The 56,900-nt window shown below is 63.3% G+C and carries 54 protein-coding genes (2 of these 54 only partly in view); 37 read left to right on the top strand and 17 right to left on the bottom strand.

Features of this window, described 5'->3' with window-relative positions; all coding sequences use genetic code 11:
• Positions 1-205 carry the start of an amidohydrolase family protein gene (locus tag NKH36_RS02175; protein ID WP_352958603.1) on the bottom strand. It extends 1,082 nt beyond the left edge of the window, so the window shows 205 of its 1,287 coding nt (coding positions 1-205); its start codon is at positions 203-205; the stop codon falls past the left edge of the window.
• Between the two features lie 28 nt (positions 206-233).
• Positions 234-2,078: a dihydroxy-acid dehydratase gene (ilvD, locus tag NKH36_RS02170; protein WP_352958605.1), complete on the bottom strand. Its 1,845-nt coding sequence runs from the start codon at positions 2,076-2,078 to the stop codon at positions 234-236.
• 252 nt (positions 2,079-2,330) lie between these two features.
• Between ilvD and NKH36_RS02165 the strand changes: the two genes are divergently transcribed.
• A complete protein-coding gene (locus tag NKH36_RS02165; RefSeq protein WP_077376998.1) occupies positions 2,331-2,804 on the top strand; it encodes a VOC family protein in 474 nt (157 codons plus the stop codon).
• A 169-nt stretch (positions 2,805-2,973) separates the two neighbouring features.
• Here the strand turns inward: NKH36_RS02165 and NKH36_RS02160 are convergent, their stop codons facing one another.
• The gene (locus tag NKH36_RS02160; protein WP_502911942.1) at positions 2,974-4,581 is read right to left on the bottom strand and encodes a peptide chain release factor 3; all 1,608 of its coding nucleotides are present in this window, start codon (positions 4,579-4,581) and stop codon (positions 2,974-2,976) included.
• A gap of 120 nt (positions 4,582-4,701) precedes the next feature.
• Between NKH36_RS02160 and NKH36_RS02155 the strand changes: the two genes are divergently transcribed.
• A complete protein-coding gene (locus tag NKH36_RS02155; protein WP_352959818.1) occupies positions 4,702-5,778 on the top strand; it encodes an NAD(P)/FAD-dependent oxidoreductase in 1,077 nt (358 codons plus the stop codon).
• On the opposite strand, the gene NKH36_RS02150 is transcribed toward NKH36_RS02155, so the two are convergent.
• Both NKH36_RS02150 and NKH36_RS02145 read right to left on the bottom strand, forming a co-directional pair.
• Complete coding sequence (locus NKH36_RS02150) at positions 5,772-7,145, bottom strand: amidase (protein WP_352958611.1); 1,374 nt, start codon at positions 7,143-7,145, stop codon at positions 5,772-5,774. The two genes, NKH36_RS02155 and NKH36_RS02150, sit on opposite strands and share 7 nt — an antisense overlap.
• 221 nt (positions 7,146-7,366) lie before the next feature.
• The gene (locus NKH36_RS02145) at positions 7,367-7,582 is read right to left on the bottom strand and encodes a DUF6356 family protein (protein WP_095483023.1); all 216 of its coding nucleotides are present in this window, start codon (positions 7,580-7,582) and stop codon (positions 7,367-7,369) included.
• Between the two features lie 116 nt (positions 7,583-7,698).
• On the opposite strand from NKH36_RS02145, the gene NKH36_RS02140 reads away from it, so the two are divergent.
• The 6 genes from NKH36_RS02140 (at position 7,699) to NKH36_RS02115 (ending at position 12,192) form a co-directional block, all read left to right on the top strand.
• Entirely contained in the window at positions 7,699-8,169 is a 471-nt protein-coding gene (locus tag NKH36_RS02140; protein WP_352958613.1) for an Lrp/AsnC family transcriptional regulator, read from the top strand.
• Positions 8,170-8,253: 84 nt separating this feature from the next.
• Positions 8,254-8,739 carry a dUTP diphosphatase gene (gene dut / locus NKH36_RS02135; RefSeq protein WP_258120698.1) on the top strand — a complete coding sequence of 162 codons (486 nt, stop codon included), beginning with the start codon at positions 8,254-8,256 and terminating at the stop codon, positions 8,737-8,739.
• Complete coding sequence (locus NKH36_RS02130) at positions 8,739-9,395, top strand: HAD family hydrolase (RefSeq protein ID WP_352958614.1); 657 nt, start codon at positions 8,739-8,741, stop codon at positions 9,393-9,395. The genes dut and NKH36_RS02130 overlap by 1 nt, the downstream gene beginning before the upstream one ends.
• Before the next feature lie 84 nt (positions 9,396-9,479).
• Complete coding sequence (locus NKH36_RS02125) at positions 9,480-10,328, top strand: hypothetical protein (protein WP_352958615.1); 849 nt, start codon at positions 9,480-9,482, stop codon at positions 10,326-10,328.
• Between the two features lie 68 nt (positions 10,329-10,396).
• The gene (locus NKH36_RS02120; RefSeq protein ID WP_352959817.1) at positions 10,397-11,200 is read left to right on the top strand and encodes an isocitrate lyase/PEP mutase family protein; all 804 of its coding nucleotides are present in this window, start codon (positions 10,397-10,399) and stop codon (positions 11,198-11,200) included.
• A complete protein-coding gene (locus NKH36_RS02115; RefSeq protein WP_352958456.1) occupies positions 11,197-12,192 on the top strand; it encodes a proline racemase family protein in 996 nt (331 codons plus the stop codon). Before NKH36_RS02120 ends, NKH36_RS02115 begins: the two co-directional genes overlap by 4 nt.
• A gap of 143 nt (positions 12,193-12,335) precedes the next feature.
• Here NKH36_RS02115 and NKH36_RS02110 read toward each other — a convergent pair whose 3' ends face one another.
• Positions 12,336-13,031: a sulfate transporter family protein gene (locus NKH36_RS02110; RefSeq protein WP_352958455.1), complete on the bottom strand. Its 696-nt coding sequence runs from the start codon at positions 13,029-13,031 to the stop codon at positions 12,336-12,338.
• A 195-nt stretch (positions 13,032-13,226) separates the two neighbouring features.
• Between NKH36_RS02110 and NKH36_RS02105 the strand changes: the two genes are divergently transcribed.
• Entirely contained in the window at positions 13,227-14,219 is a 993-nt protein-coding gene (locus NKH36_RS02105; protein WP_352958454.1) for an adenosine kinase, read from the top strand.
• A 68-nt stretch (positions 14,220-14,287) separates the two neighbouring features.
• Here NKH36_RS02105 and NKH36_RS02100 read toward each other — a convergent pair whose 3' ends face one another.
• On the bottom strand, positions 14,288-16,567 hold the full coding sequence (locus NKH36_RS02100) for an NADP-dependent malic enzyme (RefSeq protein ID WP_352958474.1): 2,280 nt from the start codon (positions 16,565-16,567) through the stop codon (positions 14,288-14,290).
• Between the two features lie 202 nt (positions 16,568-16,769).
• Here NKH36_RS02100 and mutS point away from each other — a divergent pair, with 202 nt between their 5' ends.
• Positions 16,770-19,457, top strand: a complete 2,688-nt coding sequence (gene mutS, locus NKH36_RS02095) for a DNA mismatch repair protein MutS (RefSeq protein ID WP_352958473.1) — start codon at positions 16,770-16,772, stop codon at positions 19,455-19,457.
• Positions 19,458-19,551: 94 nt separating this feature from the next.
• Here the strand turns inward: mutS and NKH36_RS02090 are convergent, their stop codons facing one another.
• From NKH36_RS02090 to NKH36_RS02080, 3 genes are all read right to left on the bottom strand, one after another.
• Positions 19,552-20,397, bottom strand: a complete 846-nt coding sequence (locus NKH36_RS02090; RefSeq protein ID WP_352958452.1) for an aldo/keto reductase — start codon at positions 20,395-20,397, stop codon at positions 19,552-19,554.
• A gap of 89 nt (positions 20,398-20,486) precedes the next feature.
• Positions 20,487-20,888: a CopM family metallochaperone gene (gene copM / locus NKH36_RS02085; protein WP_352958450.1), complete on the bottom strand. Its 402-nt coding sequence runs from the start codon at positions 20,886-20,888 to the stop codon at positions 20,487-20,489.
• Between the two features lie 43 nt (positions 20,889-20,931).
• The gene (locus NKH36_RS02080) at positions 20,932-23,436 is read right to left on the bottom strand and encodes a heavy metal translocating P-type ATPase (RefSeq protein WP_352958449.1); all 2,505 of its coding nucleotides are present in this window, start codon (positions 23,434-23,436) and stop codon (positions 20,932-20,934) included.
• A 244-nt stretch (positions 23,437-23,680) separates the two neighbouring features.
• Between NKH36_RS02080 and NKH36_RS02075 the strand changes: the two genes are divergently transcribed.
• The 6 genes from NKH36_RS02075 (at position 23,681) to NKH36_RS02050 (ending at position 31,401) form a co-directional block, all read left to right on the top strand.
• Positions 23,681-26,482 carry a [protein-PII] uridylyltransferase gene (locus tag NKH36_RS02075; RefSeq protein ID WP_352958448.1) on the top strand — a complete coding sequence of 934 codons (2,802 nt, stop codon included), beginning with the start codon at positions 23,681-23,683 and terminating at the stop codon, positions 26,480-26,482.
• A 46-nt stretch (positions 26,483-26,528) separates the two neighbouring features.
• On the top strand, positions 26,529-28,112 hold the full coding sequence (murJ, locus tag NKH36_RS02070; RefSeq protein ID WP_352958447.1) for a murein biosynthesis integral membrane protein MurJ: 1,584 nt from the start codon (positions 26,529-26,531) through the stop codon (positions 28,110-28,112).
• Positions 28,113-28,586: 474 nt separating this feature from the next.
• Positions 28,587-29,684, top strand: a complete 1,098-nt coding sequence (gene trpS / locus NKH36_RS02065) for a tryptophan--tRNA ligase (RefSeq protein WP_352958446.1) — start codon at positions 28,587-28,589, stop codon at positions 29,682-29,684.
• Between the two features lie 123 nt (positions 29,685-29,807).
• Positions 29,808-30,299 (top strand): universal stress protein, encoded by a 492-nt coding sequence (locus NKH36_RS02060; RefSeq protein WP_023796709.1) that lies wholly within the window; start codon positions 29,808-29,810, stop codon positions 30,297-30,299.
• Between the two features lie 41 nt (positions 30,300-30,340).
• Positions 30,341-30,691 carry a DUF5071 domain-containing protein gene (locus NKH36_RS02055; protein WP_352958445.1) on the top strand — a complete coding sequence of 117 codons (351 nt, stop codon included), beginning with the start codon at positions 30,341-30,343 and terminating at the stop codon, positions 30,689-30,691.
• 140 nt (positions 30,692-30,831) lie between these two features.
• On the top strand, positions 30,832-31,401 hold the full coding sequence (locus NKH36_RS02050) for a NifU family protein (RefSeq protein WP_352958444.1): 570 nt from the start codon (positions 30,832-30,834) through the stop codon (positions 31,399-31,401).
• Positions 31,402-31,514: 113 nt separating this feature from the next.
• Here NKH36_RS02050 and NKH36_RS02045 read toward each other — a convergent pair whose 3' ends face one another.
• Positions 31,515-32,132 (bottom strand): L,D-transpeptidase, encoded by a 618-nt coding sequence (locus NKH36_RS02045; protein WP_352958443.1) that lies wholly within the window; start codon positions 32,130-32,132, stop codon positions 31,515-31,517.
• Between the two features lie 224 nt (positions 32,133-32,356).
• On the opposite strand from NKH36_RS02045, the gene cueR reads away from it, so the two are divergent.
• Positions 32,357-32,779: a Cu(I)-responsive transcriptional regulator gene (gene cueR, locus NKH36_RS02040; RefSeq protein ID WP_352958442.1), complete on the top strand. Its 423-nt coding sequence runs from the start codon at positions 32,357-32,359 to the stop codon at positions 32,777-32,779.
• A 148-nt stretch (positions 32,780-32,927) separates the two neighbouring features.
• Here the strand turns inward: cueR and NKH36_RS02035 are convergent, their stop codons facing one another.
• Entirely contained in the window at positions 32,928-33,716 is a 789-nt protein-coding gene (locus NKH36_RS02035; protein WP_352958440.1) for a TSUP family transporter, read from the bottom strand.
• Positions 33,717-34,262: 546 nt separating this feature from the next.
• Here NKH36_RS02035 and NKH36_RS02030 point away from each other — a divergent pair.
• Positions 34,263-35,204: an IS1595 family transposase gene (locus NKH36_RS02030; protein ID WP_352958438.1), complete on the top strand. Its 942-nt coding sequence runs from the start codon at positions 34,263-34,265 to the stop codon at positions 35,202-35,204.
• A 99-nt stretch (positions 35,205-35,303) separates the two neighbouring features.
• On the opposite strand, the gene NKH36_RS02025 is transcribed toward NKH36_RS02030, so the two are convergent.
• A complete protein-coding gene (locus tag NKH36_RS02025) occupies positions 35,304-35,921 on the bottom strand; it encodes a winged helix-turn-helix domain-containing protein (protein ID WP_352958437.1) in 618 nt (205 codons plus the stop codon).
• Between the two features lie 251 nt (positions 35,922-36,172).
• On the opposite strand from NKH36_RS02025, the gene NKH36_RS02020 reads away from it, so the two are divergent.
• The 6 genes from NKH36_RS02020 (at position 36,173) to NKH36_RS01995 (ending at position 40,176) form a co-directional block, all read left to right on the top strand.
• Complete coding sequence (locus NKH36_RS02020) at positions 36,173-36,403, top strand: hypothetical protein (protein ID WP_352958436.1); 231 nt, start codon at positions 36,173-36,175, stop codon at positions 36,401-36,403.
• Between the two features lie 269 nt (positions 36,404-36,672).
• Positions 36,673-36,828: a hypothetical protein gene (locus tag NKH36_RS02015; protein WP_352958435.1), complete on the top strand. Its 156-nt coding sequence runs from the start codon at positions 36,673-36,675 to the stop codon at positions 36,826-36,828.
• An 84-nt stretch (positions 36,829-36,912) separates the two neighbouring features.
• Entirely contained in the window at positions 36,913-37,464 is a 552-nt protein-coding gene (locus tag NKH36_RS02010; protein WP_352958434.1) for a hypothetical protein, read from the top strand.
• Positions 37,465-37,680: 216 nt separating this feature from the next.
• Entirely contained in the window at positions 37,681-38,181 is a 501-nt protein-coding gene (locus NKH36_RS02005) for an MmcB family DNA repair protein (RefSeq protein WP_352958472.1), read from the top strand.
• Between the two features lie 183 nt (positions 38,182-38,364).
• Positions 38,365-39,111 carry an SDR family NAD(P)-dependent oxidoreductase gene (locus NKH36_RS02000; protein ID WP_352958432.1) on the top strand — a complete coding sequence of 249 codons (747 nt, stop codon included), beginning with the start codon at positions 38,365-38,367 and terminating at the stop codon, positions 39,109-39,111.
• A gap of 42 nt (positions 39,112-39,153) precedes the next feature.
• Positions 39,154-40,176: an RNA polymerase subunit sigma-70 gene (locus NKH36_RS01995; protein ID WP_352959816.1), complete on the top strand. Its 1,023-nt coding sequence runs from the start codon at positions 39,154-39,156 to the stop codon at positions 40,174-40,176.
• Here NKH36_RS01995 and nhaA read toward each other — a convergent pair.
• The 4 genes from nhaA to hrpB all read right to left on the bottom strand — a co-directional run bounded on the left by nhaA (position 40,173) and on the right by hrpB (position 46,219).
• A complete protein-coding gene (nhaA, locus tag NKH36_RS01990) occupies positions 40,173-41,357 on the bottom strand; it encodes a Na+/H+ antiporter NhaA (protein ID WP_352958471.1) in 1,185 nt (394 codons plus the stop codon). The two genes, NKH36_RS01995 and nhaA, sit on opposite strands and share 4 nt — an antisense overlap.
• A 304-nt stretch (positions 41,358-41,661) precedes the next feature.
• The gene (locus tag NKH36_RS01985) at positions 41,662-42,225 is read right to left on the bottom strand and encodes an ActR/PrrA/RegA family redox response regulator transcription factor (RefSeq protein ID WP_352958428.1); all 564 of its coding nucleotides are present in this window, start codon (positions 42,223-42,225) and stop codon (positions 41,662-41,664) included.
• A gap of 64 nt (positions 42,226-42,289) precedes the next feature.
• On the bottom strand, positions 42,290-43,615 hold the full coding sequence (locus NKH36_RS01980) for an ActS/PrrB/RegB family redox-sensitive histidine kinase (protein ID WP_352958469.1): 1,326 nt from the start codon (positions 43,613-43,615) through the stop codon (positions 42,290-42,292).
• A 33-nt stretch (positions 43,616-43,648) separates the two neighbouring features.
• Positions 43,649-46,219 (bottom strand): ATP-dependent helicase HrpB, encoded by a 2,571-nt coding sequence (gene hrpB / locus NKH36_RS01975; protein ID WP_352959815.1) that lies wholly within the window; start codon positions 46,217-46,219, stop codon positions 43,649-43,651.
• Positions 46,220-46,619: 400 nt separating this feature from the next.
• Between hrpB and NKH36_RS01970 the strand changes: the two genes are divergently transcribed.
• The 13 genes from NKH36_RS01970 to dhaK form a co-directional block, all read left to right on the top strand.
• Positions 46,620-47,309, top strand: a complete 690-nt coding sequence (locus NKH36_RS01970) for a PIG-L deacetylase family protein (protein ID WP_352958425.1) — start codon at positions 46,620-46,622, stop codon at positions 47,307-47,309.
• Between the two features lie 232 nt (positions 47,310-47,541).
• A complete protein-coding gene (locus tag NKH36_RS01965; RefSeq protein ID WP_352958423.1) occupies positions 47,542-48,873 on the top strand; it encodes an ABC transporter substrate-binding protein in 1,332 nt (443 codons plus the stop codon).
• Positions 48,874-48,998: 125 nt separating this feature from the next.
• Positions 48,999-49,946: a carbohydrate ABC transporter permease gene (locus tag NKH36_RS01960; protein WP_077377482.1), complete on the top strand. Its 948-nt coding sequence runs from the start codon at positions 48,999-49,001 to the stop codon at positions 49,944-49,946.
• The gene (locus tag NKH36_RS01955) at positions 49,943-50,893 is read left to right on the top strand and encodes a carbohydrate ABC transporter permease (protein WP_095493844.1); all 951 of its coding nucleotides are present in this window, start codon (positions 49,943-49,945) and stop codon (positions 50,891-50,893) included. The genes NKH36_RS01960 and NKH36_RS01955 overlap by 4 nt, the downstream gene beginning before the upstream one ends.
• On the top strand, positions 50,890-51,096 hold the full coding sequence (locus NKH36_RS01950) for a hypothetical protein (protein ID WP_352958421.1): 207 nt from the start codon (positions 50,890-50,892) through the stop codon (positions 51,094-51,096). Before NKH36_RS01955 ends, NKH36_RS01950 begins: the two co-directional genes overlap by 4 nt.
• A 3-nt stretch (positions 51,097-51,099) precedes the next feature.
• Positions 51,100-52,212, top strand: a complete 1,113-nt coding sequence (locus NKH36_RS01945) for an ABC transporter ATP-binding protein (protein WP_352958420.1) — start codon at positions 51,100-51,102, stop codon at positions 52,210-52,212.
• Positions 52,205-53,224 (top strand): ABC transporter ATP-binding protein, encoded by a 1,020-nt coding sequence (locus NKH36_RS01940; protein ID WP_352958468.1) that lies wholly within the window; start codon positions 52,205-52,207, stop codon positions 53,222-53,224. Before NKH36_RS01945 ends, NKH36_RS01940 begins: the two co-directional genes overlap by 8 nt.
• Before the next feature lie 29 nt (positions 53,225-53,253).
• Positions 53,254-53,856, top strand: coding sequence for a dihydroxyacetone kinase subunit DhaL (gene dhaL / locus NKH36_RS01935; RefSeq protein ID WP_352958467.1), 603 nt, complete (start codon positions 53,254-53,256; stop codon positions 53,854-53,856).
• Positions 53,853-54,242, top strand: a complete 390-nt coding sequence (dhaM, locus tag NKH36_RS01930) for a dihydroxyacetone kinase phosphoryl donor subunit DhaM (RefSeq protein WP_027151568.1) — start codon at positions 53,853-53,855, stop codon at positions 54,240-54,242. The genes dhaL and dhaM overlap by 4 nt, the downstream gene beginning before the upstream one ends.
• A 21-nt stretch (positions 54,243-54,263) precedes the next feature.
• A complete protein-coding gene (locus NKH36_RS01925; RefSeq protein WP_352958418.1) occupies positions 54,264-54,566 on the top strand; it encodes an HPr family phosphocarrier protein in 303 nt (100 codons plus the stop codon).
• A complete protein-coding gene (ptsP, locus tag NKH36_RS01920; protein WP_352958417.1) occupies positions 54,550-56,151 on the top strand; it encodes a phosphoenolpyruvate--protein phosphotransferase in 1,602 nt (533 codons plus the stop codon). The genes NKH36_RS01925 and ptsP overlap by 17 nt, the downstream gene beginning before the upstream one ends.
• An 8-nt stretch (positions 56,152-56,159) precedes the next feature.
• Positions 56,160-56,585 (top strand): hypothetical protein, encoded by a 426-nt coding sequence (locus NKH36_RS01915; RefSeq protein WP_352958415.1) that lies wholly within the window; start codon positions 56,160-56,162, stop codon positions 56,583-56,585.
• A 35-nt stretch (positions 56,586-56,620) separates the two neighbouring features.
• On the top strand, positions 56,621-56,900 hold the 5' end (the start) of the coding sequence (gene dhaK, locus NKH36_RS01910; protein WP_352958414.1) for a dihydroxyacetone kinase subunit DhaK. 707 nt of this gene lie beyond the right edge of the window; 280 of the gene's 987 nt are visible here — the first part of the coding sequence; the start codon lies at positions 56,621-56,623; its stop codon lies off the right edge, out of view.

Genomic DNA, 56,900 nt, shown 5'->3' with positions numbered 1-56,900 from the left:
GGATGCCCAAGGAAAGCGTGGCGTCCATGTGAAAATGCGGATCGACGAAAGGCGGCGAGATCAGATTGCCGTGGGCGTCGATCGCCGTGCCTGCGGTAACGCTCAGCTCCGGCTCGATGGCTGCGATCGTCTCGCCGATGATGCCGATATCGGCGATCGTGCCGTCGGGCAGCATGCCGCCGCGGACGATAAGATCGAAAGTCATCTGTCGTCATCCCTTTGAAGAAGCAGACCTACTCCGGCACATACCTTACCGCACCCTTGGCAGCACTGGTCGCCATGGACGCATAGGCGCGCAAGGCCATCGTCACCTTGCGCTTGCGCTTTTCCTCTGGCTTCCAGGCGGCAGCTCCCTTGGCCTCCATCGCGACGCGGCGGGCAGCCAGTTCGGCATCGTCGACAGCAAGCCGGATGGTGCGGTTGGGGATATCGATCTCGATCGTGTCGCCCTCATGCACCAGCCCGATCAGCCCGCCTTCCGCCGCCTCGGGAGAGGCATGGCCGATCGACAGGCCTGAGGTGCCGCCGGAGAAGCGGCCGTCGGTGACCAGCGCGCACGCTTTGCCGAGGCCCTTCGATTTCAAATAGCTGGTCGGGTAGAGCATTTCCTGCATGCCGGGGCCGCCGCGCGGCCCTTCGTAGCGGATAACGACGACATCGCCGGCCTTGATCTCGTTGGACAGGATCGCCTTGACGCTGGCGTCCTGGCTTTCGAACACCCTGGCCGGGCCGGTGAATCTCAGGATCGATTCATCGACGCCCGCGGTCTTCACGATGCAGCCGTCGAGCGCAAGGTTGCCTTTCAGTACGCCAAGGCCACCATCCTTGGAAAAAGGATATTCGGCCGAGCGGATGACACCCTTCTCCCGATCGAGATCGAGTTCGTCCCAGCGGCGGTCCTGGCTGAAGGCGACCTGCGTCGGCACGCCGCCCGGGGCCGCCAGAAAGAAGTCGCGGACATTCTGGCTTGACGTGCGCGAGATATCCCAATGGTCGAGCGCTTCGCCGAGCGTCCGCGTATGTACGGTCGGCAGGTCGCGGTTGATCAGTCCGGCGTTATCGAGCTGCCCGAGGATCGCCATGATGCCACCGGCGCGGTGAACGTCTTCCATGTGCACATCCGCCTTGGCGGGGGCAACCTTGCATAGCACCGGCACCTTGCGTGACAGTGCGTCAATGTCGTCCTGATCAAAATCGATCTGGCCTTCATGCGCGGCAGCCAGGATGTGCAGCACGGTGTTGGTCGAGCCGCCCATGGCGATATCGAGCGTCATGGCGTTCTCGAAGGCGCCCTTCGAGGCGATGCTGCGCGGCAGCGCGGTGTCGTCGTCCTGCTCGTAGTAGCGCTGGGCAAGATCGACGATCAGATGGCCGGCCTCGACGAACAGCCGCTTGCGGTCGGCGTGGGTGGCCAGGGTCGAGCCGTTGCCGGGCAGCGAAAGGCCGAGCGCCTCGGTCAGGCAGTTCATCGAGTTGGCGGTGAACATGCCTGAGCAGGAGCCGCAGGTCGGGCAGGCCGAGCGCTCGATGGTCTTGACGTCCTCATCGGAGATCTTGTCGTCGGCGGCAGCGACCATGGCGTCGACCAGATCGAGCGCCTGCGTCTTACCGGCGAGCACCACCTTGCCGGCTTCCATCGGCCCGCCGGAGACGAAGACCGTCGGGATGTTGAGGCGCAGCGACGCCATCAGCATGCCTGGCGTGATCTTGTCGCAATTGGAGATGCAGACCATGGCGTCGGCGCAGTGGGCATTGACCATGTATTCGACCGAGTCGGCGATCAGCTCGCGCGACGGCAGCGAATAGAGCATGCCGTCATGACCCATGGCGATGCCGTCGTCGACAGCGATGGTGTTGAATTCCTTGGCGACGCCGCCGGCCTTTTCGATCTCGCGGGCGACCAGCTGGCCGAGATCCTTGAGATGGACATGGCCCGGCACGAACTGGGTGAAGGAATTGACCACCGCGATGATCGGTTTGCCGAAATCGGAATCCTTCATACCGGTGGCGCGCCACAGGCCGCGGGCGCCGGCCATGTTGCGGCCATGGGTGGTGGTGCGGGAGCGATAGGCGGGCATAAATTTTCCTTGGCTGGCTGGCCGCTCGATGGGAGCGTGGCAGCGCTGAATTCGGACCGCAGGCGTTATAGACGCCGAAGCCTGGTCTGGCCACAATTTTGCAGTGCGCCAGATTCTTTCGAAAATTTCGATGCCCCTGTCGGATTGCGTGCTGCGCAGCCGTCCTTGGGCAAACGGCAGGGCAAATCAAACCAACACCAAGTCAGGCCGTTTTCACCGTGATAGCAACCGAAACAGCCCGAGGAGCAAGACATGCAAAAGATCACCCCCTGCCTGTGGTTCGACGACCAGGCCGAGGAGGCCATGAACCACTACATCTCCATCTTCAAGAACTCGAAGGTGCTGAGCGTGATGCGCTGGCCCAAGGGCAGCGGCGATAATGAGGGCAAGGTGCTGGTGACCTACTTCGAACTCGACGGCGTGCAGTTCCAGGCGCTCAACGGCGGGCCGCAATTCAAGTTCACCGAGGCAGTCTCGCTCTCTATCGACTGCAAGACGCAGGAGGAGGTCGACTATTTCTGGGACAGGCTCATCGAGGGCGGTGGCGAGCCCAGCCAGTGCAGCTGGCTGAAGGACAAATTCGGCGTCTCGTGGCAGGTCGTGCCGGAGCAATTGCCGAGGCTGCTGCAGGACCCCGACACCGAAAAGGCCGGCCGTGTGATGCAGGCGATGATGCAGATGACCAAGATCGACATCGCCAAGATCGAAGAGGCAGCCAGGGGCTGAGGGAGCCGATCTTCTCCTTCTCCCCCCTTGTGGGAGAAGGTGGATCGGCGCGCAGCGCCGAGACGGTTGAGGGGTGTTGGACAGAATGAGGCGTCGGTGTTCCCTGGAACACCCCTCATCCGTCGCCTTCGGCGACACCTTCTCCCACAAGGGGGAAGGTGAAGAGTGCTCAAGCAGCCTTGTCGCGGACCTGGTAATCCTTGATCGCGGCGAAGCGGATCGCCTTCCAGCGCTCGGCCTCGTAGTTGAGCGAAAAGGCGTGCTGGGCCAGGAACACCGGATCGTGGTCGAGGTCGCGGGCAATGTCGCCGCGATGCGCCTCGATGAAGCGATGCATCTCGGCCTTGTCGTCAGCCGATATCCAGCGGCAAACGGAAAACCGCGACACCTCGAAATCGACGGGCAGCGTGTATTCGAAGTTCAGCCGCTCTTTCAGCACGTCGAGCTGCAGCGCACCAACGACACCGACGATTGCCGGTGAACCGTCCTCCGGCGAGAACAGTTGCACGACGCCTTCCTCGGCCATCTGGTGCAGCGCTTCCTTCAGCTTCTTGGCCTTCATCGCGTCGCCGAGACGGACGCGGCGCAGGATTTCCGGGGCGAAGTTCGGCACGCCGCGGAACAGGATCTCCTCGCCCTCGGTCAGCGTGTCGCCGATGCGCAGCGTGCCATGATTGGGGATGCCGACGACATCGCCGGCAAAGGCCTCGTCGGCGGTGACGCGGGTGCGGGCGAAGAAGAATTGCGGCGCCGACAGGCTCATCGGTTTTCCCGTGCGCACCAGCTTGGCCTTCATGCCGCGCTCGAGCTTGCCCGAGCAGACGCGGACGAAGGCGATGCGATCGCGGTGGTTGGGGTCCATATTGGCCTGGATCTTGAAGACGAAGGAGGTCATCTTGTCCTCGGTCGCCTCGACCTTGCGGGTGTCGGCTTCTTGCGCGCGCGGCGGCGGCCCGTAGGCGCCAAGCGCCTCGATCAGGTCTCGGACGCCGTAATTGCGCAGCGCCGAACCGAAATAGACCGGCGTCAGATGACCCTCACGAAACGAGTCGACGTCGAGCGGACGGCAGGCCTCGCGCGCCAGCTCCAGCTCCTCGATGAAGGCTTCGCGCTCGTTCTCCGGCAACAGGCCGGCAACGCGGTTGGAATCGGGACCATTGACCGGCGTGCGTTCCTTCTCCGCGTCGCCCTTTCGCACGGCGTTCAGCGCCAGGTGGTAGGTGCCGGAAAAGGTCTTGCCGCGGCCGATCGGCCAAGTGATCGGCGCGGTGTCCAGCGCCAGCTTCTGCTCGATCTCGTCGAGGATCTCGAACGGGTCGCGGCTTTCGCGGTCCATCTTGTTGACGAAAGTGATGATCGGAATGTCGCGCAGCCGGCAGACCTCGAACAGCTTCAGCGTGCGCGGCTCGATACCCTTGGCGGCGTCGATAACCATGACCGCCGCGTCGACCGCCGACAGCGTGCGATAGGTATCGTCGGCGAAATCCTCGTGGCCGGGCGTGTCGAGCAGGTTGAAGACGTTGTCCTCATGCTCGAAGGTCATCACCGAGGTGACGACCGAAATGCCGCGCTCGCGCTCGATCTTCATCCAGTCCGACCGGGTCTGGATGCGATCCTTCTTGGCCTTAACCTCGCCGGCAAGCTGGATGGCGCCGCCGAACAAAAGCAGCTTTTCGGTCAGCGTCGTCTTGCCGGCGTCCGGATGCGCGATGATCGCGAAAGTGCGGCGGCGCGCCACCGCGTTCGTGATGTCTTCAGCCAATTTATGGAATCCCATGTGGTGCGCGGGCTTCTAGCAGCGCTTTTGTAGCCTGTCGAACAATTTTGGGCGGTTGCCGGTCTTGAGATAGGATTGCCGCAACGACATCAGAAGACCCGATTCGACAAAGGACCATCGATGAGCGCAACCAAGCAAGTTATCGTCGTCGGCGCCGGCATCATCGGCGCGTCCATCGCCTGGCATCTGGCGAAGGCCGGCGCGAAGGTGACGGTCATTGCCGACAGCGGCGCCGGCGGCGCCGCCACGCCGAATTCCTTTGCCTGGATCAATGCCAACTGGGGCAATCCAGAAGCGTATTTCCGGCTGCGCACCCGTTCGATGGCCGAATGGACGCGGCTTGCGCATGACGTGCCCGGCATTCCGTTGAAATGGTGCGGCGGCCTGTGCTGGGACCTGCTGCCGGCCGAGTTGGAAGCCTATGCTGCCGAGCACTCCGGCTGGGGTTATGGCATCGAGCGCGTCGATCGCACGCGAGCCGCCCGCATCGAGCCAAACCTGACCGAGCTTCCCAATTTCGCCCTGTACGTCGCGGAGGAGGGCGTCGCTGAACCGGTCGCGGCCACGCAGGCGCTGCTGACCGACGCCGAGCGGCTTGGCGCGCGAATCGTAGCCGGGGCGGCCGTCACCGCGCTTGTGCAGGCCAACGGCAGGATCACCGCCGTCGATACATTCATGGGACGGATCGCCGCCGACGAGGTGGTGATCGCGGCGGGCGCCGGATCTCCGGCAATCGCCGCGACGGCTGGGATAAAACTGCCGATCGAGACGCCGCCCGGCCTGATCGTCCACTCGCGCCCTTACAAAAAGCTGCTCAACGGCCTGGTGATCGGCGACCGGCTGCACATGCGCCAGACTGCTGAGGGCCGCATCATCGCCGGCTCGGATTTCGGCGGCGCCGATCCGGGCATGGATGCCGAAGCCACCGCTCGCGAGCTGTTTGCGGCGATGAAGAGCATGCTGCGCGGTGCCGACGGGCTGGAACTGGATTTCCACACCGTCGGCTATCGGCCGACGCCGATCGACGGCTTTCCGATCATTGGACGGGCTGAAGGCGTGAGCGGCCTCTATGTCGCGGTCATGCATTCCGGCATCACGCTGGCGCCTGCGGTCGGCCTGTTCGCCGCCCGGGAAATCCTCGACGACGCGCGCGATCCGCTGCTTGAGCTCTATGGGTTGGCGCGTTTTACTCAATAGCCGGGCGGGCGGCGAAAACCGCCGCTCAGCGGCGCTATTGCTCTGGCGATGCCGAGCAGCCGCGATTCGGACCAGCGGCGGCCGACCAGTTGCAGGCCGATGGGCAGGCCGTGGCGGTCCTGCCCGCAGGGCATCGACAGTGCCGGGTGGCCGCTGTAGTTGAACACCGCGCCATAGGCCGGCAGCAGCCAGTAGCTCTGCTCCCTGTCATCGACCTTGATCGGTGTTCCCGGCTCGCAATGCGGAAAGGCCGTGGTCATAGCGACGGGGCAAAGCAAGGTATCGCAATCTTCGAAAAAGCGGTCCCAGGCAAGAATTGACTGGTCGCGGCGGGCGAGCGCCTCGAACCAGCGCGAGACCGGTATCGGTTCTTCTGGCGGCTCCGGCTGCGCAGCCTCCAGCATCATGCCGATCAGCGCACCGCCTTGCGTCAGATCGTCATCCAGGTCGAGCGTCGGCAGTCTTGCTTCCTCGACGGCCGCGCCCGCAGACTTGAGTTGCTCGGCCAAACTTTCGACCGCGGCCCTGATCTCGCCGGCCACCGGGAAACCCGGAAAGGCCGGCGAGAAAGCGATGCGCAGGGTCTTGAGATCAAGCTCCGGCATGTCCTCGACCGGCACCGGGGCAAGATCGGTGTCGCTGCCATCCGATCCTGCAATGATCCCCAGGATCAGCGCCAGATCTTCGACGTTGCGTGCCAGCGGACCGATGCAGGACATCAGCCGCACACTGCGCGGCGCACCATTGGGATCGGGAAAGGCGCCGGCCAGAGAAACGCGATGCTCGGTCGGCTTGAGGCCGTAGACGCCGCAAATGGCTGCAGGCAGGCGGATCGAATCCTGCATGTCGGTGCCGAGTTCGAATGGCGTCATGCCCGTGCAAAGTGCTGCCGCGGCTCCCCCGCTGGAACCGCCGGCGGTGCGCTGGAGATTCCAGGGATTACTGGTGCGGCCGAACAGCGGATTGTTGGACTGCCAGTCGCCCAGCATCGTTGCGACGTTTGTCTTGCCGACGAGCACGCCGCCAGCCGCCTTCAACCTGAGAACGACCGGGCTGTCCTTTCTCGCCACATAATCGGCAAAGGGCGGGAAGCCGACCGTGGTCTTCATCCCCAGTGTTTCGTGCGTGTCCTTCAGCGTGAACGGCACGCCATGCAGCGGCCCGAGAGCGTCGCCGCGAGCCTGGGCTTCGTCGGCTTTCTTCGCTCGAGCGCGAGCCCCTTCCCTGTCGAGCGTGACGACTGCGTTGACCGTCTCATTGTGCCTGTCGATCTCAGCCAGATGCGCGTCCAGCGCTTCCACAGCGGAAATCTTGCGGTCGCGAATGGCGGCAGCCAATTCTGTTGTGGAGGAAAAGGCGAGGTCCATGACCAATGCTCCCGGCAATTTTGGCCGCGCTCGTCTCACCAAATGGCAGATTGCGGCGCGGCTTCAAGCCAAGTTCAGCATTCGAGGTCCAGCGGCGCTTGATCGGGATTGCGCTGCCTTAGGCGACCAGCGGCAACTTAGCCGCGACCCACTTAAGGGACGAGCGGTCATGCCGGGGAAGACCGCTTCGCCTAGATAGGCCGTTCACCGGCACATCGCTTCTAACGTCCCCTGTTGTGCGTCCGCTCATAAAGTTCGCGGATGATCCGGCTCGCCGTGGAATCGAACAAGAACGGCAGGAAAGCGTGAATCAGCGCGGCGAAGGCCGCCATGAACAATCGTGACGAGAACCACGCGGCGAAAGCCATGTGGCCGAAATAGGTTTCGCCCACCGAAGCCGGATGAGAGGTGAAAAGTCTTGCAAGCCGTGCTGTCATGTCGGTCCCTCCTGTCGGGAATGCAGACCCGATGATGAAGAGATTGACACGAATCTCCGGCTGATCGGTCCCAAATCATCCTTGTATTTCCGCAATCGTTGGGACAAGTATCCCACATGGCTCTGGAAATCGATGAGATCGACCGTAGATTGCTGGCCGAACTGCAACGCGACGGTACACTGTCCGTCGACCAATTGTCGGAAAGGGTGTCGCTGTCGCGCAACGCCTGCTGGCGCCGGGTCAAGCGGCTGGAAGAAGACGGCGTCATTACCGGCCGGGTGGCGCTGGTCGATGCGGACAAGCTTGGCCTCGGCCTCTCGGTGTTCATCCTGGTCCGGACCTCCAATCACGATCCGGACTGGCTGCAAAAGTTCCGGGCGGCAGTGAGCGGTTTTCCCGAGATCACCGGCGTCTACCGCATGTCCGGCGACCTCGATTATGTGCTGCGTGCCCGCGTCGCTGACGTGAAGGCTTATGACCGGCTCTATCAGCGGCTGATCGCCAAGGTGGCGCTGTCGGACGTTTCGGCCTCCTTCGTCATGGAGGAGATCAAGGAGACGACGATCGTTCCCGTAGAACTGCGCTGAAGTGGAACTGCGCTGAAAGAAAGCCGTTGATAGCATTGCCGCCGAGTTGACCGAATCGGCGTTGGTAGCGATAGGATCAGCCTCATGCGCGCAGCCCTCTACACTTCCTCCGTCATCGGTCCGGCCGTCGGCTTCGTCAGACTGCCGCATGGCGAAGGCCTGCCGCTTCCCGCCTATGAAAGCCCGGGCGCCGCCGGCATGGATCTGCGCGCTGCGGTGCCGGACGACCGGCCGCTGCTGATCCTGCCGGGAAAACGCGCGCTGGTGCCGACCGGGCTGATCCTGGAGATTCCGGAGGGCGTGGAAGGTCAGGTCCGGCCGCGCTCGGGCCTCGCCTTCAAGCATGGCCTCACCTGCCTCAACACGCCGGGCACCATCGACAGCGACTACCGCGGCGAGGTCAAGGTGCTGCTGATCAATCTCGGCGACGAGGATTTCGCGGTAACGCGCGGCATGCGGATCGCCCAGATCGTCTTTGCGTCCGTGATGCAGGCGACGGTCGAGGAGCGCACATTGGCCGGCGGCACGGTGCGCGGCTCGGGCGGCTTCGGATCGACCGGTACTGCCTGATGAGAATGCCCAAACTCGTCATCTTCGATTGCGACGGGGTTCTGGTCGATACCGAGAACCTGGCCAATCGACGCCTCGCCGATTGGCTCAGCACCGCCGGCTACCCGGCCAGCTTCGAATATTGCCGCAAGAATTTCTCCGGCCGCTCCATGGTCTCGGTACAAAAGGAAGTCGAGGCAACCGGCGTCAGCCTCGGCGCCGATTTCGTCGATCGCTGGAACGCCGGCCTGCCGGACCTGTTCGCGCATGGCGTCGAAGCCGTCCCCTATGTCAGGGAGTTCATCGAAGCCGTGCACGCTGCCGGCATAGCAACTTGCGTCGCTTCATCGGCACGGGTTTCGAAAATGCACATCACGCTCGGCCAGACCGGGCTGCTGCAGCTGTTCGAGCATGCGCTGTTCAGCTCGACCATGGTTTCGCGCGGCAAGCCGTTTCCCGACCTGTTCCTGCATGCTGCAGGCACGATGGGCTTCGCGCCGGCCGACTGCATCGTCATCGAGGACAGCGTCGCCGGGACATTAGCCGGCATTGGCGCCGGCATGCGCGTTTATTCCTACCATGGCGACCCGCATTCCGACCGCGAGGGCCTGACCGAGGCCGGCGGCATCCTGTTCGAGGATATGCGCGAACTTGCCGGGCTGGTGCCGATCCACTGATCTGATATTCGAGCTTGTTATCCGACTGTACGCCCCGGTCGTCCGTGCTAGCTTGCGAACGCTCGACAGTGAAGGCGCCAGCGTATGAATTCCATTCTGCTTCGCTTCATTCTCGCCTGTTTGCTGCTGCCGTGCCTGTGGACTGCGGCCGGCGCCCAAGGCGTCAGTTTCCCGGACCTTGGCAGCGCCGTTCCCGGCCACAAAGACACGACCTATCTCGACCTCGCCAGGATGGTCATTCCCGATCTTGCGGCGGACAAGGACGGCTTCTACCGGGGCTCCATGCCGATCGAGATGCGCCATATCGAGGGTCCGGATAGTGGTGGCCCGCCGCCCGAAACGTCGGGCTTTTCCGATGCTGGCGTGCTCCAGATCAAGGCTGACGGCAAGGATCGGCTGGCCATGCTGTTCGACCTCGGCAGCTCCTCCGACAGCGCCGAAGGTTTTGCGGTACTGGCGCTCTACGATCTTGCCGGCAAGCCGAGATTGCTCGACGCTGTCAATGTCGCCGTCGACTGGAGCACCTATTTCCGCGATCCGGGCAAGCTGCCGATCGGGCCCAGCGATGACGCCATCATCACCCTGAGCACGCATTTCAATTCGAGCCAGGGCTATGTGAGCACGCCGCTGGTCCTGGTCCGCGACGACAGGTTCGAACTGATCGACATGATCTATACGTTCGACGAGTCCCTGTGCACCTACAAGCGCACGCAGCAATTGGCGTTTCAGACCATTGCGGACGGCCAGCCCTATGCGGCCATCAAGGCGACGGTGACCGATGCCACAGTGCCGAATGGCGAGAGCTGCGACGATCCGGCGCCCGAGGCTTCCTCGCGCGACATCTCCGTCACCTACCGTTGGATCGGGACCGCCTACGTCAAGGGGTCCGACGCACTGGACAAATTGGCAGGAGAGAACGCCAATCGCTTCTGAACCAATTGCATTCGTTTGCCCGGCGCGCAGTGGCGGGATAAAATGCGCTTCGCACTCTGGGAGCATCCATGGACAAGGGTAAAATCTTTCGCGACCTGCACAGCTCGATCTTCGTCATGCCCAACCCTTGGGACGTCGGCACGACGAAACTGCTGGCTTCCTTCGGTTTCAAGGCGCTGGCGACGACCAGCGCCGGCTTTGCTTTTTCGCGCGGCCTGCCCGACGGCGCGGTGACCTTCGAGGCGATGATCCACCACTGCCGCGAGGTGACGGCGGCGACCGGCCTGCCGGTCTCGGCCGATCTCGAAAAGGGCAAGGGCGACAGCGCGACAAGTGCATCCGAAACCATCTTCGCCGCCGAGGCAGCGGGCCTAGCCGGCTGCTCGATCGAGGACCACACCGGCGAGCCCGACAAGCCGATTTATGATTTTTCGCATGCCGTCGAGCGCGTCGCCGCCGCAGCGGAGGCGGCACGGGCGCTGAAGCACGATTTCGTCTTCACCGCGCGGGCTGAGAATTTTCTATGGGGCAAGCCCGACATCGACGACACCATCAAGCGGCTGCAGGCCTTCGAGAAGGCCGGCGCCGACGTGCTCTACGCGCCGGGCATCAGTGACATCGAGACGGTGCAAACCGTCTGCTCGGCACTGACCAAGCCGGTCAACGTCATGGTGAGGCCCGGTTTCACCATCGCCGATCTTGCCCTGGCAGGGGTCAAGCGCATTTCGCTCGGTCCCTGGCTGACCAATTTCGCCTTCGGTATGCTGGAGACGGCGGCGCGCGAGATCCAGCAGGACGGCACCTTCGGCTTCACCCGCACCGCCATGCCGTTCGGCAAGCTGCAGGCGTTGTTTGCCGAACCCAACGCATGATGCTCACCGTCGTCGACATGCACACCGGCGGCGAGCCGCTGCGGATCGTCACGGGCGGTTATCCGCAGATTCCGAAAGGCACGATTCTGGGAAAGCGCGCCTATGTGCGCGACCACCTCGACCATCTCAGGAAGATCCTGATGTTCGAGCCGCGCGGCCACTACGACATGTATGGCGCGCTGCTGGTTGAACCCGACCTGCCCGGTGCCGACCTCGCCGTGCTGTTCATGCACAATGAGGGCTATTCGACGATGTGCGGCCACGCCATCGTCGCGCTCGGCCGCTATGCCGTCGACGAGGGGCTGGTGGCGCGGCAGGAGCCGGTGACGACAGTCAATATCGAAGCGCCATGCGGGCTGGTCGTCGCCTCAGTCGAGGTGCAAGACGGCAAGGCAGGTGCTGTGTCGTTCGAAAGCGTGCCGGCCTTTCTGTTCGCCCGCGACCAACAGATCGAATTGCCGGGTTACGGTGCGATCGGCTTCGACATCGCCTATGGCGGCGCCTTCTATGCGCTCGCCGAGTGCCGCCAGTTCGGGCTGGAATTCGGCAGGAACCGCGTGCGCGATTTCGTCGATGCGGCGACGGCGCTGACCGGGAAATTGAAGGCCGAGTTCCCGCTGTCGCATCCCGACCATGCCGACCTTGCCTTTCTCTACGGCACCATCCTGACCGACGGACAGGACGTATTCTCCGATAGCCCGACCAAGAGCATCTGCGTCTTCGCCGAGGCCCAGGTCGACCGTTCGCCGACCGGCTCGGGCGTCACCGCGCGGCTGGCGGCAATGCATGCCAAGGGCGAAATCGCCGGCCAGACGCGGCTGTTCGAGAGTATCGCCGGCTCGCGCTTTTCCGGCAGCGTGGTGAGGACCGCGAAAGCCGGGCCGCATGACGCCATCATCGCTCGTGTCGGCGGCCGCGCCTTCTACTCCGGGCGGGCCGAATTCATCGTCGAACCCGACGACGAGTTGGGGCGCGGTTTTCTTTTACGCTAGCGCCGGGGTGTGCTGAGATTCAGGTCAGCCCGCGCTGAGAATGGTGGGTTCCGAGAACCGGAACGGAGCGTAACATTTGGGTGCGTACCGGAGCACAGGAAACCGCATTCGTAAGCCGGCATTCACCTGAATATCAGCACGCCCTAAGCCGCTTCCCGCGCCGAGATCGCCTTGTGCAAATGCACCATCATGGCGGCGGCGAACAGCGGCGTCAGAAGGTTGAGCAGCGGCACGGTGAGGAAGGCAGCGACAACCAGCCCGGCGAGGAACACCGTGACGGCATGTTTTTTGCGCAACGCCCGTGCCTCGGCCTCCGGGCGAAAGCGCATGACGGCGAACTCGAAGAACTCACGCCCGAGCAGATAGCCGTTGACGATGAAGAAGGCAGCGATGTTGATGCCCGGCACCAGCAGAAGCAGCAAAGCCACGATGTTGCCGACGATGACGACGCCGAAGAATCTTATCGCCAGCACCATCGAACGCAGTGCCGGCATGGCGCGGCCGGGCGGGTCATTGGGATAGTCGGTGCGCTCGACCACTTCAGCGACGTCGTCGAGAAACAGGCCGGCGATGATCGCCGTCACCGGCGCGATCAGCAACGCCATACCCAGCGCGAGACCGATCTCGGCGACGATGACGCCCAGCCATCCGGCCCAGGACGGCAGGCTAGGCAGCCATGCGTCGATCCATGGCCAGGCCAGCCATTCGAACAGGCCCTCGATGGCGAACCACAGCGCGGCGAGCGCCAGCAAGGTCAGGCCCAGCGTTTTCACGAACACCGAGCGGAATTCGGGTGAGAACAGCCGGCTGGCGGCGGCGCGGGCGGCGTCGAGGATCACAGCGTTTCCAATTCCATGGCTGGTATCTCCGAGGCAGGCGGAGAGAGAACAAGGCACGCACAGCGTGATGCAGTGCATCTGCCGTTCTTCGACCAGATCAATAGATCCCGACCCTAGGCAAAGCCGCATCAAATCGCTAGACCCGCCCGCGGCCGGCGTGCCAGAAAGCCGGTGGTTTTCGCGGAGACATCATTGATGCCGAACTATGACGTGCTTTGTATCGGTAATGCCATCGTCGACATCATCGCCCAGTGCGACGAGGCATTTCTGGAGACGAACGGCATCATCAAGGGCGCGATGAACCTGATCGACACGAGGCGCGCCGAGCTGCTCTACAGCCGCATGGGCCCGGCCATCGAAGCCTCCGGCGGCAGCGCCGGCAACACGGCGGCAGGTGTCGCCAGTTTCGGCGGACGCGCCGCCTTCTTCGGCAAAGTCTCGAACGATGCGCTCGGCGAAATCTACGCTCATGATATCCACGCGCAGGGCGTCGCCTTCGACACCAAGCCGCTCAACGGCGAACCGCCGACGGCGCGCTCGATGATCTTCGTCACGCCGGACGGCGAGCGCTCGATGAACACCTATCTCGGCGCCTGCGTCGAGCTCGGACCGGAGGATGTCGAGGCAGACAAGGCTTCGGGGGCGGCGGTCACCTATTTCGAGGGCTATCTGTGGGACCCGCCGCGCGCCAAGGAAGCGATCCGGCAGACGGCGAAGCTAGCGCATGCCGCCGGCCGCGAAGTTTCGATGACGCTGTCGGATTCGTTCTGCGTCGACCGCTACCGCGACGAGTTTCTGGAGCTGATGCGCTCGGGGATCGTCGACATCGTCTTTGCCAACAGCCACGAGATCAAGTCGCTCTACCAGACTGCCTCCTTTGACGAGGCGCTGGCGCAGATCCGCAAGGACTGCAAGATCGCCGCCGTCACCCGTTCGGAAAAGGGCTCGATCATCGTGCGCGGCGGCGAGACCGTCACCGTCGAGGCGACCAAAATCCGGGAACTGGTCGATACCACCGGCGCCGGCGACCTCTATGCCGCCGGCTTCCTCTACGGCTACACGCAAGGGCGCAGCCTGAAGGACTGCGGCGATCTCGGCTCTCTGGCGGCCGGGCTGGTCATCCAGCAGATCGGGCCAAGGCCGAGGCAGAATTTGCGCCACGAGGCCGAGCAGGCGGGGCTGATTTAGGGCGGCGACGTCTCTTCCTTCCCCATTATCGTGGAAGAAGGAAGAGGCGCTCGCTGCCGAACCGTTCCTCAAGCCCCCGCCGTATACGCCGCGATCGCCGCCATGTTGACGATGTCGCTGTCCTTGGCGTTGAGCGAGACGATCTGAACCGGCTTGTCCAAACCGACCAGCAGCGGGCCGATGACGGTCGAGCCGCCGAGTTCCTGCAGCATCTTGGTCGAGATCGAGGCCGAGTGGAAGGCCGGCATGATCAGCACATTGGCCGGGCTGGTCAGCCGGATGAACGGATATTGCGCCATGGCGCGCGCGTTGAGCGCCACGTCGGCGGCCATCTCGCCGTCATACTCGAAATCGACGCGCCGCTTGTCGAGGATGCGCACCGCTTCCTGGACGCGTTCGGAGCGCTCGCCCTGCGGGTGGCCGAAGGTGGAATAGGCAAGCATAGCAAGCCTTGGCTCATAACCCATGCGGCGGGCAAAGCCGGCGGCTTCCTCGGCGATGTCGGCGATCTGTTCGGCATTCGGCATATCGTGCACGGCAGTGTCGGCGACGATGACGGTTCGGCCCCGCGCCAGCACGATCGAGGCGCCGATGACGCGGTGGCCGGGCTTGGCGTCGATGACGCGGCGGATGTCGTCGAGCGCCGTGGAATAGTTGCGGGTCACGCCGGTGACGATGCCGTCGGCGTCGCCCAGCGCCACCATGCAGGCGGCGAAATGGTTGCGATCGTTGTTGATCAGGCGCTGGCAGTCGCGGAACAGGAAGCCCTTGCGCTGCATGCGCTCGTAGAGATAGTCGGTGTAGACGCCGTTGCGGCGCGACAGCCGCGCATTGATGATCTCGATGCCTTGCTTGTTCAGCTCGATGCCGGCGTTCCTGGCGTTCTCCTTGATGATGTCGTCACGACCGAGCAGGATTGCGGTGCCGAGCCGCTGGTTCACATAGGAGACGGCGGCGCGCATCACCTGCTCCTCCTCGCCCTCGGCGAAAACGATGCGCTTGGGCTGGCGGCGCACGCGGTCGTAGATGCGCTGCAGCGTCGAGGCGATCGGGTCGCGGCGGGCGGAAAGCTCCTGCGCGTAGCGGTCGAGGTCGAGGATCGGCTTGCGCGCAACGCCGGACTCCATCGCTGCCTTGGCAACCGCGATCGGAATGGCAGAGATCAGGCGCGGATCGAACGGCACCGGGATGATGTAGTTGGGGCCGAATTTCGGCCGCATGCCCTGATAGGCGGCGGCGACGTCGTCGGGCACGTCCTGGCGCGCCAGTTCGGCCAGCGCCCGCGCCGCGGCGATCTTCATGTCGTCGTTGATGGTGGTGGCCCGCACATCCAGCGCGCCGCGGAAGATATAGGGGAAGCCAAGCACGTTGTTGACCTGGTTCGGATAGTCCGAACGCCCGGTGGCCATGATGGCATCGATGCGGATTTCGGCGACTTCCTCCGGCGTGATCTCGGGATCGGGATTGGCCATGGCGAAGATGATCGGCTTCTCGGCCATCGACTGCACCATCTTGGTGGTCAGCGCGCCCTTGGCCGAGAGGCCGAGGAACACGTCGGCGCCGTCCAGCGCCTCGGCCAGCGAGCGCGCGTCGGTCTTGACGGCATGCGCCGACTTCCACTGGTTCATGCCTTCGGTGCGGCCCTGGAAGACGACGCCTTTGGTGTCGCACAGGATGATGTTCTCAGGCGCAAAGCCCATCGCCTTCATCAGCTCGATGCAGGCGATGCCGGCAGCACCGGCGCCATTGCAGACCATTTTCGTGGTCTTCATGTCGCGGCCGGTGATTTCCAGCGCATTGATCAGGCCGGCGGCCGAGATGATGGCGGTGCCGTGCTGGTCGTCATGGAAGACCGGTATGTCCATCAGTTCGCGCAGCCGCTGCTCGATGATGAAGCATTCCGGCGCCTTGATGTCTTCAAGGTTGATGCCCCCGAAGGAAGGGCCGAGGAAGCGCACGCAATTGATGAACTCTTCGGCATCCTCGGTGTCGACCTCGAGATCGATGGAATCGACATCGGCGAAGCGCTTGAACAGCACCGCCTTGCCTTCCATCACCGGCTTGGCGGCCAGCGCGCCGAGATTGCCGAGGCCGAGGATAGCGGTGCCGTTGGAAATGACGGCGACCATGTTGCCGCGCGTCGTGTAGTCGAAGGCGCGGCTAGGATCCTCGGCAATGGCAAGGACGGGAACCGCAACGCCGGGCGAATAGGCGAGGCTGAGGTCGCGCTGGGTGGCCATCGGCTTGGTGGCGACGATCTCCAGCTTGCCGGGCCGGCCCATGGCGTGGAATTCCAGCGCCTCCTGCGCACTGACGGAGGGTCCGGGGTTTTCGGTTTTCCTGGCCATGATGCTTTCGATTTCCTCGCCCATGCAGCACCTCGTTGAGACGGGTGCAATGCTTTCTTTTGTGGAACGTTCGGGATTAAGGCTACACTTCGCTGCTGTAAACCGCCAAGCATGGCTTGGGGAATTTGGAAGCAGCTTCTTGAACGACGAAACGCCCATTCGCAGCGACAGCGCCACGCCGGCCTTTGCGCCGGCGACGCCGATGATGGAGCAGTATATCGAGATCAAGGCGGCGAACCCGGATTCGCTGCTGTTCTACCGCATGGGCGATTTTTACGAGCTGTTCTTCGACGACGCCGAGAAGGCGAGCCGGGCGCTCGGCATCGTCCTGACCAAGCGCGGCAAGCACCAGGGCCTCGACATCCCGATGTGCGGCGTGCCGGTGCATGCCGCCGACGACTACCTGCAGAAGCTGATCGGCCAAGGGTTTCGCGTCGCCGTCTGCGAGCAGATCGAGGATCCGGCCGAGGCGAAGAAGCGCGGCGGCAAATCGGTGGTGCGCCGCGACGTGGTGCGACTGGTGACGCCCGGCACCATCACCGACGACAAATTGCTGGCGCCGTCGGAATCGAGTTTTTTAATGGCGCTTGGCCGGGTCAAGGGCGGGGCGGAACCAAAAGGCGGGGAGCGCGGCAGCGCGACAGGGAACCAAGGAAGTTTTGCATTGGCCTGGATCGAGATCTCGACCGGCGCCTTCCGCGTTGCCGAGACCACCGCCGACCGGCTGCTCGCCGATGTCTTTCGCGTCGACCCACGCGAGCTGATCGTCGCCGAACCGGTGTTTTACGATCCCGAACTGAAACCGGTGTTCGATGTGCTCGGCCGCGTCGCCAATCCGCAGCCGCCGAGCCTGTTCGACTCGGCGTCGGCAGCCGGGCGCATCGCCCGTTTCTTCGAGGTGGCGACGCCGGACAGTTTCGGCACGTTTTCCCGCGCCGAGCTGTCGGCGATCTCAGGCGCCATCGCCTATGTCGAAAAAACGCAGAAGGCCGAACGGCCGCCGCTGTCGCGGCCCGAGCGCGAGGAGCAGGGTTCGACGCTGTTCATCGATCCGGCGACACGCGCGAATCTGGAACTGCTGCGCACCCTTTCTGGCAGCCGCGAGGGCTCGCTGTTCAAGGCGATCGACCGCACGGTGACCGGCGCTGGGGCGCGACTGCTCGCCGACCGGCTGATGGCGCCGCTGACCGACCCGGCAGCAATTGGCGCAAGGCTGGATTCGGTGTCGTTCTTCCGGTCCGAGACACGGCTGTGTCAAGCGGTGCGGGCGAGCCTGAAGAGCGTCGCCGACATGCCCCGCGCCCTGTCGCGGCTGGCGCTCAACCGCGGCGGCCCGCGCGATCTCGGCGCGCTGCGTGCCGGGTTCGAGGCGGCCGGCACTATTGCCGAACTGTTTGGGACGACCGCCCTGCCGCAGGAACTGGCGGCGGCGCTGGCGGCGATCGAGGCGCTGCCACGCCCGCTGGCCGAGCATCTGACGCAGGCGCTCAGTGACGAGCTGCCGCTGCTCAAGCGCGACGGCGGCTTTGTCCGTTCCAGCTACAATGTTGAACTCGACGAGATGCGGGCACTGCGCGACGAATCGCGCAAGGTGATCGCCGGGCTGGAGCGCTCGCTGATCGACGAAACCGGCATCCGCTCGTTGAAAATCCGGCACAACAATGTGCTTGGCTATTACATCGAAGTCACCGCCAACCACCATGCGATCATGACGAGCAGCGACGGCGCGAAGGCGCGCTTCATCCACCGCCAGACCATGGCCAATGCCATGCGCTTCACCACGACGGAACTGGCCGAGCTGGAATCGAAGATCGCCAACGCCGCCGACCGGGCGCTGGCGATCGAGCTTGTCGCCTTCGACAGGCTGACGGCGGAGGCGGTCGGCCAGGCGGACAAGATCCGCGCTGGAGCCGATGCGCTTGCCGTGCTCGACGTGTCGTCGGCACTTGCGCTGCTTTCCGAAAGCGAGGCCTGGTGCCGGCCCATCGTGGACGCAAGCCTCGCCTTCGCAATTTCGGGCGGGCGGCATCCGGTGGTGGAACAGTCGCTGCGGCGTTCGGGCGAAGGACCGTTCGTCGCCAATGATTGCGATTTGTCGCCGGAAGGCGATGCCAAAAACGGCGCGATCTGGCTGCTGACCGGCCCCAATATGGGCGGCAAATCGACCTTCCTCAGGCAGAACGCGCTGATCGCCATCCTCGCCCAGACCGGCTCCTTCGTGCCGGCGACATCTGCCCATATCGGCGTCGTCGACCGGCTGTTTTCACGTGTCGGTGCCTCGGACGATCTGGCGCGCGGCCGCTCGACTTTCATGGTCGAGATGGTCGAAACGGCGGCGATCCTCAACCAGGCCGGCGAACGCGCACTGGTGATCCTCGACGAGATCGGCCGCGGCACCGCTACCTTCGACGGCCTGTCGATCGCCTGGGCGGCGGTCGAATATCTGCATGAGAAGAACCGCTGCCGGGCGATCTTCGCCACCCACTTCCACGAGATGACGGCGCTGGCCAGCAAACTGGCTCGACTGCACAATTTCACTATGCGGGTCAAGGAATGGGAGGGCGACGTGGTCTTCCTGCACGAGGTCGGCAAGGGTGCCGCCGACCGCTCCTATGGCGTGCAGGTTGCGCGTCTGGCCGGCCTGCCGGAAGCGGTGGTCGGGCGGGCCAGGGAAGTGCTGCACCAGCTGGAAGCGGGCGAGGTTTCGGGCAAGGCCAACCGGCTGGTCGACGATCTGCCTTTGTTTTCGGTGGCGCTGAAACAGGAAGCGCAAAAGCCGGCAAAGAGCGATGGGCTGAGCGCGGCGCTAGGGGAGATCAATCCCGACGAGATGACGCCGAGGGAGGCGCTGGAGGCGCTGTATCGGCTGAAGGCGATGGCGGGGAAGTAAGTAGCTGGGCCTCGTCCGATAGCGCTCTACGGCGCCCCCCTCTGTCCTGCCGGACAGAGAGGGGCGTGACGGAGTGTGACCTTGGCCCTGAGCCTCAAATCATCTGCAGGCCACGCTTGCGGGTCGGCGGCGGGAAGGCACGGTCGATGTCGGCGAAATCATCCGGGGTGAGCTCGATGTCGAGCGCAGCGACATTCTGGCGGACATGCTCTTGTTTGCCGGCCTTTGGAATGGCGATGACGCCCTCCTGTGCCATCACCCAGGCCAGCGCCAGCTGAGCCGCCGTGGCATTGTGGCGGGCGGCGATGGCTTCGAGCCTGGTATTGCGCGCCAATACGCCCTGATCGACCGGCGAATAGGCCATCAGTGGAATGCCGCGTTGCCGGCTCCAGGGCGCAAGGTCGAATTCGGGGCCGCGCTGGGACAGATTGTAGAGGATCTGGTTGGTCTGGACGCTGTCGCCGGCCGGCAGGCTGACCAGTTCCTCCATCTCATGGGTGTCGAAATTGCTGACGCCCCAGTGGCGGACCTTGCCGGCCTTTTTCAACGCTTCGAAGGCCTCGACCGTTTCCGCCAGAGGCACGCTGCCGGGCCAGTGCAGCAGATAGAGATCGATGCGGTCGGTGCGCAGATGCCTGGGGCTTCTGTCGCAGGCCGCCGGCACGCCGGTGCGCGAGGCGTTGGACGGCAGCACCTTGGAGACCAGGAACACCTCGTCGCGGCGTCCGACAATGGCATCCGCCACCACCTCCTCGGCCCCGCCGTTGGCATACATTTCGGCGGTATCGATCAGCACCATGCCGAGATCGAGTCCAAGCTTCAGCGCGTTGACCTCGTCGGCATGGCGGCTGAAATCCTCGCCCATTTTCCACGTGCCTTGACCCAGCACGGGAACAGCTTCGCCCGACGGCAATATGGTGGTTCTTATCGTTGACGGCATGGGCGCGCTCCAGTCGAGACCGGATGGCACCACACCCTTCGCGAGAAATCCAGATGAAAGTCCAGGATTTTCCACGAGCTGCCCGATATCTACTTCACCGGGTGGGCGGCCAGCCAATCCTGCATCTGCTTGATCTCGGCTTCCTGCGCCGCGATCACCGCTTCGGCCATTTTGCGCATTTCCGGATCCTTGCCATTGGCAAGCTCGATCTTGGCCATGTCGATTGCGGCCTGATGATGTGGGATCATGCCGCGGGCGAATTCGACATCGGCATTGCCGGAAGGTTCGATCGCCATCATGGCGGTGTGCATCTTGTCCATCGCCGCCTTGTAGCCGTCGGTCGAGGGGCTTTGCGCGCTCATGGTCTCCATGTCGTGCGCCCCCATGTCGTGTTTCATCTCCTGGGCTTGCGACGGAATGCTTTCGAGGAAAACGGCAAGCAGCATTCCCGCCGCCATCAGCAGCAGCACGATCTTCTTGGCCAAGGTCATTCATGATCTCCTTTTTGAACGAATTCCTATCTGGGGACTCCGTTCAGAGTTTCAACGTCCTGAGCCGCAACGCGTTGGTGATGACCGAAACCGAGGACAGGCTCATGGCCGCCGCCGCCAGCATCGGCGACAACAGCGTGCCGGTGAGCGGATAGAGCACGCCGGCGGCGACCGGCACGCCAAGCACGTTGTAGAGGAAGGCAAAGAACAGGTTCTGGCGGATGTTGCGGATCGTCGCCTGGGCGAGCGTGCGGGCCCGGACGATGCCGTTGAGATCGCCCTTCACCAGCGTGATCCCGGCGCTTTCGACCGCGACATCGGCGCCGGTTCCCATGGCGATGCCGACATCGGCGGCAGCCAGCGCCGGGGCGTCGTTGACGCCGTCGCCGGCCATGGCGACGCCGGCGCCCCTGGCGCGCAACTCATCGACCAGTGCGCTCTTCTGTTCCGGCAGCAGGCCGGCACGCACCTCATCGATGCCGAGTTTGCTTGCGATGGCTTTCGCCGTGCGTTCGTTATCGCCAGTCGCCATGATGATCTTGAGGCCGCGGTCGTGCAGCGCCTTGATCGCCTCTGATGTCGTCGCCTTGATCGGGTCGGCGACGGCGACAATGCCGGCCAGTTTGTCGCCAACCGCGACGAACATCGCGGTCTTGCCCTCGGCCTGCAGCGCCTCGGCGCTGGCCGAAATGGATGCGATATCGATGCCGAGATCGGCCATCATCGCGGCGTTACCGAGCGCTACCTTCTTTCCCGACACCGTGCCGGAAACGCCCTTGCCGGTGACCGCCTCGAAACCGCCGGCGTCGGGGATCCTTACCCCGCGTTCACGGGCACCTTCGACGATAGCCTCGGCCAGCGGATGCTCCGAGCCTTTCTCCAGGCCGGCGGCAAGTGCGAGCAGATCATCTTCCGTCACGCCTTCGGTAGCGACGACGTCGGTCAATCTCGGCCGGCCTTCGGTCAATGTGCCGGTCTTGTCGACGATCAGCGTGTCGACCGAGGCAAAGCGTTCGAGCGCCTCGGCGTCCTTAATCAGCACGCCGGCATGCGCGCCCCGCCCCGTGGCGGTCATGATCGACATCGGCGTGGCAAGCCCCAGCGCGCAAGGACAGGCGATGATCAGCACCGAGACCGCCGAAACGATTGCAAAGATAAGGCTGGGTTGCGGCCCGAAGATCGCCCAGGCGATGAACGCAACGATCGCAACCACCACAACGGCCGGGACGAAATAGAACGAGACGCGGTCGGCCAGACCCTGGATCGGCGCGCGCGAACGCTGCGCCTTGGCGACGAGCTCGACGATCCGCGCCAGCGTGGTTTCGGCGCCGATCCTCTCGGCGCGCATGATCAGCGAACCGTTCTTGTTGAGCGTGCCGCCGGTGAGGGGGTTGCCTTCAGTCTTTTCGACCGGCAGCGGCTCGCCTGATAGCATCGATTCGTCGATGGAAGAGCGGCCTTCCAGCACGATGCCATCGACCGGCACGGCATCGCCGGGACGGATGCGCAGGCGATCGCCGGCCTTGACCGTGTCGAGCGGCACGTCGTTTTCGGAACCGTCCTCGACGATCAGTCGCGCCGTCTTCGGCGCGAGATCGAGCAGCGCGCGGATTGCCGAGCCAGTTTTTTCACGAGCGCGCAATTCCAGCACCTGGCCGAGGAAAACCAGTGCCACGATGACGGCGGCCGCCTCGAAATAGACCGGCACCGTGCCCTCATGACCGCGGAACTGGTGCGGAAATATATCCGGGAACAGCGCGGCGACGACGCTGTAGAGGTAGGCCGCACCAACGCCGAGCGAAATCAGCGTCCACATGTTGGGACTGCGGTTGAGAACCGAATCCCAGCCACGATGGAAGAAGGGGAATGCCGCCCACAATACAACTGGGCTGGCCAGCGCCAATTCCACCCAGATCTTCGCCGAATCCTCGATGAAGGCGCTAAACGTCACGCCGAGCATCGGCGCCATGGCGAATATCAGCAATGGCACCGACAACACGGCACTCACCCAGAACCGCCTAGTGAAATCGACCAGTTCCGGGTTCGGCCCCTCGTCGCCTGATGGTACGCCCATCGGTTCTAGCGCCATGCCGCAGATCGGGCAGGCCCCTGGCTTGTCGCGGACGATTTCGGGATGCATCGGGCAGGTGTATTGCGTGCCTTTCGGCATCGCCTGCGGCTCTGGCCTGTCGCCAAGATACTTTGCCGGCTCCGCCTCGAATTTCACCTTACAGCCGGCCGAGCAGAAATAGAAGCCTTGGCCTTCATGCCGGGAAAAGTGCTTCGCGGTGGCACGCTCGACACGCATGCCGCAGACCGGATCGGTGGCGGTAAGGTACTTTTCCGGCTCGGCCGTGAATTTTGAACGGCAGCGATCGCTGCAGAAATGATAGCGATGGCCGCCATGCTCGGCTGTCGGTTTGCCGGCGGCCGGATCGACGGTCATGCCGCAGACCGGGTCGCGAATGACGGCTTCGGCGACGGACGGAGCAGCTTTTGCCGCGCAGCAGCCGCTATGGGCGTGATGGTTATGGTCGGAATGCGTCATGCGGATAATGCCCCTGTGTCTCGGTTCTGAAGCGGAAGTAGTGCTTCCAGTGACTGGAAGGTCAAGGGCCAATCTCTGTTTTTCTTGCCGAGGCGCGCGCCAAACCGCCGGCGGACAATCCCGCATCCAGCCGCCGCCGCATGCCATTGACGACTCCCGTGGAGAGCGTGTCCGCCCGCCCCATACCCAGCGCCGCGAAAACGCGCTATAGACGCCGCCAAAACGGCGAGGCCGAACGGCACTTATGGCAAGAATCTCTCTAAAGCTCGATGAACTGATCGACGGCGAAGCCTTGCGCTGCGAGATGACGGCGCTGACCGCGGCCACGGCAGGCGACGGCTCCGGCAAGGCTGCGCGCGCCGGTGTTCTCCAGCTTCTCAAGGGCAGGCTGGCCGCCGGCCGCAGCATCGCCGAACGCATGCTGATGGACGATGGCAGCGGCACCGCCTGCGCCGCCCGGCTGTCGCATCTCATGGACGAGATCATCCGAGCGCTCTACGATTTCGCCGCCACCCATGTCTATCGCGTCAAAAACCCGTCATCGGCCGAACGCATGGCCGTCGTCGCGGTCGGCGGCTATGGCCGCGGCACGCTGGCGCCGGGTTCCGATATCGATCTCCTCTTCCTGCTGCCCTACAAGCAGACGCCATGGGGCGAGCAGATTGTCGAATACATGCTCTACATCCTGTGGGATCTGGGGCTGAAGGTCGGCCACGCCACCCGCAACATCGACGAATGCCTGAGGCTGTCGCGCACCGACATCACCATCCGCACCTCGATCCTGGAAGCGCGTTTCCTGTGGGGCGAGCAGAAGCTCTATGACGAGCTCTTGCAGCGTTTCGACCGCGAGGTGGTGCGCACGACCGGGCCCGAATATGTGCAGGCCAAGCTTGCCGAACGCGACGAGCGCCATGCCAAGGCCGGCGAAAGCCGCTATCTGGTCGAACCCAACGTCAAGGACGGCAAGGGCGGCCTGCGCGACCTGCAGACGCTGTTCTGGATCGGCAAGTATTTTTACCGGGTGCGCACCGGCGAGGAACTGGTCGACAAGGGCGTCTTCACCGGCACCGAATACCGGGAGTTCCAGAAGGCCGAGGACTTCCTGTGGGCGGTGCGCTGTCACATGCATTTCCTCACCGGCAAGGCCGAGGAACGGCTGCATTTCGACATCCAGCGCGAGATCGCCGAGCGGCTGGGCTACACCACACATCCGGGCCTGTCAGCGGTCGAGCGCTTCATGAAGCACTACTTCCTCGTCGCCAAGGATGTCGGGGATCTCACCCGCATCTTCTGCGCGGCACTCGAGGAAGAGCAGGCCAAGCATGTGCCGGGCTTCAATCGCATCTTCCTCACCTTCTCACGCCGCAAGCGAAAGCTTGCCGGCACGTCCGATTTCATTATCGACAACCATCGCATCAACGTCGCCGACGACCTGGTGTTCGAGCGCGATCCGGTCAACCTCTTGAGGCTGTTCTGGTTCGCCGACAAGCACGGGCTGGAATTCCACCCCGATGCACTGAAGCTGCTGACCCGTTCGCTCGGCCTCATCGGCAAGGCGCTCAGGCGCGACGAGGAAGCTAACCGGCTGTTCCTCGACATATTGACGTCGGACCGCAATGCCGAACTCAATCTCAGGCGCATGAACGAGGCGGGACTGCTGGCAAAGCTGATCCCGGATTTCGGCAAGATCGTCGCCATGATGCAGTTCTCGATGTACCACCACTATACGGTGGACGAGCACCTGATCCGCTGTATCGGCGTGCTGGCCGAGATCGAGCGTGGCGACGGTGAAAAGATCCACCCGCTTGCCCACACGCTGATGCCGGGGCTGAAGAAAAGCCGCGAGGCGCTCTACGTCGCGGTGCTTTTGCACGACATCGCCAAGGGACGGCCCGAGGACCATTCCGAAGTGGGTGCCCGGATCGCGCGGCGCATCTGCCCGCATATGGGGCTGTCGGCGGCCGACACCGAAACGGTCGCCTGGCTGGTCGAGAACCATCTCGTCATGTCGATGACCGCACAGACCCGCGATCTCAACGACCGCAAGACGATCGAGGATTTCGCCGCGATCGTGCAGTCGGTCGAACGGCTGAAGCTGCTGCTCATCCTCACCGTCTGCGATATCAGAGGCGTCGGGCCGGGCGTCTGGAACGGCTGGAAAGGCCAATTGCTGCGCACGCTCTACTACGAGACCGAGCTTTTGTTGACCGGCGGATTTTCGGAAGTATCGCGCGCCAAGCGAACGGCTGCGGCACGCGAGCGGCTGGCCGAAGCGCTTGCCGATTGGCCCGAAAAAGCCCGCAAGCGCTATGTCGGCCTGCATTACGAGAACTATCTGCTGACGGTCGATCTCGCCGACCAGCTCCGCCACGCCGAATTCATCCGCGAGGTGGACGCGGCGGGCAAGAAGCTCGCCACCATCGTCAAAACCCACCAGTTCGAGGCGGTGACCGAAATCACCGTGCTGGCGCAGGACCATCCGCGCCTGCTGTCGGTCATTGCCGGCGCTTGCGTGGCGGCCGGCGGCAACATCGTCGATGCGCAGATCTTCACCACCGCCGATGGCCGCGCGCTGGATACTATCCTGATCTCGAGGGAGTTCGACCGCGACGAGGACGAGCGTCGGCGCGCCGAGCGCGTCGGCCGCCTGATTGAGGATGTGCTGTCGGGCAAGAGCTGGTTGCCTGAGATGATCGAGAAGCGCACCAAGCCGCGGCGCGGCGCCAAGGTCTTCCGCATCCCGCCGCGCGCCGAAATCCGCAATACGCTGTCGAACCGGTTCTCGGTGATCGAGGTCGAGGGGCTGGATCGGCCGGGCCTGCTGTCCGAGATCACCGGGGCGCTGTCGGACCTGTCGCTCGACATCGCCTCTGCACACATCACCACCTTCGGCGAAAAGGTCATCGATACCTTCTATGTCACCGACTTGACCGGGCAGAAGATCGACAGCCCGACGCGCATGAGCGCCATCCACAACAGGCTGATCGCGGCCCTCGAAGGCACCGCGCCCGAGCGTGGCGGCAAGGCCAAGGCCGCGGCCGAGTGACAACCACCATTTATTTGTCCCAATCCTGCAGGCAGTCTCCAGACGCATGAGCCTTGTCAAAAAGTTCGCGACGGTCGCTTCCGGCACGCTGATGAGCCGCGCCCTTGGTTTCGTCCGTGAGATGCTGATGGCGGCGGCACTCGGCACCGGGCCGATCGCCGACGCCTTCAACGCGGCGTTCCAGTTTCCCAACACCTTTCGCCGGCTGTTTGCCGAAGGCGCCTTCAACGCCGCCTTCGTGCCGCTCTTCGCCAAGGAGATCGAGACGCACGGCACCGACGGCGCCAAGCGCTTTTCGGAAGAGGTGTTCGGCGTCCTGTTCACGGCGTTGCTGGCGCTGACCATCGCCATGGAATTGGCGATGCCGCTGATCGTGCGCTACCTGGTGGCCCCGGGCTTTGCCGACACGCCGGGAAAGTTCGACATGACGGTCCGGCTTGCGACCATCATGTTTCCCTACCTGATCTGCATGTCGCTCGGCGCCATGATGGCCGGCATGCTGAATTCGCTGCGCCGCTATTTCGCCGCCGCGGTGGCGCCGGTGTTCCTCAACATCATCCTGATCGGCGTGCTCGCCTATGCCTGGCACAAGGGATCGGACGCGCGCACCGTCGGCTTCGCGCTGGCCTGGGGCGTGCTGGCGGCGGGGCTGGTGCAACTGGCGATCGTCTGGGTGGCGGTGCGCCATGCCGGCATCTCGATCGGTTTCCGCCGGCCAAAGATGACGCCCAATGTCAAGCGGCTGCTGATCCTGGCGCTGCCGGCGGCGATCACCGGCGGCATCACCCAGATCAACCAGCTGATCGGCACCGCGATCGCCTCGGCGCAGGACAGTGCGGTGTCGTCGCTGGCCTATGCCGATCGCATCTACCAGCTGCCGCTCGGCGTCATCGGCGTCGCCGTCGCCATCGTGCTCCTGCCCGAACTGTCGCGGGCGCTGAAGTCAGGCAATCTGATCGAGGCGGCCAATCTGCAGAACCGGTCGGTGGAGTTCACGCTGTTCCTTACCTTGCCGGCGGCGGCGGCACTGCTGGTCATGTCGGAGCCGATCGTGGGGCTGGTCTACGAACGCGGGGCATTTGCCACCAACAACTCGACGCCGATCGTGGCGGCGATCCTGGCGATCTTCGGCTTGGGTTTGCCGGCCTTTGTGCTGATCAAGGCATTCACGCCCGGCTATTTTGCCCGCGAGGACACGCGCACACCGATGATCTTCGCCGCCATCTCGGTGGCAGTGAACGTCACCACCGCGCTGACGCTGTTTCCGTCGATGGGCGCGCCGGGCATCGCCGTTGCCTCGGCCGTCGCCGGCTGGGTCAATGCGCTGATGCTGCTCGGCGTGCTGATCCGGCGCGGCCACTGGGGCCGCGACGTACCGCTCATGAGGCGCATCCCACGGCTGGTGCTGTCGGCGGCGGTGATGGGCGCGGCGCTCTATTTTGCCGAGCACTGGTTTGCCGCCCAACTGGCCTCGGGCTCACCGCTGGCAATCAAGGCTACGACGCTTCTTGCGCTGGTAGCCGGCGGGGCGTTGCTTTATTTCGTCACCTCCTTCGCCACCGGCGGCGCCGATTTCGGCATGATCCGGCGCAATATCAGGCGGAAGGGCTCCCCTTCGACTAGGGAATAGTCTCCAGATCCGTAAGTCGAAGCCGATTGTCGATTTCGGCGCCGCCCCTCAACCCCCTGCCGGGACCTTCTCCCCGTCAAGAACGGGGAGAAGGGGCTGGCTGCAACGCTGGCGACCCCCCTCTCCCCGTTTTTTCAGGGGGAGAGGGTAAGGGTGAGGGGTAGCGCAAACCTGAAGCGATTGCCGTGAACTGTGTGTAGGTTCAACTTGACAGATGACGGCAGCTATGCTAGGAATTTATTCATAGTGCTGAGTCGCGCCAGCGACCTGCCGTTGACGCGGGTTTTATATTTCACGTCCTCCAGCTTGAAGCTACAAAAAACGCCTCTTGCGGCGTCTTACGCGGCTGAGGCCAAAGCCCCTGCGCCGCCCAGCCAACAGCCTCTTGATCCGCTCCCCGCTCTCGTCCATAAGCGCGCCGTCGAAAGACTTTCGCCGCGCGCGAAACGGCCCTCCACAAGCCAGGGAAACACCATGACTGATGCCAATCAGCCTGCCTTCAATCAGCCCGCCTTCAAGCCACTCGTCTTTTCCGGCGTCCAGCCGACCGGCAATCTGCATCTCGGCAACTATCTCGGCGCCATCAAGAAATTCGTCGCCCTGCAGGACACCTCCGATTGCATCTATTGCGTCGTCGACCTGCATTCGCTGACCGCGCAGCTTGTCCATGACGATCTCAAGGATCAAACGCGTTCGATCACCGCTGCGTTTCTCGCCTCCGGCATCGACCCGAAGAAGCACATCGTCTTCAACCAGTCGCGGGTCATGCAGCACGCCGAGCTCGCCTGGATTTTCAACTGCGTGGCCCGCATCGGCTGGATGAACCGGATGACGCAGTTCAAGGACAAGGCCGGCAAGGATCGCGAGAACGCCTCGCTTGGGCTGCTTGCCTATCCGAGCCTGATGGCGGCCGACATCCTCGTCTACCGCGCCACCCATGTGCCGGTCGGCGATGACCAGAAGCAGCATCTGGAGCTGACCCGCGACATCGCGCAGAAGTTCAACAACGACTTTTCGGACCGTATCGCCGGCCTTGGCGTCGGCGTCGAGATGAAGATCGGCGAGGAGACGGTGAACGGCTATTTCCCGCTGACCGAACCGATCATCGGCGGACCGGCGGCGCGGATCATGTCGCTGCGCGACGGCTCGAAGAAGATGTCGAAGTCGGACCCGTCGGACCTGTCGCGCATCAACCTGACCGACGATGCCGACAGCATCTCGAAGAAGATCCGCAAGGCCAAGACCGACCCCGAGGCGCTGCCCGGGGAATTGGACGGCCTGGCCGGCCGGCCGGAAGCCGAAAACCTCGTCGGCATCTATGCGGGTCTCGCCGAGATATCGAAGGAGGCGGTGCTGAAGGAGTTCGGCGGCCAACAGTTTTCGGTGTTCAAGCCGGCGCTGGCCGACCTTGCCGTGGAAAAGCTGGCGCCGGTCGCCGGGGAAATGCGCCGCATTTCCGATGACCGCGCCTTTGTCGACGCGGTGCTCAGGGATGGCGGCGAGCGGGCCGGCGCCTTGGCCGAGGCGACGATGAAGACCGTGCGCGACATCATCGGCCTGCTGCAAAGCTGAACCTTGGAGCGCCGCGCGTCCTCTTGGACGCGCTTAACACGCCCAACATCGCTACATCCGCCGGTCGCTTGCGGCCGGGCTGTGGCGGTGGCAGATTGCGACCGAAACCATCGAAGGTAGAAAATGGTCTCCAAACGCCTCAGCCGCGAAGCCGGCCATCGCCGCAAGTTCCTGGCGATCATTGACGACACGCCCGAATGCGAACGGGCCGTCGTCTATGCCTCGAAGCGCGCGCAGAGCACCAGCGGCGTGCTGGTGCTGCTCTATGTGATCGAGCCGGACGATTTCCAGCATTGGCTGGGCGTCGAGAAGATCATGCGCGAGGAGGCCACCGCCACCGCGCGCGCCGCACTGGACAGCTATGCCAACAAGGTGCGCCAGAAACTCGGCATCGAGCCGGAACTCGTGGTGCGCGAAGGCAAGCCGACCGAAGAGATCCACAAATTGATCGAGGAAGACCAGGATATCGCCATCCTCGTGCTGGCGGCCGGAGCCGGCAAGGAGGGGCCGGGTCCGCTGGTCGGCGCGGTCGCCGGCAAGGGCGCCGCTTTCCCGATCCCGGTGACGGTGGTGCCGCAGAACCTGTCCGACGAAGAAATCGACAGCCTGGCCTGATATCCCAAGGGGATTGTGCCAGGCAGCTGGAAATATCCGAGTTGAAAAACGATCTGCTAAAGCTGCTGCCGGAAAATAAGCACGACACGGCGAAGGCGGCTGCGCTCGTGGCCCTTGGCTTTCCTCAAGTCGAACCGCAAATTATGGAATGGCTTCAAGACATGAATTGGCCGGTAGCCCGGGTTTTGGCACCGCTCGTGCCGCTTGCGCCGCACATTCGCACAATTCTGAGACCGGCGACGATATCTGGAAGTACCACTCCCTCCAGACGATCCGCCAATCCTCTGAACTATTGGAGTCCTGAAGCCGGAACTGGAGCGCCTGTCATCTGGCATCTCCTCCGAGCCCGATTTGCCGATTTGGCTCTAGAGATACTACGCGACCTGGACTAGGAATTCGCCGATCAGACGCTTCGAATTTCTTCGAAAAGTGTGGTTGCCGTTCCGGCGATGGCTTTCGCTTGAATGTCCTGCCGATAAGGCCTATTTAGAATTATTCCAAACTATCTGCCCGAATGGGCACGGAGATATCCATGTTCATCCAGACCGAATCGACGCCAAATCCGGCGACATTGAAGTTCCTGCCCGGCAAGGAAGTGCTTGTCGAAGGCACCGCCGATTTCCGCGATGCCGAAAGCGCCGCTACGGCTTCGCCGCTGGCCGGCCGGCTGTTCGAGATCCCGGGCATCACCGGCGTCTTCTTCGGCTATGATTTCGTCACCGTGACCAAGGACGGCCCCGACTGGCAGCATCTGAAGCCGGCGATCCTCGGCGCCATCATGGAACACTTCATGTCCGGCGCGCCTGTCATGGCCAAGGCCGGCCCCGCCGCCGAGACCAGCCAGACCGGCGAATTCTACGACAAGGCCGACGAGGAACTGGTCATCACCATCAAGGAGCTGCTCGACACGCGGGTGCGCCCGGCTGTCGCCCAGGACGGTGGCGACATCACCTTCCGCGGCTTCGAGAACGGCACCGTGTTCCTGCACATGAAGGGCGCCTGCGCCGGCTGCCCGTCGTCGACGGCGACGCTGAAGCACGGCATCCAGAACCTGCTCCGGCATTTTGTGCCCGAAGTGCAGCAGGTCGAACAGGTCTCTTAACGACTCAAAAAAACGTCAATTCGCCTGTCGCGCGACAACAAAAAACCGGGCCAAAGTGCCCGGTTTTCTGTTTTGGGACGTCAGTTGTTGCCTAGACGGTCCGCGTATGAGCTCTAGAGAACGATAACCTTGGCACCGACCGAGGTGCGGTCGTAAAGGTCGATAATGTCTTGATTCATCAGCCGGATGCAGCCCGACGACATCGCCTTGCCGATCGAGTTCCACTCCGGGCTGCCATGCAGCCGGTAACCCGAATCGCCGCCCTTGTTGAACAGATACAGGGCGCGCGCGCCGAGTGGGTTGGTCAATCCCGGCTCCATGCCGCCGGCAAATTTGGCGAGCTCCGGCTGACGCTTGATCATCGCCGAAGGCGGCGTCCAGGTCGGCCATTCGCGCTTGACCGCGATACGGGCGGTGCCGCGCCATTCAAAACCCTCGCGGCCGACGCCGATGCCGTAACGCATCGCATCGCCGCCGCCCATGACGTAATAGAGAAACTTGTTCTGCGTATCGACGACGATGGTGCCCGGCCTTTCATCGGTGTCGTAGCTAACCACCTGCCGGCGGTACTTGAACGGCACCTTTTCGATCGGAATGCGCGGCAGTTGATAGCCCGCATCGGTCATCGGGCCATAGTTGTTGGTGAAGATCTGCGAGCCGATGGTGCTGCAACCAGCAATAGCCGTCGACAGCGCAAGTGCCGCGACGATTGCGAATGACTTCATGCGCATGAAAAGGTCCGATGCCCCGCCCGAAATAGAGCGGCTCGTTACGGCCGCTTTGTCACCATCATTCATGCTGGCATTTGCTTTGCTTGCCAAGCGGGCGATGCCTATATGCAGGGGCTTACATGCCGGTAAGTCCGCAACTGTGGCTTTTCGGCAACGGCTACCATAAGATTATGTAATAAATTCAATGGGGCCGCCCGCCAAGCCGCCGGAAGTCGAGAACTGTCATGAATGTCGGAGATGCCGCCCAGCGTTCCGGCCTGCCGGCCAAGACCATTCGCTACTATGAGGAGATCGGCCTGATCCGTCCGGCGCGCGCCGGCAACGGCTACCGCGACTATTCGGGCGACGACATCCACCGGCTGACTTTCCTGCGCCGCGCGCGCAATCTCGGCTTTTCGATCGACGACTGCCGCCAGCTGATGGCGCTCTACCACGACCGCAGCCGCACCAGCCATGACGTGCGCGAGATCGCCGCCGCGCATGTGACGGCAATCGAGGAGAAGGTGCGCGAACTGCAGTCGATGCGCTCGACCTTGCAGAAGCTGATCCATGCCTGCCACGGCGACGACAGGCCGGACTGCCCGATCCTGGAGGATATTGCGGGGGCGGCGCTGCCAGGTGATAAAGTCGTTTCGGCACAGACGTGAAGGTTGCGCGTCGCTGCGCCAAGGCGTGCCGGTTGCGATCGCGATGGCGGATGCGGACGAAGGGCCTGACCCTTCAAAGGGACGATCGCCGCAGATAAATGAGCCGGTGCGCCGTCAGCGCGAAGAGACCGCGCTAGCTCCGGTGGTGCTATTTGTGCCGCCAGACCTTGTAGGCTGAGATCACCAGAATTGCCGCCAGCAGCGGGAGCAAGATTTGCTCGGCGACCACTCCAAGCAACTGCCCACCGATAAATGTCCCGACAATCGAACCGGCAGCCATGGCCAGCAAGAACGCCTTGTTCCTGCCGATGACCGAAAAGCTTTGGTCGCGGCTGTAGCGCGTGAAGCCGACCAGCATCGTCGGCAGGCTTACCGCCAGCGACAGAGAGCCCGCCAGCTTGATGTCGACACCGAACAGAAGGACAAGTGTCGGGATGAGCAGTTCACCGCCTGCCACGCCCAGCAGGGATGCCACGACGCCGATGGCAAACCCTGCAATGATCCCGGCAACGATCAATGCGGCTCCGGTAACCAATTGCGATCCTGCAGCATCAGGCTCATGGCCGAAAACCAGGACAATCGCGATAAGGATCAGCAGCGCGGCTATCACCTTGTAAAGCGTTGCGGACTCAAGGCGCGTTGCCCATCCTGCCCCAAACCAAGCGCCTAGAAGGCTACCCGCTAAGAGATTGAGTATGATCGGCCAGTGTGCGGCTACCGACGCCAGCGGCACCGTGCTGGCCCGGAATGGCAGCGCCGTAGCGACGACGACCAAGCTGGCGGCTTTGTTCAAGATCACGGCTTCAAGGGCGGCAAATCGAAACAGACCGATCAGGAACGGCAGACGAAACTCTGCACCGCCAAGGCCGATCAAGCCGCCAAGCGAGCCAACTCCAGTTCCAACTGCAAATGCACCAAGGCCACGACGCTCAATCATGGGACCGATATGCCGTGGCGAGACTGGGAATGCCAGCCGTTTTCCAGGTTGGTTCGTCTATGCAAATCGCTATTGGCGGCAGGGTCAATGGTTGATGAAGCTACAGTGCCGATCAAGAGGTGCCGTCGACACGCTCGGCTATTGCGAATGCCTGTAGGTTCCTTGCCTTGCCGTGGTCTTGTTCGGCGTTGGCGATAATCGAGAAGAACGCCGCACGGGCGATGTCCTTCTTTGACGCGTTCGGGTGTTCCTTCCTGGCCGCTTTGATCAGTTGCTTGGGTGCCGGTCAGGCGTCACGACCCGCATTGGGTGTCGGCTATCGCCTGCATCTCGTCCGCGTTCGTCATCCAAACTCCTTAGAGCCCACCCGCACTCGCACAATATCTCATATTCCTAATGTATGAAAATGTGCAGCGTCCGTTTGGGAACCGACCGAGATTTCACGTAAATCCACACCCATGCGCACCTTGGGCGCTTCAAAAAAGGCTATTATCCGGTTGACAAACCCAAACCAATGGGCGATAACGATTCCAAGGAGTTATCGCCATGTCCGTTCTGTCCCGTCCCGAATTCCACGACGAAGCCAAGGCTTTCGAGCATGTCGAGGCGATCTTGTGGCCGAATGGTCCGGTCTGCCCAAAGTGCGGTTCCGTCGATAAGCACTACAAGCTGAAGGGCGTCCGCACCAAGCCTTCCAAAAAGAACCCCAACGGTGTCGAGCGCCACGGCCTTTACAAGTGCGGCGCTTGCCGTTCGCAGTTCACCGTCCGCATGGGTTCGATCTTCGAGGAAAGCCATTTGCCGCTCACCAAGTGGCTACAGGCTATCCACCTCATGTGCGCCTCTAAGAAGGGCGTCAGCGCTCACCAGATGCACCGCATACTCGAATGCACTTATGAAGCCGCTTGGTTCTTGTGCCATCGCATTCGCCTTGCAATGGCGTCTGGCGATCTCTCCCCGCTTGGTGGCAATGGCCAGACCGTGGAGGTTGACGAAACGTACACTGGACGCCTCAAGGGCACCCCGGTCAAGCGTGGCGGCGGCGCTCACAAGAACACCGTGGTTACGTTGGTCGAACGTGGCGGTCGCGCTCGTTCCTTCCACGTCGATACTGCCCGTATTGGAACGATCATGCCCATCGTGCGCGCCAATATCGCCAAGGAAAGCGCGTTGATGACGGACGAGTCCGGCATCTATCGCCGCGTCGGCCAGGAATTCGCCTCTCACGATTTCGTCACGCATTCCAAGGACGAATACGTTCGCGGCGCCGTCCATACCAACACGGTGGAAGGCTTCTATTCGATTTTCAAGCGCGGCATGAAGGGCGTCTATCAGCATTGCGCCGAACACCATCTGCACCGCTATCTGGCCGAATTCGATTTCAGGTATTCGAACCGCATTGCCATGGGCGTCGATGACGGCACCCGCGCTTTCATCGCCTTGAAGGGCGCTGCCGGTAAGCGCCTCACCTATCATAGACCTGCTTGACGAGAAGCGGACGCACTTTCGAAAGCCGGTGCAGCTAGATCTGCCTCTCTGGCGATATGCTAGGCAAAGGAAAAAGCCGGGGCGATGACGCCGGCTGTGTCACGACATCAAGTCCAAAAAGATGTCGGCTTCACTCTTCGGCATCGCCCGAAGTTCTTCTTCGGTCATGCCTGCGGCCTTTAGCTTCGCAATCTGGTCTACAGAAAGCATGCGTGTGTCCCCGATCGGTTCCTCGTCGGATGCGAGCGGAGACGCTACCTCGCCCTTCTCGGCCGGAGCGCCCTTCTTAAAGCTTCGGTTGGGGTACCATTCCTTTAGACCCCACGTGCCGCGATCAACCTTAACCAGATCGCCAACATCGTTTGCACGGCGCGTTAGCACCGAACCAATGGTATTCACAGCATCCTTCGAATTCATTGCAAGCCCACCACGCTTGAACGCAATGGCAATGTCGGGATTGCGCAACGGTTGGCGCTTGGCTGCCAGCAACTTTTTGGCTGCATCAACAATAGACATTCCGAGGAACGCGCCAGGCGAATCAATATCCGAATTTTGCCCCGCTGGCGCGGCCGCAGCCGCCGTCGAATAAGAGCCATTTGGCGTTCCGCCGCGAATTGCTTCGATGGCGCTAATGGCTTGTTCTATTTGAGCCTTCTTGGCCCGGAGGTCATTAAGCACAACCTCGTACGGGTCGGTGGCCATTGATTCCACAGACATTTTTGTTGCTCCCGGAGCTTAGTGGTGCTATAAGGGAAGCCGTCGATACTGACTGCGAAGCAGCCGACTGGCGGCTTTCAGTGGGACATCAGGGGTCGTGGACCCCCTCCTGCTATTCTGACCGTCATCTTCTTTGCAACCTCCTCGTCTCTTGGCCTACCGGGCTGGGTTGAGGTTAAAGGGCTGTGTGGGGCCACGAACCCCACACAGCCCTTATCGCATGAGTCGCCGGAACAAACAAGCAGGCGAGAGTGGATTGCTACGAAACCCACTCAGAACTCAAGCATGGACATGGCGTGATGGAATCCAAACAGCCGAAGCCGCAGATTGAGAAGTTTCGCGAGGCAGCGCGCGAACTGAAAACCGACCAGTCCGACGAGGCCTTTGGGGCTGTCGTCAACAAGATAGCCCACGCGCCGAAGCTGACCAACGAACAGATAAAGGAACTGGTGCGCCGGAAGCGCGAAGGGGTGAAGCGCTGACTTGCTTCTCTCGTCTGGTGCAGTGCAACATTGGCGGGCCTTTTACCGTGACTCCAAGAAAGTTGGTAAATTTTAACCTGCCCCCTATGCGGGCCCGTACCGAGTCTGTTAATGTCACGTTAATCGCCAGCAGCTATTGACTGTTGGCACGACTCATGCTTGGGCATTTCGCGACTCGAATCTTGATTTTGCTGCATTGCAGCATATCTATCTGTCGCAACGTTTGCCTTTGATATGCGTTGACACGCGGCGACCCTTGGGAGAGTGACATGACTAGAACCGACAATCAGACCCCCGCGACAAGCTCGGGCGATAAAGTCGTCCGCGCGTGCCCGAATAATGGCCTCAAGCAGCCGGTGCTTCGCTTCGAAGAGACCTTCAGCGCGGAAACCGTTGTGTTGAAAGCCTTTTTCTCGGAAAAATAAACTTTCCGAGCTAATAAAAGCCGTATAGAAGCCCCTGTTCACGCGGGGGCTTTTTTGTGCCCTGATTCTGTAGGGCGCTTACCGATGGTTGAGTTTACCAAATTCGAAGAACTTGACGACCGCGATTTCTTTGTGGCGTTCGTCGAGGAATATTACAAGTCCGGTTGGCCAGCGGCAAACAAGGCTGGCGGCGCTGCGGTGGCGCTGGAAGGAGATTTGATCAATCTCGCTTACGACACGTATCAGCTCAGCCTTCAATCCTACAAGGTAGCGCTGCACTCCAAGAACCCGGACCATTACAAGCGAGCCGGGGCATTATTGCACGCCCTTTACAAGACGCAGCCTATCGTTTCGATCTCGTGGGGCGCGGATGTCGAACGGCTCCTCAATGCCGAGAACGTCGGCGTGAGTTACGATGATGCCCAGCACTGGGATGACTTTGTTTCTTGGTGGGACCAGTATTCTAATTATGTGATGGCCTTCGATTTGGCGTTTCGCTGCTGTCAGGTCTACGAGGATGCCGCCCGGCCGTATGACAAGGATGTACTCGACAACATGGCTTACTACATGGCCGAGAACACCAACATTAATGTCGGCTCTTTCGTGACGATTTTGAAAGCGTTCATGGCACCATAGGCGCAAGCGACCCGCCTTGTGGAGGGCGGGTCTCCTACAAGTCCTGTAGCCATTCCCCTACGGCTTGGGTTAGCAACGATCAGATGCGCGATTAGTTACCTTCAAAGGTACCGGCCTGTCGGGTATATATTCCTAACTCTGTTTGGGTTTGTCAACCAGATAATCCCCTCAAAAAAGCGGGTTCAAACCGTGAACAAAATCTGGCATGGTGCCGCCATGCCAATCATCTCGCCTGTACCCCTCAATCCTCTGATCGACGGCCGCCAGTCGGAACGCGCGATGCTGGTTCGGCGTGGCGTGCAGCGACTGCTCAGGGAAATGGGGGCGCATGTGCTTCCAGAGCTGTCGCTGGCGACCGGACGCCGTGCCGACCTCGTCGCGCTGACCCGCCAGGGCGACATCTGGATCATCGAGATCAAATCCTCGATCGAGGATTTCAGGGTCGACCGCAAATGGCCGGACTACCGGCTGCATTCCGACCGATTCTTCTTCGCCACGCATCCCGGCGTGCCCTCGGAGATCTTTCCGCAAGAATGCGGTTTTATCCTTTCCGACGGCTACGGCGCCGAAATCCTCCGCGATGCGCCCGAGCACCGCATGGCGGCGGCGACGCGCAAGGCGCTGATGCTGAGGATCGCGCGGGCCGGTGCCTCGCGGCTGCTGGCGGCGGAATTCGCCGGCGTGGCGGTGCCGGCGCTGGAGGGCGAGAGCGAATAGGAATGCGCACGGGTCGGCGACCTCGCACGTCGCCACCTAGCGTTGGCATCGGACCATGCCCTTCTGCGGGCCTGCCGATCCCCTCGAGACGATTTTTGATCTTGCACCGATGATTCCCGCCTGCCTGCGCTGTCCTGATCAGTAGGCGCTGGAATGGTCCGGTGGCGGAAAGAGAGGTGATCCATGGGATCGTTACAAGGTCAGAATGTCGTCGTCATCGGAGGCAGCCGGGGTGTCGGCCGCTCGATCGTGGAAGCCGCGCTTGGCGAAGGGGCAACAGTGCTTGCAGTTGCTCGTGGCACAGCCGCCCTGAAAGAGCTCTCCTGGGAGACATCAGGCGTGAAGACGCTTGCGGTCGACGCCACCAATGAGACCGCACCCGATGCGGTTTTCGCCGCGCTTGAACCAGACGTCCTGGTGATCTGCGCCGGCGCCCTCGCTCCGTCCGCGCCCGTCCAGGAACAGAGCTGGGAGGACTTCTCGGCAAACTGGGAAATGGACGTCAAGGCATCGTTCCTGTTCTGCAAGGCGGCACTCCAGGGTCGGCTCAAGCCGGGGAGCCGGGTGGTTCTGATCTCCAGCGGCGCGGCATTCAGCGGCGGGCCGCCGAACTCTGGCGGCTATGCCGGCGCAAAACGCATGCAACTGTTCCTCGCCGGTCATAGCCAGAAGGAATCGGACCGACTTGGTTTCGGCCTGCGTTTCATGGCGCTTTCGCCGGCGCGCATCATGCCGGGCACCGGCGTCGGCGATCGCGGCATCGACGGCATTTCGGCCTATATGGGCATAAGCCCGAAGGACTTCCTGGCGAGCATGACCGACATGCAGACGCCGGCCGATGTCGCACGGGCTGTAGTCGCGCTCGCTACCGGCCAGGCGCAGGGCTGCTCCTTCGTGGTGAGCGGCAGCGGACTTGCGGCGGCGGCGTGAGGCGCGCAGGATACCAGCCGACTTCAGCACCGCGGGCTTCCTATGACAGACGCTCCTGGCCCTGTTGAGCCATTGGGCCGGCCGGTCCTCGATCGGCTGGCCTTCGAGCGCTTGACAGTGGCTCATCGCCGCGAGCTTAAGCTCCACTGCTACCGGATGATGGGCTCGTCGCACGAGGCGGACGACCTCGTGCAGGACACTTTCCTGCGGGCGTGGCGCGCACGGTCGCAGTTCGACGGACGAGGCTCGGTTCGCGGCTGGCTCTACACGATCGCCACCAATAGCTGCCTCAACGCCATCAAGGCGAGGTCGACGGCGCATCGCATTCTCCAGCAACCCGAACGGCCGCCCTCCAACGGGCGGGCCGTCGGCGGCCCTGCCGAGCTCACTTGGCTGGAGCCCTATCCGGACGCCGAGCTTCCGGACCTCGTCGACGGCGAGCCGGGCCCGGAAGCGCGCTACGAGACCCGTGAAGCGGTGCAACTTGCCTTCGTCGCGGCGATCCAGCTTCTGCCGCCCAGGCAGCGGGCCGCCCTGTTGCTTTGCGACGTGCTGGGGTGGTCTGCGGTCGAGACGGCGCAATTGCTGGGTGGATCGGCCGCTTCGATCAACAGCAACTTGCAGCGGGCCCGCGCGACGCTTGGCGAGCGATACCCTCAGGGACGCCCGATGCAGCGGTCACGGTCCAGTCCGGAGGAAGGCCTGCTGCTCGAACGCTACATGCGTGCCTGGCAGACCGCCAACCTCGACGGCTTCATCGAACTCTTGAGGGAGGACGCCACCTACCACATGCCGCCATGGCGGGAATGGTACCAAGGGCGCAAGGCGATCCGTGATTTCATCGAGACCGTGTGGGGCAATTTTGCCGGCTATCGCACTGTGGCCACCCGAGCCAACGGCCAGCCCGCTGTCGGGGTCTATGCACTGGACCATCGTGACCGTGTATGGCAACCCCACTCGCTGCATGTCATTGAGCCCGCCGACGGCAAAATCGCTTCCCTGACGATCTATGTGCCGCCGCTCGGGCCCGAACTGTTTGCAACCTTCAGCCTGCCGCCGGTCTAGTCCGCTTCCGCCTCGCCCGGCGCCGGCGCGATCAGCAGCACGGCGGCGCCAAGCAGTGCCGCGATGAGCGATCCGGCGAGGATGCCGACCTTGACCGCGTCCTGCAGCTCGACATTGCTGGCGAAGGCGAGCAGGCCGATGAACAGGCTCATGGTGAAGCCGATGCCGCAGAGCAGCGAAATACCGACCATGTGCAGCCAGCCGGCATTGACCGGCAGATCGGCGACGCCGAACCGGATGGCAAGCGCGGAAGAGCCGAACACGCCGACCAGCTTGCCGGCGACGAGGCCGGCGGCGACGCCCAGTGTCAGCGGCTCGACCAGGGTGGCTGCGCTCAGGCCGGCGAGCGAGACGCCGGCATTGGCAAAGCCGAAGATCGGGATGACGACGAGCGGCACTATTTTGTGCAGGCCGTGCTCGAGCCGGTGCAGCGGCGAATGGTCGAGATCATGCCTGATGCCCGGGGAGACTTTCAAAGGTATGGTCAGGGCCAGCGCCACGCCGGCGAGCGTGGCGTGGACGCCCGATTTCAGCACCAGCACCCACAGGACGACACCGAGCAGGATGTAGGGCACCAGCGTCAGCACCTTCATGCGGTTGAGCACGATCAGCAGAGCGATGACCGCAAAGGCGGCGCCGAGATAGGCGAGCGACAGGCCGCTCGTGTAGAACACCGCGATGATGACGACAGCGCCGAGGTCGTCGATAATGGCGAGCGCGGTGAGGAATACCTTCAGCGACCCCGGCACGCGGCTGCCGAGCAGCGACAGCACGCCGAGTGCAAACGCGATGTCGGTGGCGGTCGGGATCGCCCAGCCGGACAGAGCGGCTGGATTGTCGCGGTTGATGGCGACATAGACAAGTGCCGGCACCAGCATGCCGCCGGCAGCGGCGATGCCGGGCAGGGCGCGGCGTGGCCAGGTCGAGAGCTGGCCGTCCAGCATCTCGCGCTTGATCTCCAGGCCGACCAGCAGGAAGAACACGGCCATCAGGCCATCATTGATCCAGTGGGATACGCTGAGTGGTCCCAGATAGGCGTGAAGGGCATCGAAATAGGCCTGGGACAGCGGCGAATTGGCGACGATCAGAGCCAGTGCCGCGGCTCCCATCAGGATGATGCCGCCTGCCGCCTCGCTGTCGAGGAATTCGCGAAAAATGGAGATCGGCCGCTCTTCGCGCATGTGTCCTCCGTTGCCGAGATTCCGGTCGGCATTGTTGGCGATGATGCGCAAGCGTGGCAGACGACGCAAGGCGCCTGTTCACCTTGGCAGATCGCGCCTCGGAGATTGGTCGAAACACCCATCACTTCGTCATCCTATGGCGGAGCAAGGAGCGAAGCGACGCAGCCCAGACCATAAGATCCTTCAGAGCGCTGCTACGGTACAGAATTCTGCTCGGTTGCGCTCCGCGGCTGACATCACGGCATGGATCCTTGGGTCTTCGCTCCGCTTCGCGTCGCTGCGCCCAAGGTCGACGAAGCCGGGCTTAGCGCGGCGCGCGCTTGGCCAGAATCCGCTGCAGCGTGCGGCGATGCATGTTGAGCCGGCGCGCGGTCTCGGAGACGTTGCGGTCGCACATTTCGTAGACGCGCTGGATGTGCTCCCAGCGCACGCGGTCGGCCGACATCGGGTTTTCGGGCGGTGCGGCGCGTTCGCCCGCCGTGCGGGTAAGTGCGGCGAAAATGTCGTCGGCATCGGCCGGCTTCGACAGATAGTCGATGGCTCCCAGCTTCACCGCCGTCACTGCGGTGGCGATGTTGCCATAGCCGGTGAGGATGATCGCGCGGGCGTCGTCGCGCTTCTCGCGGATAGCGGCGACGACGTCGAGGCCGTTGCCGTCGGCGAGCCGCATGTCGACCACGGCATAGGCGGGTGGATTGGCGCGGGCCTTGGCCACCGCCTCCTCGACGCTCTCGGCCGTCTCGACCACGAAACCCCTGGCTTCCATGGCGCGGGCAAGGCGCGTGAGGAACGGCTTGTCGTCGTCGACGATCAACAGCGAGGTGTCCTCGCCTTCAACCATTGCGCCAATCGTTTCGTCGCCATTCATCGTCTTCTAAATTCCTGCTGCCCGATTTTTACGCAAATATAGTTTTGGAGCGCTATTGTCCAATTCAAGCCGTGTCAAACATGGTGGCCGAAGCCGATTCAGGATTGAGGAAGACGCTGCGCGGCCACGATATCTGCACGACGGCGCCCTCGCCCGGCTCGTTTGAATTGCGGAAATCGAGCGTGGCCCCCGAGCGCTCAAGCAAGGTCTTGGCGATGAACAGACCCAGGCCCAGGCCGCCGCCGGCCTCGGTGCCCTGGCGCGTCGACATATAGGGCTCGCCAATGCGGTCGATGATTTCGGGAGGGAAACCCGGCCCGTCGTCGGTGATCGAGAAGGTAACGGCGGCCTCGTTCCAGCTCCAGCGCACGGTGACGTTCTTGCGGGCAAAATCGACGGCGTTTTCGACCAGATTGCCGAGGCCGTAGATGACGCCGGGATTGCGCCGCCCGACCGGTTCGGGGCCAATGCGCTCGCCGGGGCGAAGCTTGATCGAGATGCCGAAATCGCGGTGCGGGGCCGTCATCTCCTCGACCAGCGAAGTTAGCGGCATGCGGGAGAGATGCGCCTCGCCCTCGGAAGACAGGCTGGTCAGGCGCTTGAGGATTTCGCGGCAACGCTCACTCTGCGAGCGCAGCAGCGTCACGTCCTCGCCGTATTTCGGATCGTTGCGGAGCGCCTTCTCCATCTCCTTGGCGACAAGCGTGATGGTGGCAAGCGGCGTGCCGAGCTCATGCGCGGCGGCGGCGGCAAGGCCGTCCAGCGCCGACAAATGCTGCTCGCGCTGCAGCACCAGTTCGGTGGCGGCAAGCGCGTTGGCGAGCAGCCGGGCTTCCTCGGCCACGCGGAAGGCATAGATCGCGGTGAAGGCGATCGAGGAAAACACCGCCATCCAGATGCCGGCGACATAAATGAACGGCATCTCCAGCGGCGCGCCCTCGTACCAGGGCAGCGGCAGATGGAAGAACACCAGCAGGCTCGCCGCCACCATCACCAGCGCGCCGAGGATAGCGGTCAGGCGCAGCGGCAGCGACGTCGCCGAGATGACCACGGGCACGGTCACCAGCACCGAAAACGGATTGGTAAGGCCGCCGGTCAGGTAGAGCAGGCCGGCAAGCTGCAGGCTGTCGATGGTCAGGATGGCGAAAGCCGGCAGCGGGGTCAGCCGATGCGCCGCCGGATAACGGAAGGTCAGCAACAGGTTCATCCAGGCAGAACAGGCGATCAGCGCGAAACAGGGGCTGACGGGCAGCGGGAACTTCAGCCCATAGGCAACGACGATAACCGCCAGGCTCTGGCCGACGATGGCAAGCCAGCGCAGCCTGATCAGCGTGTTTAGGCGCAGCCGCTGGCTTTGCTGGAAGTCGGGCGCCCGCAGGATGTTTATCATGGCCAAGGATTTATAGCCGGAAAAGGATAAAGGCTAGGTCCCCCGCGGTTTGGCGCGGCTAGTGGCGGTGGCGAGAAGCGGGTTCTCCGGCCAGACGTGCCGGGGGTAGCGGCCACGCATGTCGGCCCGCACATCGGCCCAGGAGCCGCGCCAGAAACCGGGCAGGTCGCGGGTCGTCTGGATCGGCCGGTGCGCCGGCGACAAAAGCTCGAGTGTCAGCGGCACGGTGCCGTTGGCAATCGCCGGGTGCCGGTCGAGACCGAAAAGCTCCTGGACGCGGATCGCCAGCACCGGCCATTCGCCGTCATAGCGGATCGGCACGCGGCTGCCCGACGGAGCGTCGAAATGGGTCGGTGCCAGTGCCTCGATCCTGCGCTGGAGATCGTGCGGCACCAATGCCATAAGGCCGGCCGAAAGCACGCCCGGATCGATCGCCGCAAAGGACGCCGCACCGGAAAGGAACGGCAGCAGCCAATCGTCGAGGCGGTCGATGAGCGCGGCGTCTGAAACGTCGGGCCAGGGCGCGCCGAGGCCGCGATGCAGCCAGCCGATCCGTTGGCGCAGCGTTTCAGCCTCCTTGCCCCACGGCAAAAGCGACAACCCGTGTTCGCGCAAGGCGTCAAGGATGGCGCGATCCGCCTCAGTGCCGGCCGGCGCCGGCAGCATGCGTTCTGACAGGATGATGGCGCCGAGGCGAACGGTTTCGCGCACGCGCACCGCGCGCCTGTCGCGGTCGAAGCTGGTTTCGCGACTTGTCTCGATTTTTTGCGCAAGCGCAGCTCGGATGTCCGTCTCATCTATCGCCGCTGCTGCCGTGATGCGGGCGTTCTGCGCCTTGCCCTGCAGATCGGCGACGACGAGCCAGGCCGCGCCCGCCAGCGGATCGGCGGCGTCGAGCATGGCGCCCGAACCGTTGGCCAGCACGAAACGGCCGCGCTCGCCGCGCGCCTTGGCGACGCGGTCCGGCCAGGCGTGGATGAGGAGCGCGCCGGCCTCCCCCTCGAGGAGAGGGTCGATCCGCGAAGCGGAGCGGGGTGGGGTCGGATCGGGCACGCCGTCGGCGACTCCACTCCGTCTCCCTCGCTTCGCTGCGCTCGGCTCGCTCGCCGACCCTCTCGAGGGGGAGGGTGAGGCCTGTTTTGCCAGCCGCTCGGCGAGCTGCCGCGCGGCGGTAGCGCGCGGCGACCTTTCGGATCGGAACCGCATTAGCCGCCGCTCGAGGTCGGCGCCGTCGCCGCCAAGGCCACGCTCGGTGAGCAGCACGGCGAGCATGGCCGCTTCGAACGCCTGGCCGGTCTTTGCCGCCTCGGCGACCATGTGAGCGAGCCGCACCGGCAGTGCCAGCCTGCGCATCGAAGCACCCGATTCCGTCAGGCGCCCTGCTGCATCGACGGCGTCGAGCGCACGAAGCAGCGCCCTTGCCTCGTTGAGCGCCGGGGCCGGCGGCGGATCGAGGAACGAGAGGCTCACCGGGTCGGCGACACCGAAGGCGGCGCAGTCGAGCAGAAGTCCGGAAAGGTCCGCATCGAGGATTTCCGGCGGGGTGAAGGCGGGAAGTGCCGCCGTCTGCTCGGCCCGCCATAGCCGGATGGCGACGCCCGGCTGCGTGCGACCGGCACGGCCGGCGCGCTGGTCGGCCGAGGCTTTGCTGACCCGCACCGTCTCCAGCCGCGTCAGGCCGCTGGCCGGCTCGTAGCGCGGCAGGCGCGACAGGCCGGAATCGATGACGACGCGCACGCCGTCGATGGTGATCGAGGTCTCGGCGATCGAGGTCGCCAGCACCACCTTGCGGCGGCCGGATGGCGCCGGCTTGATCGCGGCGTCCTGCGCCTTGCCGTCGAGCATGCCGTAGAGCGGCACGATGTCGGTGTCGGCGCTGACGCGGCCTTGCAGCCTCTCGGCCGTGCGCTCGATCTCGCGCTGGCCGGGCAGGAAGGCGAGCACGCTGCCGCGCTCATCGGCAAGCGCCGCGCGGATCGCCTTGGCCATGGCGTCCTCGATGGCGATGCCGGCCGGCCGCTCGTCATAGCGGATGTCGACGGGAAAGGCCCGGCCCTCGCTCTCGATCACCGGGGCGCCGGAAAGCAGCCGCGCGACGCGCGCGCCGTCGAGCGTCGCCGACATGACCAGCAATCGCAGATCGGGCCTCAGTGCACCTTGCACGTCGAGTGCCAGCGCCAGACCAAAATCGCCATCGAGCGAGCGCTCGTGGAACTCGTCGAAGAATACCGCCGAGACACCGGGCAGCTCCGGATCGTCGAGGATCATACGCGACAAAACGCCTTCGGTGACGACAAGGATCCTAGTCCTCGCAGAAGTGCGGTTTTCCATGCGCATGGCATAGCCGACCGTCTCGCCGGGCTCCTCGCCGAGCAGTTCGGCCATGCGGCGGGCAGCAGCGCGGGCAGCGAGCCGGCGCGGCTCGAGCAGGATGATCTTCCCCGTGCCGAGCCATGGCGCGTCAAGCAGCGCCAACGGTACCAGCGTCGTCTTGCCAGCGCCGGGCGGCGCCACCAGCACGGCGCTGTTGCCATGGCCGAGCGCTTCACTGAGCGCCGGCAGCACGGCGGAGACCGGAAGCTCCGGCAAGGGTTTTCTGGTCATTGTTCCGGGGATGCTTCCATCCAATTGCGGCTGATCCGCAGCGCCCGCATATCAGCGGTGGCGGTCGCCGTGCAACCGGCAACGGGCCAACTCAAAGCCGGGTTCGCGAGAACGGGTTCCCGCGCACCGTGCCGAGCCTCACCTCCTCGCACACCATCGTCAAAGGCCGGAGCCGCCGACGACGGCGAGACCGACGAGCGACAGAAGATCTGGCGACAGAATATCTGGATATTCCTGGCGAACGCGTCCAGGATCGCCGCCCCGAGGATCTGCAAATAATGCGTTTGCGCGATCCGCTCAGGCTTTTGACAACAGCATCGTTGCATAAACGGCTTGCATAGGCGAGCAGAGCGAGCAGAATTCCGTTCGTCCCGTTATTGCAGTCCAGGGAGAGAGCAGAGTGAAGATACTGGCACTCGGTGCGCATCCGGATGATATCGAGATCTTCATGTTCGGTACGATGGCGGCCTATGCCGCACAAGGCGCAGAATTGGCTTTTGCGATAGCCACGGATGGCGCCAAGGGCGGAAAGGGCGATCCGGGATCACTCGCCCGCGCCCGCCGCGAGGAAGCGGCTGTGGCGGCGGACCTGCTTGGCGCAACACCGCACTTCCTCGACTTTCCGGACGGCGCGCTGATTGCCGATGCCGCGCTGATCGCGGCGCTGAAGAGGCTGATCGGTGATATCAGGCCGGATCTGGCGATCACCCATGCGCCGAACGACTATCATGGCGACCACCGTGCGCTGTCGGACGGCGTGCGCATCGCGGCGTCCTTCGCTGTCCCGGTGCTGCATGCCGATACGCTCGGCGGCACCAGTTTTTCGCCGACGCACTATGTCGATATCTCCGGGCATTTCGAGCTCAAGGCGATGGCGATCCGGGCGCACCAGTCGCAGGATCCCGAACGTTTCGTCGATGCGGCGCGCACGCAGAACGCGTTTCGCGCCGGCCAGTGCAATGGCGCGGCCGGTTCCTTCGCTGAGGCCTTCCGCTTCGAACCGATCTTCCCCTTCGCCGATATCCGCGCCCTGCTGCCGCCGGCCCCAGTGATCCTGCCGGTGACGGTGAGCACCAAAACGGTCAAATGAGCCGGCGACCGCGCGCCGGACGATCTGACGCGCGCCTTTCCTGAACCAAGCGACCGATGCGCCATGCTGCAGCGCAGCGACGAATTCGCTTGCCTTGTTTAGTAAAAATTGCATCACTAAACAAATTACTAAACATCCGCCGCTCAACCGCGTCGTCATGTTTGGACCCTGAGGAGGGGGTTGAGGTTTTTGAAACCGTCATCCAGGCGCGTTTCGCAAATGGGAGGAAGGCATGAAATCGACCTTGAAACTGACGTTGGGACTGACCTCGGCGATGTTTGCGTCGACCGCCATTTCGAACGTCGCGCAGGCTGAAGATCTGACGCTTTGCTGGGCAGCCTGGGACCCGGCCAACGCGCTTGTCGAATTGTCCAAGGATTTTACCAAGGAAACCGGCATCGGCATGAAATTCGAATTCGTGCCATGGACCAATTATGCCGATCGCTTCCTCAACGAGTTGAATTCCAAGGGCAAGCTGTGCGACCTTATCATCGGCGACAGCCAGTGGATCGGCGGCTCGGCCGAGAACGGCCACTACGTCAAGCTGAACGACTTCTTCGACAAGGAGAAGATCAGCATGGACGACTTCGTGCCGGCGACCGTCGTCGGCTACTCCGAATGGCCGAAGAACTCGCCGAATTACTGGGCGCTGCCGGCCATGGGCGATGTCGTCGGCTGGACCTATCGCAAGGACTGGTTCTCCAAGCCGGAACTGCAGAAGGAATTCAAGGAGAAGTACGGCTGGGATCTCGCCGCGCCGACGACCTTCGACCAGTTGAAGCAGATCGCCGAGTTCTTCCAGAAGCGCGAGATCGACGGCAAGACGGTCTATGGCGCGTCGATCTATACCGAGCGCGGCTCCGAAGGCATTACCATGGGCGCCATGGACGTGCTCTACAGCTTCGGCTTCAACTATGAGAATCCTGACAAGCCCTACGAGATGGACGGCTTCGTCAATTCCGAGAAATCGGTGAAGGGGCTGGAACTCTACAAGGCGCTCTATGACTGCTGCACGCCTCCCGGGGCCTCGAACAGCTACATGGGCGAAGGCGTCGATGCCTTCAAATCCGGCCAGGTGGCGATGCACATGAACTTCGCCTTTACCTGGCCAGGCCTGCAGAAGGACGAGAATGTCGGCGGCGACAAGATCGGCTATTTCGCCAATCCCAAGGGTCCCGACGGCAATCAATTCGCCCAGCTTGGCGGCCAGGGCATCTCAGTGGTCTCCTATTCGGATAAGCAGGAGGCCGCGCTCAAATACATAAAATGGTTCGCCAACAAGGACGTGCAGGCCAAATGGTGGTCGCTCGGCGGCTTTTCCTGCCTCAACGCAGTCGTGAAAGATCCAGGCTTCCCGGCCAGCCAGCCTTACGCGCAGACCTTCCTTGACTCCATGGCCATCGTGAAGGATTTTTGGGCAGAGCCCAGCTATGCGCCGCTGCTGCAGGCGTCGCAGAAGCGCTTCCATGACTATGTCGTCGCCGGCCAGGGTTCGGCCAAGGATGCGCTCGATGGCCTGGTCAAGGACTGGACCGAGGTCTTCCAGGACGACGGCAAGATGTAGTTGGGGCAGATGTAATAGGCTCCTCCCGAGCCATGCCGCGTGTCCCGTGCCGCCCTTGGCACGGGACACAGTTCAGACAAATTCCATTGTGTCGAGACGACCAAGTGACCGAAGCGGGACTGAGCATGCTCAATCGGACTGCGGACAGCGTTGCCCGGGCTACGCCTGAGCCGTTGGCCCGCAAGGTCCGAGGCATCAGCGACAAGGGCCTCGCCTGGCTGTTCATCTCGCCGACGATCCTGTTGCTTCTCGCAATCAACATCTTCCCGCTGTTCTGGGCGATCTATCTCTCCTTCACCAATTACCGCGCCAATCGCCCCAACGAGGTGGTCAGGAACGTCGGCCTTGCCAATTACAAACGCATCCTCGGTGACCAGGACATCTGGATCGCTATGCAGACGACGGCGCATTTCGTGTTCTGGACCATCCTGCTGCAGACGCTGATCGGCTTCACGCTGGCTTGGCTGATCGACCGGAAGTTTCGTGGCCACGCCTTCTGGACGACCATCATTCTCGTGCCGATGATGCTGTCGCCGGCAGTTGTCGGCAATTTCTGGCGCTTCCTCTACGAGCCGCAGATTGGTCTGTTCGCCTATGCCATCTCGTTCGTCACCGGCATTCCGGCGACGCAGATCGGCATGCTCTCCAACGTGTCGCTGGCGCCGTGGTCGATCGTCATCGTCGACACCTGGATGTGGACGCCTTACGTGATGCTGATCTGTCTCGCCGGGCTGCGCTCGATCCCCGAATACATCTACGAGGCGGCCGAGGTCGACCGTGCCTCCAACTGGCGGCAGTTCTGGTCGATCACGCTGCCGATGGCGCTGCCGTTCATCATGCTGGCGGTGCTGTTCCGCGGCATCGAGAACTTCAAGATGTTCGACATGGTCAACCTGCTCACCGGCGGCGGACCGGGGTCGACCACCGAGGTCGCCTCGATCACGCTGAAGCGGCAGGCCTTCGAAAGCTGGCGGACCGGCTATTCCTCAGCCTTCGCCATCATCCTGTTCGTCGCGGTATTCGGGCTGGCCAACATCTACGTCAAGGCGCTCAACAAGGTGAAGCAGAGATGAGCCTGACGTCAGCCCATTCGGTCGTCGCACCCTCGGCCACGTCGAAGCGCGTCGCCGGCACGATCATCGTGCTTTACGCGCTGATCTCGATCGTGCCGCTGCTGTGGATCTTCGCCACCAGCTTTAAGACACCGCCGGACTCGATCGCCTATCCGCCGAAGATCCTGTTCCAGCCGAGCCTGGAGGGCTACTGCAATCTGTTCTCGACCCGCACCCGGCAGACCCCGGAATACATCAACTCGCTGGGACCGGCGACAGGCGTCTGCGACGAGACCGTGCGCAAGCGCAACATGGTGATCGCCGGCCCGTCCAACTTCATGCCGCGCTTTATCAATTCGCTGATCATCGCCTTCGGCTCGACCTTCTGCGCGGTGTTCCTCGGCACGTTGTCGGCCTATGGCTTCTCGCGCTTCAAGGTGCCGCTGGCCGACGACCTTCTGTTCTTCATCCTGTCGACGCGGATGATGCCGCCAATCGCGGTCGCCATTCCCATATACCTGATGTATCGCGAGCTTGGCCTGTCGGATACCGCACTCGGCATGATCCTGCTCTACACGGCGGTTAACGTGTCGCTGGCCGTGTGGCTGCTGAAAGGCTTCATCGACGAGATCCCGCGCGAGTACGAGGAAGCGGCGATGATTGACGGCTATACACGGCTGCAGGCCTTCTGGCGCACCGTGCTGCCGCAGGCGACGACCGGCATTGCCGCGACCGCCATCTTCTGCCTGATCTTCGCCTGGAACGAGTATGCGTTCGCCGCACTGCTGACTTCGGGCACGGCGCAGACTGCACCGCCCTTCATCCCCACCATCATCGGCGAAGGCGGCCAGGACTGGCCGGCGGTCGCCGCGGGCACTACGATCTTCCTGGTGCCGATCCTGGTGTTCACCATCCTGCTTCGCAAGCAGCTGCTGCGCGGCATCACCTTCGGCGCGGTGCGCAAATGAGCCTGACCCAACCCGCAAAACGCAAGTCGCGCTGGCCGGCATGGGCCAGGCGCGGACTGATGGAGAATATCGCCACAGTAATCATAGCCATTGGCTTCCTGATGCTGTTCCAGCCCTTCGCGCTGCCGCTCTACACCTATTCGTTCATCACCATGCTTGCCGGCACGGCGATGTTCATCATCGTCTCGAAGTTTCCGGAGTAGACGATGGCGGAGATCAGGGTCGAGCATCTGAGAAAGGCATTCGGCGATTTCGTCGCCGTGCAGGATTCCAACTTCGTCGTCGGGGATGGCGAATTCTTCGTCATGCTCGGGCCGTCGGGTTGCGGCAAGACGACGACGTTGCGCATGATTGCCGGGCTGGAACTGCCGACCGGCGGCAAGATCCTGCTCGGCGGCGAGGACGTCACCATGCGACGTGCCCGCGAACGCGACATCGCCTTCGTCTTCCAGCTGTTCGCGCTCTATCCGCATATGAATGTACGTAAGAACATCGGCTTCCCGCTGTTGGCACAAGGCATGCCAGGCATCGAAATCCGCCAGCGCGTCGAAGAGACGGCAAAGCTGTTGCGCATCGACCATCTGCTCAACAAATCGGTCTCCGGCCTTGCCGGCGGTGATCGCCAGCGCGTGGCGCTCGGCCGCGCCATCGTGCGGCGGCCAAAATGCTTCCTGATGGACGAGCCGCTCGGCACGCTCGACACCGAATTCCGCGATCTCATGGTCCATGAGCTGCGCGAATTGCACAACCGCATCCGCGCCACCACGGTCTATGTCACGCATGACCAGATGGAAGCGATGTCGATGGCCGACAAGATTGCGGTGATGAACCACGGCGTCATCGAGCAGTTCGGCACGCCACGCGAAATCTACGACCGGCCGGCGACCATGTTCGTCGCCGATTTCATCGGCTCGCCACCGATGAATTTTCTCGGCTTCGGCGGTGGGCTTTCAAAGGGCGCGAAGGAGATCGTGGTGCAAGGCGCGAAAGTGGCGGTGCCGGAGGTGCTCGAGGACATCGCGCCGGCCGACATGGCGCTCGGCATCCGGCCGGAACACATCCGCTTCGACGACGGCTCGAAGCTGCGCGGCGCCATCTATGGCACCGAATATCTCGGCACCACGCAGATCGTCGCGGTGGAGACATCAGGCGGCATCATCAAGGCGCGGGTGCCGGCCGAAATCCGGCTCAATGCGGGCGACCATGTCGGCCTGGCGCTGACCAGCGCTCGGCTGTCGCTGTTCGAGAAGGGCTCCGGCCGCGCGGTGCGAACCGCAATCCATGACGGGGCTTCCCAGGGACGAGCGCATCGTGACTGACGTGCAGATCAAAGGCGTGACCAAGAACTTCGGCGAACATGTCGCGGTGGACACTCTCGATCTGCACGTCGCCGATGGCGAATTCGTCGTGCTGCTCGGCCCGACCGGCGCCGGTAAGACGACCACGCTGCGGCTGATCGCCGGATTGGAACGGCCGGATATGGGTTCGATCCATATCGGCGGCCGCGATGCGACAATGTTGTCGCCGGCCGAGCGCGACACCGCCTTCGTCTTCCAGCAATATTCGCTCTATCCGCATCTGTCGGTCTACGACAATCTGGCCTTTCCGCTGCGCTCGCCGGCGCGGCGGCTGGGCGAGGACGCGGTGCGCCGCCGCGTCGAGGAGGTGGCCAAAATGGTGCGTATCCACCACAAGCTGAACAACCGCTCCACCAAGCTTTCCGGCGGCGAGATGCAGCGCGTCGCCATCGGCCGCGCCCTGGTGCGCAAGCCCTCGATCTACCTGATGGACGAGCCGCTGTCGTCGCTCGATGCCAAGCTGCGCGCCGACCTCCGGCTCGAGCTCAAGCGCATCCAGGCCGAGCTCGGCGCCACCATGCTTTATGTCACGCACGACCAGATCGAAGCGATGACGATGGCCGATCGCATCGGCATTCTCGCCGACGGCGTGCTGGTGCAGATCGGCACGCCACGCACCATCTACTTGGAGCCGGCAAACCTTCATGTCGCCGCAAGGCTCGGCCAGCCGGCGATCAATCTGTTGCCGACCGGCCTGCTGCCGGATGGCGATATGCCGGCGGGAACCAAAACGATCGGCGCGCGTACAGAACATCTGTCGATCGGCAAGGCATCGAATGGCCCCGCCGACGGCGTTGTCAACTGGGTCGAACATTTAGGCGACCAGAACCACCTGCATGTGACGGTGGGGAGCAGAAAGCTGGTGACGCTGACCGACCCCGACATCCAACTGGAAAAGGGCGACAGGGTGACTATCCGCTACCGGGCGCCGCTGTTCTTCGACCAGGCCGGCAACAGGATTGCAAACCGATGAGCGCTGGGACGCTGGACAAGACTGGGACGATGGACAAGGTTGACCTGAAGACGCTGATATCCGTCACCGCCGACACGATTGCCGCCCACGCGGACGAACTGACCGCGCTCGACCAGGCGATCGGCGACGGCGACCATGGCCTGAACATGAAGCGCGGCTTCGAGGCAGTGCGGGCGGAGGCCGAGGCGTTTGCTGCAAAGCCATTGCCGGAGGCGCTGAAGGCGATCGGCACCAAGCTGGTGATGACGGTCGGCGGGGCATCGGGACCGCTGTTTGGTACGCTGTTCATGGCGCTCGGCAAGGAGATTTCCGCAGAGCCGGATCGCGCCAATCTGGCGGCGGCTTTCGGCAAGGCAATCGAGGCGGTGGCAGCCAGGGGCAAGTCGCAGGTCGGGCAAAAGACCATGCTCGACGTGCTGAAGCCGGTGCATGACGCCCTTCTGCAAGGAAAGACCGGATTGGAAATCGCCGAGGTCGCCCACAACGCAGCCGACGCCACCGTGCCGATGAAGGCCTTACGCGGGCGCGCTTCGTTCCTCGGCGATCGCTCGATCGGCCATATGGATGCCGGCGGGCGCTCGGTCGCGCTTCTGGTGCGGGCTGTCGTCGAAAGCATCGAGGGGCACGCATGAGCAATGTCGGCATCGTCATCGTATCGCATTCACCGCTGGTCGCCGAGGGCACGGCCGACATGGTGCGCCAGATGGTCGGCGACGAAGTGCCGCTTGCATGGTGCGGCGGAAACGGCCATGGCGGGCTGGGAACCAATGTCGAGGCGATCATGGGCGCGATCGACAAGGCCTGGTCGGAGGCGGGTGTCGCCATACTTGTCGATCTTGGCGGCGCCGAGACCAACAGCGAGATGGCGGTCGAGATGATCGGCGAGCCGCGCGCACACAAGATCATCGTCTGCAATGCGCCGATCGTCGAGGGCGCGGTGATGGCGGCGACGGAGGCTTCCGGCGGCGCCTCGCTAAGGGAAGTGGTGGCGACGGCACACGAATTGTCGCCGTCGTGAATGAACAGGAATTTTGACAGCATGTCCGCATCCGCAGAAGCCACCGTCCTGATCACCCATGAGGTCGGCCTGCATGCGCGCCCTTCGGTGAAGTTTACCAAGCTCGCCAAGACATTTTCAGCCGAAGTCGAAGTGGCGCTCGCCGCCAACGGGCCCTGGTTCGACGCCAAGAGCATCGTCAAGGTGATGGCAGCCAAGGCGCCGAAAGGCACGGTCCTGCATATACGAGCCAAGGGTGACGGCGCTGGCGAGGCGGTCGGCGCGCTGGTCGATCTGGTGCGGCGCGACTTCGACGAGGGCGTGGACCATGCCCGAACCGCTTAGGCTGAAGGGGATTCCGGCTTCAGCCGGCTATGCCGAAGGGCCGCTGTTCAACCTCGACCCGGTTGTCTCGCGCTATGGCCGTAAGGCGACCGCCGCTGACGAGAGGATCGCGATCGAAACGGCAATCAAGGCAGCGAAAAGCCGGCTCGCTAGGCTGATCGAAGCGACCAAAGGCGACGCCGCCGACATTCTCGAATTCCAGATCGCCATGCTGGAGGACGATGCGCTGACCGGCCCGGCCTTTGCCGCGATTGCCGCCGGCCAGCCGGCCGATGTGGCATGGCGGCAGGCGCTCGACGCCGAAATTGTGGGCTACGAAACGTCAGATCAGGACTATTTCCGGGCGCGCGCCGCCGACATGCGCGACATACGTGATCAGGTGCTGCGCGCGCTGACCGCGGCCAGCGAGGCTGCCGCGCCGGCAGGAGCCATTTTCTATGGCGAGGACATCGCCCCGACGCGCTTTCTTGAAACCGACTGGAGTTCCGGCGGCGGCATTGCGCTGAAAGCGGGCAGTGCCGCCAGCCACGTCGCCATGCTGGCGCGTTCGCGCGGCGTGCCGATGGTAGTGGGCCTTGGGGCAGTCGGGCTCGGTGCTTCGCCGGCTCACCTTGCCGGCGTCGCCCTGCTTGATGCCGAGCATGGCGGCATCGTATTGGCGCCATCAAGGGCAGAGTTCGAGGCGTTCCGGCAATCGTCGTCCTCTTTCGCGGCGCGTCGCGACAGGGCGGAAACTTTTTTGACCCGGCCGGCGGTGACGAAGGCCGGTACGGCGGTGCGGGTGCAGGTCAACATCGCCGATCCGTCCGATGTCGACAACATCGACGTCTCGACCTGCGACGGCGTCGGGCTGATGCGAACCGAGTTCCTGTTCGGCAAGACGCTGCCGGACGAGGAAACGCAGTATTGCGCCTACCGCAAGGTGCTCGAATGGGCTGAAGACAGACCGGTGACCATCCGCACCGTCGACGCCGGCGGCGACAAGCCGGTGCCGGGCTTCACCGTCGAGGAGGGCAATCCGTTTCTCGGCCTGCGCGGCATCAGGCTATCGCTGGCAATACCCGAGGTTTTTCGGCTGCAGATCAGGGCGCTGCTGCGCGCCGCCGTGCATGGCAATCTGAAGGTGATGTTCCCGATGATCGCCGTCTGGGACGAGTATCAGCGAGCAGCCGCGCTCTTCGCGGAAGAGCAGGCCGCGCTTGCCGCGCGCGGCGTCGCGCAAAAAATGCCGCCGCTCGGTATCATGGTTGAGGTGCCGTCGGTGGCGATCGCTCCTGAGGCTTTTACCGAGGTCGCCTTCTTCTCGATCGGCTCGAACGACCTTACGCAGTATGTGATGGCGGCGGCGCGCGACAACGCGTCGGTTGCGCATCTCAATTCGATCAGGCATCCGGCCGTGCTTCGGCTGATCGCGTCGGTTGCAGCGTTCGGCCGCGCGCAAAAGATTCCGGTCAGCCTGTGCGGCGACGCCGGCGGCGATCCGGCGGCGATCCCGGCGCTGATTGAGGCCGGCCTGCGCGACCTTTCCGTGGTTCCCGCCCAACTCGCAATGGCCAAGGCGGCCATTGCGGACGTTTCGATCTAGGCGCGGGCATGGCCGACAAGACACCCGAAGCCGGCTCCGAAGAGGCGATCCGCGCCTACAAGACGATCCTGTCGCAGGTCCTCGACCAGCGCCCGTCCGGCATGCGCCAGCGCCTAGCCGACGCGCTCGGCAAGCACCGCAGCTTCGTCACGCAGATTTCCAGCCCGGCGTACTCGATCCCGATCCCGTCAAAACATTTGCCGGCTATCTTCTCCGTCTGCCATTTCAGCCCGGCCGAACGCGACCATTTTCTTGCCGCCTATCATCAGGCGCATCCCGGAAAGATGTCGGTGGCATCAGGCATGCGTAAGACGCGGCATGTCTCGCTGATCGTTCCCGATTTCGGCGATGACAAACAAAATGCGGCGCTCGACCGGGCGGTCAACGATTTCATCCAGAAGATCACCAGCATCGCCGGCAAGGACGGGACATAGTCACGCCAAGTTCAGCTATTTCGGGAGGAGACGCCATGAAGAAGTTTCTGAATTCTGTGGACACGGTGCTGACCGAAAGCCTCGACGGCTTCGTTGCCGCTCATGCCGACATACTGGCGCTTGGCGACGAGCATAAATTCGTGCGCCGTAAGATACTCAAGCCGGGCAAGGTGGCGCTGATCTCCGGTGGCGGCTCTGGCCACGAGCCGCTGCATGGCGGGCTGGTCGGCCATGGCATGCTGGACGCCGCCTGCCCCGGCCAGGTGTTCACCTCGCCGACGCCGGACCAGATGCTGGCGGCGGCGGAAGCCGTCA

Origin of the sequence: Mesorhizobium sp. M1312 (assembly GCF_040318115.1) — a bacterium.
In the GTDB taxonomy this organism is placed as follows: Bacteria; Pseudomonadota; Alphaproteobacteria; order Rhizobiales; family Rhizobiaceae; genus Mesorhizobium.
The sequence above is the reverse complement of the archived record's forward strand: the minus strand, read 5'-3'. Positions and strand labels throughout refer to the sequence as shown.

Bases quoted from the DNA above. Each gene is read 5' to 3' on its own strand.
- NKH36_RS02025 (WP_352958437.1), bottom strand. From the start codon at position 35,921: ATGTCTGTGGAATCAATGGCCACCGACCCGTACGAGGTTGTGCTTAAT.
- NKH36_RS01960 (WP_077377482.1), top strand. From the start codon at position 48,999: ATGCTCAATCGGACTGCGGACAGCGTTGCCCGGGCTACGCCTGAGCCG.
- NKH36_RS02160 (WP_502911942.1), bottom strand. From the start codon at position 4,581: ATGGGATTCCATAAATTGGCTGAAGACATCACGAACGCGGTGGCGCGC.
- NKH36_RS02035 (WP_352958440.1), bottom strand. From the start codon at position 33,716: ATGATTGAGCGTCGTGGCCTTGGTGCATTTGCAGTTGGAACTGGAGTT.
- NKH36_RS02145 (WP_095483023.1), bottom strand. From the start codon at position 7,582: ATGACAGCACGGCTTGCAAGACTTTTCACCTCTCATCCGGCTTCGGTG.
- NKH36_RS02030 (WP_352958438.1), top strand. From the start codon at position 34,263: ATGTCCGTTCTGTCCCGTCCCGAATTCCACGACGAAGCCAAGGCTTTC.
- mutS (WP_352958473.1), top strand. From the start codon at position 16,770: ATGATGGAGCAGTATATCGAGATCAAGGCGGCGAACCCGGATTCGCTG.
- NKH36_RS02000 (WP_352958432.1), top strand. From the start codon at position 38,365: ATGGGATCGTTACAAGGTCAGAATGTCGTCGTCATCGGAGGCAGCCGG.
- NKH36_RS01955 (WP_095493844.1), top strand. From the start codon at position 49,943: ATGAGCCTGACGTCAGCCCATTCGGTCGTCGCACCCTCGGCCACGTCG.
- NKH36_RS02120 (WP_352959817.1), top strand. From the start codon at position 10,397: ATGGACAAGGGTAAAATCTTTCGCGACCTGCACAGCTCGATCTTCGTC.
- NKH36_RS02155 (WP_352959818.1), top strand. From the start codon at position 4,702: ATGAGCGCAACCAAGCAAGTTATCGTCGTCGGCGCCGGCATCATCGGC.
- NKH36_RS02060 (WP_023796709.1), top strand. From the start codon at position 29,808: ATGGTCTCCAAACGCCTCAGCCGCGAAGCCGGCCATCGCCGCAAGTTC.
- NKH36_RS02105 (WP_352958454.1), top strand. From the start codon at position 13,227: ATGCCGAACTATGACGTGCTTTGTATCGGTAATGCCATCGTCGACATC.
- NKH36_RS01995 (WP_352959816.1), top strand. From the start codon at position 39,154: ATGACAGACGCTCCTGGCCCTGTTGAGCCATTGGGCCGGCCGGTCCTC.
- NKH36_RS02075 (WP_352958448.1), top strand. From the start codon at position 23,681: ATGGCAAGAATCTCTCTAAAGCTCGATGAACTGATCGACGGCGAAGCC.
- NKH36_RS01965 (WP_352958423.1), top strand. From the start codon at position 47,542: ATGAAATCGACCTTGAAACTGACGTTGGGACTGACCTCGGCGATGTTT.
- ilvD (WP_352958605.1), bottom strand. From the start codon at position 2,078: ATGCCCGCCTATCGCTCCCGCACCACCACCCATGGCCGCAACATGGCC.
- cueR (WP_352958442.1), top strand. From the start codon at position 32,357: ATGAATGTCGGAGATGCCGCCCAGCGTTCCGGCCTGCCGGCCAAGACC.
- dhaL (WP_352958467.1), top strand. From the start codon at position 53,254: ATGGACAAGGTTGACCTGAAGACGCTGATATCCGTCACCGCCGACACG.
- NKH36_RS02080 (WP_352958449.1), bottom strand. From the start codon at position 23,436: ATGACGCATTCCGACCATAACCATCACGCCCATAGCGGCTGCTGCGCG.
- NKH36_RS02130 (WP_352958614.1), top strand. From the start codon at position 8,739: ATGAGAATGCCCAAACTCGTCATCTTCGATTGCGACGGGGTTCTGGTC.
- NKH36_RS02140 (WP_352958613.1), top strand. From the start codon at position 7,699: ATGGCTCTGGAAATCGATGAGATCGACCGTAGATTGCTGGCCGAACTG.
- hrpB (WP_352959815.1), bottom strand. From the start codon at position 46,219: ATGACCAGAAAACCCTTGCCGGAGCTTCCGGTCTCCGCCGTGCTGCCG.
- NKH36_RS02015 (WP_352958435.1), top strand. From the start codon at position 36,673: ATGACTAGAACCGACAATCAGACCCCCGCGACAAGCTCGGGCGATAAA.
- NKH36_RS02100 (WP_352958474.1), bottom strand. From the start codon at position 16,567: ATGGCCAGGAAAACCGAAAACCCCGGACCCTCCGTCAGTGCGCAGGAG.
- NKH36_RS02165 (WP_077376998.1), top strand. From the start codon at position 2,331: ATGCAAAAGATCACCCCCTGCCTGTGGTTCGACGACCAGGCCGAGGAG.
- trpS (WP_352958446.1), top strand. From the start codon at position 28,587: ATGACTGATGCCAATCAGCCTGCCTTCAATCAGCCCGCCTTCAAGCCA.
- ptsP (WP_352958417.1), top strand. From the start codon at position 54,550: ATGCCCGAACCGCTTAGGCTGAAGGGGATTCCGGCTTCAGCCGGCTAT.
- NKH36_RS02125 (WP_352958615.1), top strand. From the start codon at position 9,480: ATGAATTCCATTCTGCTTCGCTTCATTCTCGCCTGTTTGCTGCTGCCG.
- NKH36_RS02150 (WP_352958611.1), bottom strand. From the start codon at position 7,145: ATGGACCTCGCCTTTTCCTCCACAACAGAATTGGCTGCCGCCATTCGC.
- NKH36_RS01925 (WP_352958418.1), top strand. From the start codon at position 54,264: ATGTCCGCATCCGCAGAAGCCACCGTCCTGATCACCCATGAGGTCGGC.
- murJ (WP_352958447.1), top strand. From the start codon at position 26,529: ATGAGCCTTGTCAAAAAGTTCGCGACGGTCGCTTCCGGCACGCTGATG.
- NKH36_RS02010 (WP_352958434.1), top strand. From the start codon at position 36,913: ATGGTTGAGTTTACCAAATTCGAAGAACTTGACGACCGCGATTTCTTT.
- dut (WP_258120698.1), top strand. From the start codon at position 8,254: ATGCGCGCAGCCCTCTACACTTCCTCCGTCATCGGTCCGGCCGTCGGC.
- NKH36_RS01915 (WP_352958415.1), top strand. From the start codon at position 56,160: ATGGCCGACAAGACACCCGAAGCCGGCTCCGAAGAGGCGATCCGCGCC.
- NKH36_RS01980 (WP_352958469.1), bottom strand. From the start codon at position 43,615: ATGATAAACATCCTGCGGGCGCCCGACTTCCAGCAAAGCCAGCGGCTG.
- NKH36_RS02005 (WP_352958472.1), top strand. From the start codon at position 37,681: ATGCCAATCATCTCGCCTGTACCCCTCAATCCTCTGATCGACGGCCGC.
- NKH36_RS02115 (WP_352958456.1), top strand. From the start codon at position 11,197: ATGATGCTCACCGTCGTCGACATGCACACCGGCGGCGAGCCGCTGCGG.
- nhaA (WP_352958471.1), bottom strand. From the start codon at position 41,357: ATGCGCGAAGAGCGGCCGATCTCCATTTTTCGCGAATTCCTCGACAGC.
- NKH36_RS02045 (WP_352958443.1), bottom strand. From the start codon at position 32,132: ATGCGCATGAAGTCATTCGCAATCGTCGCGGCACTTGCGCTGTCGACG.
- NKH36_RS01985 (WP_352958428.1), bottom strand. From the start codon at position 42,225: ATGAATGGCGACGAAACGATTGGCGCAATGGTTGAAGGCGAGGACACC.
- copM (WP_352958450.1), bottom strand. From the start codon at position 20,888: ATGACCTTGGCCAAGAAGATCGTGCTGCTGCTGATGGCGGCGGGAATG.
- NKH36_RS02050 (WP_352958444.1), top strand. From the start codon at position 30,832: ATGTTCATCCAGACCGAATCGACGCCAAATCCGGCGACATTGAAGTTC.
- NKH36_RS02090 (WP_352958452.1), bottom strand. From the start codon at position 20,397: ATGCCGTCAACGATAAGAACCACCATATTGCCGTCGGGCGAAGCTGTT.
- NKH36_RS01945 (WP_352958420.1), top strand. From the start codon at position 51,100: ATGGCGGAGATCAGGGTCGAGCATCTGAGAAAGGCATTCGGCGATTTC.
- dhaM (WP_027151568.1), top strand. From the start codon at position 53,853: ATGAGCAATGTCGGCATCGTCATCGTATCGCATTCACCGCTGGTCGCC.
- NKH36_RS01950 (WP_352958421.1), top strand. From the start codon at position 50,890: ATGAGCCTGACCCAACCCGCAAAACGCAAGTCGCGCTGGCCGGCATGG.